A 57671-nucleotide genomic window follows, 5' to 3' on the forward strand; every position below is an offset into this window, starting at 1 on the left:
GATGTTCTAGTCGCCAAATGAGCGGCAGAACGAAATTGATCTTTGAAAACTGAACAAAACAACCAATTACGAACTAAACGACATGATCGAAAGATCAACGTCAGCTCTAACGAGCAATGCATCAAAACTTTCATGGAGAGTTTGATCTTGGCTCAGGACGAACGCTGGCGGCGTGCCTAATACATGCAAGTCGAGCGCAGGAAACCAGTTGACCCCTTCGGGGTGATTCTGGTGGAATGAGCGGCGGACGGGTGAGTAACACGTGGGCAACCTGCCTGTAAGACTGGGATAACTTCGGGAAACCGGAGCTAATACCGGATAGTATTTCCTTTCTCCTGATTGGAAATGGAAAGACGGTTTCGGCTGTCACTTACAGATGGGCCCGCGGTGCATTAGCTAGTTGGCGGGGTAATGGCCCACCAAGGCGACGATGCATAGCCGACCTGAGAGGGTGATCGGCCACACTGGGACTGAGACACGGCCCAGACTCCTACGGGAGGCAGCAGTAGGGAATCTTCCGCAATGGACGAAAGTCTGACGGAGCAACGCCGCGTGAGCGATGAAGGCCTTCGGGTCGTAAAGCTCTGTTGTTAGGGAAGAACAAGTACGAGAGTAACTGCTCGTACCTTGACGGTACCTAACCAGAAAGCCCCGGCTAACTACGTGCCAGCAGCCGCGGTAATACGTAGGGGGCAAGCGTTGTCCGGAATTATTGGGCGTAAAGGGCTCGTAGGCGGTTTCTTAAGTCTGATGTGAAAGCCCACAGCTCAACTGTGGAGGGTCATTGGAAACTGGGGAACTTGAGTGCAGAAGAGGAGAGTGGAATTCCACGTGTAGCGGTGAAATGCGTAGATATGTGGAGGAACACCAGTGGCGAAGGCGACTCTCTGGTCTGTAACTGACGCTGAGGAGCGAAAGCGTGGGGAGCAAACAGGATTAGATACCCTGGTAGTCCACGCCGTAAACGATGAGTGCTAGGTGTTAGGGGGTTTCCGCCCCTTAGTGCTGAAGTTAACGCATTAAGCACTCCGCCTGGGGAGTACGGCCGCAAGGCTGAAACTCAAAAGAATTGACGGGGGCCCGCACAAGCGGTGGAGCATGTGGTTTAATTCGAAGCAACGCGAAGAACCTTACCAGGTCTTGACATCCGCTGACAACTCTGGAGACAGAGCGTTTCCTTCGGGGACAGCGTGACAGGTGGTGCATGGTTGTCGTCAGCTCGTGTCGTGAGATGTTGGGTTAAGTCCCGCAACGAGCGCAACCCTTGATTCTAGTTGCCAGCATTCAGTTGGGCACTCTAGAGTGACTGCCGGTGACAAACCGGAGGAAGGTGGGGATGACGTCAAATCATCATGCCCCTTATGACCTGGGCTACACACGTGCTACAATGGATGGTACAAAGGGCAGCAAAGCCGCGAGGCTAAGCGAATCCCATAAAACCATTCTCAGTTCGGATTGCAGGCTGCAACTCGCCTGCATGAAGCCGGAATCGCTAGTAATCGCGGATCAGCATGCCGCGGTGAATACGTTCCCGGGCCTTGTACACACCGCCCGTCACACCACGAGAGTTGGTAACACCCGAAGTCGGTGAGGTAACCTTTTGGAGCCAGCCGCCGAAGGTGGGATCAATGATTGGGGTGAAGTCGTAACAAGGTAGCCGTATCGGAAGGTGCGGCTGGATCACCTCCTTTCTAAGGATAATTGGAACTACTACTTCGTAGTAGACATCGTAATTGGTTGTTTGTTCAGTTTTGAGAGATCAATCTCTCTTGTGAACCTTGAAAACTAGATAAGAAACAACATGCCAGAACATCAAACTTTAAAGCCGACAATTTATTGTCGCGATTTATAGATTTATCATGCGTTATTAGTTAAGTGAAGAAGGGCGCACGGTGGATGCCTTGGCACTAGGAGCCGATGAAGGACGGGACTAACACCGATATGCTTCGGGGAGCTGTAAGTAAGCTTTGATCCGAAGATTTCCGAATGGGGGAACCCGCTATCCGTTATTGGATAGTACGTATCACTGAATACATAGGTGATACGAGGCAGACCCGGGGAACTGAAACATCTCATTACCCGGAGGAAGAGAAAGCAAATGCGATTTCCTGAGTAGCGGCGAGCGAAACGGAATTAGCCCAAACCAGAAGGCTTGCCTTCTGGGGTTGTAGGACACTCCTTTGGAGTTACAAAGAAACCATATAGACGAAGCGGCTTGGAATGGCCCGCCATAGAAGGTAAGAGCCCTGTATTTGAAATGTGGTTTCCTCCGGAGTGTATCCTGAGTACGGCGGAACACGTGAAATTCCGTCGGAATCCGGGAGGACCATCTCCCAAGGCTAAATACTCCCTAGTGACCGATAGTGAACCAGTACCGTGAGGGAAAGGTGAAAAGCACCCCGGAAGGGGAGTGAAATAGATCCTGAAACCGTGTGCCTACAAGTAGTCGAAGCCCGTTAATGGGTGACGGCGTACCTTTTGTAGAATGGACCGGCGAGTTACGATCCCCTGCAAGGTTAAGTTGTATAGACGGAGCCGCAGCGAAAGCGAGTCTGAATAGGGCGATATAGTAGGTGGTCGTAGACCCGAAACCGTGTGATCTACCCATGTCCAGGGTGAAGGTCAGGTAACACTGACTGGAGGCCCGAACCCACGCACGTTGAAAAGTGCGGGGATGAGGTGTGGGTAGGGGTGAAATGCCAATCGAACACGGAGATAGCTGGTTCTCTCCGAAATAGCTTTAGGGCTAGCCTCAAAGGATGATGGTTGGAGGTAGAGCACTGATTGGACTAGGGGCCCTCATCGGGTTACCGAATTCAGTCAAACTCCGAATGCCAATCAATCTACTTTGGGAGTCAGACTATGGGTGATAAGGTTCATGGTCGAAAGGGAAACAGCCCAGACCGCCAGCTAAGGTCCCAAAGTGTGTGTTAAGTGGAAAAGGATGTGGCGTTGCTTAGACAACCAGGATGTTGGCTTAGAAGCAGCCATCATTGAAAGAGTGCGTAATAGCTCACTGGTCGAGTGACGCTGCGCCGAAAATATACCGGGGCTAAACACACCACCGAAGCTGCGGATTGACATCTACGATGTCAGTGGTAGGAGAGCGTTCTAAGGGCAGTGAAGGTCGATCGTGAGGACGGCTGGAGCGCTTAGAAGTGAGAATGCCGGTATGAGTAGCGAAAAAAGAGTGAGAATCTCTTTCATCGAAAGCCCAAGGTTTCCTGAGGAAGGCTCGTCCGCTCAGGGTTAGTCGGGGCCTAAGCCGAGGCCGAAAGGCGTAGGCGATGGACAACAGGTTGATATTCCTGTACCACCTAAATCCGCTTGAACGATGGGGGGACGCAGGAGGATAGGGAAAGCGCGCTGCTGGTTATGCGCGTCCAAGCCGTGAGGAAGTTGAGCAGGCAAATCCACTCAACACTATTCCAGGCGGTTATGGGGAGGGAAATTTAGTACCGAAGTTCCTGATTTCACACTGCCAAGAAAAGCCTCTAGTGAGGAAATAGGTGCCCGTACCGCAAACCGACACAGGTAGGCACGGTGAGTAACCGAAGATGATCGGGAGAACTCTCGTTAAGGAACTCGGCAAAATGACCCCGTAACTTCGGGAGAAGGGGTGCTTCTTTTAAGGAGAAGCCGCAGTGAAAAGGCCCAAGCGACTGTTTAGCAAAAACACAGGTCTCTGCAAAGCCGTAAGGCGAAGTATAGGGGCTGACACCTGCCCGGTGCTGGAAGGTTAAGGGGAATGGTTAGGGACTTCGTCCCGAAGCTGTGAACCGAAGCCCCAGTAAACGGCGGCCGTAACTATAACGGTCCTAAGGTAGCGAAATTCCTTGTCGGGTAAGTTCCGACCCGCACGAAAGGTGCAACGACTTGGGCACTGTCTCAACGAGAGACCCGGTGAAATTATACTATGCGTGAAGATGCGCATTACCCGCGACAGGACGGAAAGACCCCGTGGAGCTTTACTGTAGCCTGATATGGAATGTTGGTACAGCTTGTACAGGATAGGTGGGAGCCTTAGAAGCCGGAGCGCCAGCTTCGGTGGAGGCATCCGTGGGATACCACCCTGGCTGTATTGACATTCTAACCCAGAACCGTTATCCGGTTCGGAGACAGTGTCAGGTGGGCAGTTTGACTGGGGCGGTCGCCTCCCAAAGAGTAACGGAGGCGCCCAAAGGTTCCCTCAGAATGGTTGGAAATCATTCGTAGCGTGCAAAGGCAGAAGGGAGCTTGACTGCGAGACCTACAAGTCGAGCAGGGACGAAAGTCGGGCTTAGTGATCCGGCGGTGCCGTATGGAAGGGCCGTCGCTCAACGGATAAAAGCTACCCCGGGGATAACAGGCTTATCTCCCCCAAGAGTCCACATCGACGGGGAGGTTTGGCACCTCGATGTCGGCTCATCGCATCCTGGGGCTGTAGTCGGTCCCAAGGGTTGGGCTGTTCGCCCATTAAAGCGGTACGCGAGCTGGGTTCAGAACGTCGTGAGACAGTTCGGTCCCTATCCGTCGTGGGCGTTAGAAGTTTGAGAGGAGCTGTCCTTAGTACGAGAGGACCGGGATGGACGCACCGCTGGTGCACCAGTTGTTCCGCCAGGAGCATAGCTGGGTAGCTACGTGCGGAAGGGATAAGTGCTGAAAGCATCTAAGCATGAAGCCCCCCTCAAGATGAGACTTCTCATCATTTTAAATGAGTAAGATCCCTCAGAGACGATGAGGTAGATAGGTTCGAGGTGGAAGCGTGGTGACACGTGCAGCTGACGAATACTAATCGATCGAGGACTTAACTAAAACGAAAAGCGGAGGGAACCGCTTAGAAACGCAAGTATAAGTGAGAGGCCGGAAAGGGTGGTTTTACCCTTGCAGGGCTATCGCTTAGGCTGGAGTTTCTGGTTCCTGGAGCTGGATCTGACGAGTAAGTCAACGCCAAAGTCCAAGCACTCCGGTGCTTGGCTGCATGAAATGTCTGGCAGGACATGTTTCTTATCTAGTTTTGAAGGTTTACTTCAAAAAAAGTGTTGCTTTTCCTTTAAGGAAATGCTACAATATATCTTGTCCTTAATAAAAGGACAAACAGTAAATATCCGATCTGGTGGTAATAGCGAAGAGGTCACACCTGTTCCCATGCCGAACACAGCAGTTAAGCTCTTCAGCGCCGATGGTAGTTGGGTTCGCCCTGCGAGAGTAGGACGCTGCCAGGTGGATATATAATCCGGAGGATTAGCTCAGCTGGGAGAGCATCTGCCTTACAAGCAGAGGGTCGGCGGTTCGAGCCCGTCATCCTCCACCATTAGCCGGTCTAGCTCAATTGGTAGAGCAACTGACTTGTAATCAGTAGGTTGGGGGTTCAAGTCCTCTGGCCGGCACCATGTTAGAGCCATTAGCTCAGTTGGTAGAGCATCTGACTTTTAATCAGAGGGTCGAAGGTTCGAGTCCTTCATGGCTCACCATTCATTTTAATACTGTGCGTATTTAATCTATGCGGGTGTGGCGGAATTGGCAGACGCGCTAGACTTAGGATCTAGTGTCTTTATGACGTGGGGGTTCAAGTCCCTTCACCCGCACCATTTTAGATTAAACGCGGAAGTAGTTCAGTGGTAGAACATCACCTTGCCAAGGTGGGGGTCGCGGGTTCGAATCCCGTCTTCCGCTCCATAACTACTTAATCAACTAATTCAGCTTGCCGGGGTGGCGGAATTGGCAGACGCACAGGACTTAAAATCCTGCGGAGGGTTCCTCCGTGCCGGTTCGAGTCCGGCCCTCGGCACTTTAAATATGCGCCCGTAGCTCAATTGGATAGAGCGTTTGACTACGGATCAAAAGGTTAGGGGTTCGACTCCTCTCGGGCGCGCCATTACGGGAAGTAGCTCAGCTTGGTAGAGCACTTGGTTTGGGACCAAGGGGCCGCAGGTTCAAATCCTGTCTTCCCGACCACTATAACTTAAATATTGGGGCCTTAGCTCAGCTGGGAGAGCGCCTGCCTTGCACGCAGGAGGTCAGCGGTTCGATCCCGCTAGGCTCCACCATTTAATTTTTGTTAATTGATCTTTGAAAACTGAACAAAACAACCAATTACGAACTAAACGACATGATCGAAAGATCAACGTCAGCTCTAACGAGCAATGCATCAAAACTTTCATGGAGAGTTTGATCTTGGCTCAGGACGAACGCTGGCGGCGTGCCTAATACATGCAAGTCGAGCGCAGGAAACCAGTTGACCCCTTCGGGGTGATTCTGGTGGAATGAGCGGCGGACGGGTGAGTAACACGTGGGCAACCTGCCTGTAAGACTGGGATAACTTCGGGAAACCGGAGCTAATACCGGATAGTATTTCCTTTCTCCTGATTGGAAATGGAAAGACGGTTTCGGCTGTCACTTACAGATGGGCCCGCGGTGCATTAGCTAGTTGGCGGGGTAATGGCCCACCAAGGCGACGATGCATAGCCGACCTGAGAGGGTGATCGGCCACACTGGGACTGAGACACGGCCCAGACTCCTACGGGAGGCAGCAGTAGGGAATCTTCCGCAATGGACGAAAGTCTGACGGAGCAACGCCGCGTGAGCGATGAAGGCCTTCGGGTCGTAAAGCTCTGTTGTTAGGGAAGAACAAGTACGAGAGTAACTGCTCGTACCTTGACGGTACCTAACCAGAAAGCCCCGGCTAACTACGTGCCAGCAGCCGCGGTAATACGTAGGGGGCAAGCGTTGTCCGGAATTATTGGGCGTAAAGGGCTCGTAGGCGGTTTCTTAAGTCTGATGTGAAAGCCCACAGCTCAACTGTGGAGGGTCATTGGAAACTGGGGAACTTGAGTGCAGAAGAGGAGAGTGGAATTCCACGTGTAGCGGTGAAATGCGTAGATATGTGGAGGAACACCAGTGGCGAAGGCGACTCTCTGGTCTGTAACTGACGCTGAGGAGCGAAAGCGTGGGGAGCAAACAGGATTAGATACCCTGGTAGTCCACGCCGTAAACGATGAGTGCTAGGTGTTAGGGGGTTTCCGCCCCTTAGTGCTGAAGTTAACGCATTAAGCACTCCGCCTGGGGAGTACGGCCGCAAGGCTGAAACTCAAAAGAATTGACGGGGGCCCGCACAAGCGGTGGAGCATGTGGTTTAATTCGAAGCAACGCGAAGAACCTTACCAGGTCTTGACATCCGCTGACAACTCTGGAGACAGAGCGTTCCCTTCGGGGACAGCGTGACAGGTGGTGCATGGTTGTCGTCAGCTCGTGTCGTGAGATGTTGGGTTAAGTCCCGCAACGAGCGCAACCCTTGATTCTAGTTGCCAGCATTCAGTTGGGCACTCTAGAGTGACTGCCGGTGACAAACCGGAGGAAGGTGGGGATGACGTCAAATCATCATGCCCCTTATGACCTGGGCTACACACGTGCTACAATGGATGGTACAAAGGGCAGCGAAGCCGCGAGGCTAAGCGAATCCCATAAAACCATTCTCAGTTCGGATTGCAGGCTGCAACTCGCCTGCATGAAGCCGGAATCGCTAGTAATCGCGGATCAGCATGCCGCGGTGAATACGTTCCCGGGCCTTGTACACACCGCCCGTCACACCACGAGAGTTGGTAACACCCGAAGTCGGTGAGGTAACCTTTTGGAGCCAGCCGCCGAAGGTGGGATCAATGATTGGGGTGAAGTCGTAACAAGGTAGCCGTATCGGAAGGTGCGGCTGGATCACCTCCTTTCTAAGGATAATTGGAACTACTACTTCGTAGTAGACATCGTAATTGGTTGTTTGTTCAGTTTTGAGAGATCAATCTCTCTTGTGAACCTTGAAAACTAGATAAGAAACAACATGCCAGAACATCAAACTTTAAAGCCGACAATTTATTGTCGCGATTTATAGATTTATCATGCGTTATTAGTTAAGTGAAGAAGGGCGCACGGTGGATGCCTTGGCACTAGGAGCCGATGAAGGACGGGACTAACACCGATATGCTTCGGGGAGCTGTAAGTAAGCTTTGATCCGAAGATTTCCGAATGGGGGAACCCGCTATCCGTTATTGGATAGTACGTATCACTGAATACATAGGTGATACGAGGCAGACCCGGGGAACTGAAACATCTCATTACCCGGAGGAAGAGAAAGCAAATGCGATTTCCTGAGTAGCGGCGAGCGAAACGGAATTAGCCCAAACCAGAAGGCTTGCCTTCTGGGGTTGTAGGACACTCCTTTGGAGTTACAAAGAAACCATATAGACGAAGCGGCTTGGAATGGCCCGCCATAGAAGGTAAGAGCCCTGTATTTGAAATGTGGTTTCCTCCGGAGTGTATCCTGAGTACGGCGGAACACGTGAAATTCCGTCGGAATCCGGGAGGACCATCTCCCAAGGCTAAATACTCCCTAGTGACCGATAGTGAACCAGTACCGTGAGGGAAAGGTGAAAAGCACCCCGGAAGGGGAGTGAAATAGATCCTGAAACCGTGTGCCTACAAGTAGTCGAAGCCCGTTAATGGGTGACGGCGTACCTTTTGTAGAATGGACCGGCGAGTTACGATCCCCTGCAAGGTTAAGTTGTATAGACGGAGCCGCAGCGAAAGCGAGTCTGAATAGGGCGATATAGTAGGTGGTCGTAGACCCGAAACCGTGTGATCTACCCATGTCCAGGGTGAAGGTCAGGTAACACTGACTGGAGGCCCGAACCCACGCACGTTGAAAAGTGCGGGGATGAGGTGTGGGTAGGGGTGAAATGCCAATCGAACACGGAGATAGCTGGTTCTCTCCGAAATAGCTTTAGGGCTAGCCTCAAAGGATGATGGTTGGAGGTAGAGCACTGATTGGACTAGGGGCCCTCATCGGGTTACCGAATTCAGTCAAACTCCGAATGCCAATCAATCTACTTTGGGAGTCAGACTATGGGTGATAAGGTTCATGGTCGAAAGGGAAACAGCCCAGACCGCCAGCTAAGGTCCCAAAGTGTGTGTTAAGTGGAAAAGGATGTGGCGTTGCTTAGACAACCAGGATGTTGGCTTAGAAGCAGCCATCATTGAAAGAGTGCGTAATAGCTCACTGGTCGAGTGACGCTGCGCCGAAAATATACCGGGGCTAAACACACCACCGAAGCTGCGGATTGACATCTACGATGTCAGTGGTAGGAGAGCGTTCTAAGGGCAGTGAAGGTCGATCGTGAGGACGGCTGGAGCGCTTAGAAGTGAGAATGCCGGTATGAGTAGCGAAAAAAGAGTGAGAATCTCTTTCATCGAAAGCCCAAGGTTTCCTGAGGAAGGCTCGTCCGCTCAGGGTTAGTCGGGGCCTAAGCCGAGGCCGAAAGGCGTAGGCGATGGACAACAGGTTGATATTCCTGTACCACCTAAATCCGCTTGAACGATGGGGGGACGCAGGAGGATAGGGAAAGCGCGCTGCTGGTTATGCGCGTCCAAGCCGTGAGGAAGTTGAGCAGGCAAATCCACTCAACACTATTCCAGGCGGTTATGGGGAGGGAAATTTAGTACCGAAGTTCCTGATTTCACACTGCCAAGAAAAGCCTCTAGTGAGGAAATAGGTGCCCGTACCGCAAACCGACACAGGTAGGCACGGTGAGTAACCGAAGATGATCGGGAGAACTCTCGTTAAGGAACTCGGCAAAATGACCCCGTAACTTCGGGAGAAGGGGTGCTTCTTTTAAGGAGAAGCCGCAGTGAAAAGGCCCAAGCGACTGTTTAGCAAAAACACAGGTCTCTGCAAAGCCGTAAGGCGAAGTATAGGGGCTGACACCTGCCCGGTGCTGGAAGGTTAAGGGGAATGGTTAGGGACTTCGTCCCGAAGCTGTGAACCGAAGCCCCAGTAAACGGCGGCCGTAACTATAACGGTCCTAAGGTAGCGAAATTCCTTGTCGGGTAAGTTCCGACCCGCACGAAAGGTGCAACGACTTGGGCACTGTCTCAACGAGAGACCCGGTGAAATTATACTATGCGTGAAGATGCGCATTACCCGCGACAGGACGGAAAGACCCCGTGGAGCTTTACTGTAGCCTGATATGGAATGTTGGTACAGCTTGTACAGGATAGGTGGGAGCCTTAGAAGCCGGAGCGCCAGCTTCGGTGGAGGCATCCGTGGGATACCACCCTGGCTGTATTGACATTCTAACCCAGAACCGTTATCCGGTTCGGAGACAGTGTCAGGTGGGCAGTTTGACTGGGGCGGTCGCCTCCCAAAGAGTAACGGAGGCGCCCAAAGGTTCCCTCAGAATGGTTGGAAATCATTCGTAGCGTGCAAAGGCAGAAGGGAGCTTGACTGCGAGACCTACAAGTCGAGCAGGGACGAAAGTCGGGCTTAGTGATCCGGCGGTGCCGTATGGAAGGGCCGTCGCTCAACGGATAAAAGCTACCCCGGGGATAACAGGCTTATCTCCCCCAAGAGTCCACATCGACGGGGAGGTTTGGCACCTCGATGTCGGCTCATCGCATCCTGGGGCTGTAGTCGGTCCCAAGGGTTGGGCTGTTCGCCCATTAAAGCGGTACGCGAGCTGGGTTCAGAACGTCGTGAGACAGTTCGGTCCCTATCCGTCGTGGGCGTTAGAAGTTTGAGAGGAGCTGTCCTTAGTACGAGAGGACCGGGATGGACGCACCGCTGGTGCACCAGTTGTTCCGCCAGGAGCATAGCTGGGTAGCTACGTGCGGAAGGGATAAGTGCTGAAAGCATCTAAGCATGAAGCCCCCCTCAAGATGAGACTTCTCATCATTTTAAATGAGTAAGATCCCTCAGAGACGATGAGGTAGATAGGTTCGAGGTGGAAGCGTGGTGACACGTGCAGCTGACGAATACTAATCGATCGAGGACTTAACTAAAACGAAAAGCGGAGGGAACCGCTTAGAAACGCAAGTATAAGTGAGAGGCCGGAAAGGGTGATTTTACCCTTGCAGGGCTAACGCTTAGGCTGGAGTTTCTGGTTCCTGGAGCTGGATCTGACGAGTAAGTCAACGCCAAAGTCCAAGCACTCCGGTGCTTGGCCGCATGAAATGTCTGGCAGGACATGTTTCTTATCTAGTTTTGAGGGTTCATTCAATTGAATTCTTGCATTGTCTGGTGGTAATAGCGAAGAGGTCACACCTGTTCCCATGCCGAACACAGCAGTTAAGCTCTTCAGCGCCGATGGTAGTTGGGTTCGCCCTGCGAGAGTAGGACGCTGCCAGGCAAGATAAAAGCTCCTGATAGGTTATTCAATAACTTATCAGGAGCTTTTTTGTATGTCTTGCTTTATACCCTTGGCAATTGGGGAATATAAATACTTCATACTATTATGTCGATATTCATATACTGCAAGAGAGAGAAAGAAGGGAAGCATAGATGGAGCATTACTTTAATGATCAATTTCTAACCGTAATGATGAAAATTATAATAGCAGTATTCCTTTCGGGGGCTATCGGGATGGAACGGGGAATGGGCAATCACCACGCGGGTTTGCGCACACATATTCTTGTAGGTGTCGGGTCCTGCCTGATGATGATTCTGTCTTTATATGGCTTTACGGACTTCAGTAAGGAACATGATTATGTCCAATTCGACCCCGCCCGTATACCTTCGTATGTGATCAGCGGTATCGGATTCCTCGGAGCAGGAACAATACTGGTTAATGGTACGACTGTACGAGGACTTACGACAGCTGCCTCTGTCTGGACAGTAGCAGGACTTGGACTTGTTATAGGAGCAGGAATGTATATGGAAGCAGTATTCACTACTATCATCATCCTGCTGATTCTAATTTTCCTGAATAATTTTGAGAAGCTGTTTTTATCAAGTAAAAAGCAAAAAGCTTACTGTTTGGATATCGAACTAGATAGAGATGAAAGTGTAGGTCCTATCATGGAAATCCTCGAACGTCATCATATGGCATTAACTAACATGGAGATGAGAAAACATCATCATGACAGCAGAATGCTGCATATTGAGCTGGCAACGCGTCACGCTATTAATGAAATGGAACTCTTTGAGGAAATAACTAACCTGACAAATATCCGATCAGTGAGCACAGTAAAAAGTTAAAACCCTTTTAAGGGTTTTTTTCTGTTATTAGAGGCTATGCTAGGGATGAAGAGCTTTGCATTCCTCCTGCAAAATGTATATAATAAAGTCAAAGATAGTCAAAGTCAAAGGGAAGGGAGGCGACTTGTGTGAGCAATATATCGGACATCATTGAAGCTTACCTAAAGCAGATACTTCAATCGACGGATACGCAGGAAGTGGAAATAAAGAGAAGTGAAGTAGCTAATCGTTTTCAGTGCGTGCCATCACAAATAAACTATGTAATAAAGACGAGATTCACTGTTGAGAAAGGGTATCTAGTCGAGAGTAAGCGTGGCGGCGGCGGTTATATTCGTATCATTCGGGTAAAGCACCATACAGAAGCAAGTTTGATAGATGATGTAATCGAAATGGTGCAGCCGCGTGTATCACAGCAGACTGCCAATAGTATTATTGAACGGCTTGCTGAGGAGAAGATACTGACTGAAAGGGAAGCGAAGATCATGCTGAGAGCAACCAGCCGGGAAACACTAGCCTTTCCTCTTCCGCTTCGTGATGAAGTCAGGTCCCGTATTTTAGTTTCAATGCTGACTGCTATCAAGTACTAGTCAGATAAGGAGGGCATCAGGATGGAATGTCAAGAATGTCATATAAGACCAGCAACCTTGCATTTAACAAATGTCGTCAACGGACAGAAGACAGAAATGCATGTTTGCGAGCAATGTGCAAAAGAGAATGGATATGTCTCCTACGGCCAAGAAGGGTATTCCCTGCATAACTTATTATCTGGTCTATTCCATATGAACCCATCGACTGTTCAAGGACATAAACACTTCTCACAAGTTCCATCAGCGCTTGCTTGCCCCAAGTGCGGACTGACATATAATGAGTTCACCAGATTGGGGAAATTCGGCTGTGCTTCCTGCTATGAAACTTTTGAAGACAATCTGAATCCTATCTTCCGCCGTGTACACAGTGGTAATACAAAACACGAAGGGAAGATACCGAAGCGGATGGGAAGCGGTATAGAGAAAAAACGGAAGATCGCAGCATACCGGGAATCCATGCTGCAATACATCCAGGAGGAAGAATTTGAGAAAGCAGCAGAGCTCCGCGATAAAATACGCTCGCTGGAGCAGCAGACAGATGAACAGGAAGAGGGTGAAAGCTAATGTCACTTGAAAAGTTCATGAGTGATGCTATCAGCCCTTGGATGAAAGAAAATGGACCGGACTGTGATATCGTCATGAGCAGCCGAATCCGGCTGGCCAGAAACTTTGAAAATCGTACCTTTCCACTGATAGCTAAAGCGGAGGATTTGGATGATGTACTGAATTTCTTCCAGGATAGTTATCAAGATACTGATTTTAATGATCGAGGGAAGATGCAATTCTTACGTATAGCTGATTTATCTCCGATTGAGAAGAAGGTATTCGTCGAAAAACACTTGATAAGTCCGCATTTGGCAGAACATGCGGAGGAGGCAGGAGTTTTGCTATTCGAAAGCGAACAAGTCTCTATCATGGTAAATGAAGAAGATCACCTGCGCATCCAGCTGTACCTGCCTGGCTTCCAGCTGAAAAAGGCACTTTCAGAAGCTTTTGAGGTGGACGATTGGCTTGAGCAGAAGATAACTTATGCATTCGATGAGGAAAGAGGGTATCTTACTACTTGCCCGACGAATGTAGGAACTGGACTGCGGGCCTCGGTAATGATGCATCTGCCTGCATTGACCATGACACATCAAATGAATCGGCTGACACCAGCAATCAACCAGCTCGGACTTGTCGTGCGCGGCATCTACGGCGAAGGCACCGAGGCGCAGGGCAATATTTATCAGATCTCCAACCAAATCACTTTAGGGAAATCAGAACAGGATATTGTAGAGGATCTGGAGAGTGTAGTGAGCCAGTTGATCGAGCAGGAGAGGCAGGCTCGCCAGACTTTGACAGAGGAGCTGAGCATCCAGCTGGAGGATCGGATCTTCCGGTCTTACGGAACATTGCGGTACAGCCGTATTATTGAATCAAAGGAAGCAGCAACCTGTTTATCGGATGTTAGATTAGGCATTGATATTGGGTATATACAAGATATGCCTCAATCCATACTTAATGAATTAATGGTATTGATACAGCCAGGCTTCCTGCAGCATTACGCAAAAAGGAGCTTATCTGGCAGAGAACGAGATGTATTACGTGCTTCCCTTATCAGAGAGCGGATGCATTTAGAAAATAACTGACTGACCAAGGAGGAATTCCTATGATGTTTGGACGCTTTACAGAAAGAGCACAAAAGGTCCTTGCACTTGCACAAGAAGAAGCAGTGCGATTGGGACATAATAATATCGGTACAGAACATATCCTATTGGGTCTTGTGAGCGAAGGAGAAGGCATTGCCGCTAAAGCTCTGACAACACTAGGGTTGGAAACAGAACGCATTCAGGAAGAGGTCGAGCAGCTGATTGGGCGCGGCCAGAAAATCACTGGTACACCTTATTACACACCTCGTGCGAAGAAAGTAATTGAACTTTCCTTGGACGAAGCAAGAAAACTTGGTCATTCCTATGTGGGTACAGAGCATATCCTTCTTGGTTTGATTCGTGAGGGTGAAGGGGTTGCAGCACGTGTGCTGAACAATCTCGGTGTAAGCTTGAATAAAGCTCGTCAGCAAGTGCTGCAGCTTTTAGGAAGCAATGAGTCTTCTGCTGGGAAACAGCGCGGCAGCCAGTCTGCTAGAGCGAATACGCCAACACTGGATAGTTTGGCAAGAGATCTTACGGCTATCGCTAAAGAAGGCAATATCGACCCGGTCATCGGCCGTGAGAAAGAAATCGAGCGTGTCATTCAAGTGCTCAGCCGCCGAACTAAAAACAACCCTGTCTTGATCGGGGAGCCAGGTGTCGGTAAAACGGCAGTAGCTGAAGGACTTGCGCAGCAAATCATCAATAACGAAATACCAGAAATCCTTCGGGATAAGCGCGTCATGACGCTTGATATGGGTACTGTCGTAGCGGGTACGAAATATCGCGGGGAATTCGAGGATCGTTTGAAGAAAGTAATGGAAGAGATTCGCCAAGCAGGCAATATCATCCTCTTCATCGATGAGCTGCATACACTTATCGGTGCAGGTGGAGCAGAAGGAGCGATTGATGCTTCCAATATTCTGAAGCCATCCCTTGCACGTGGTGAATTGCAGTGTATCGGTGCTACCACTTTGGACGAATACCGTAAATACATCGAAAAAGATGCAGCATTGGAGCGTCGTTTCCAGCCAATCCAAGTGGATGAACCATCTGTTGAAGAATCCGTTCAGATCCTTACTGGTCTGCGTGATAGATATGAAGCCCATCACCGTGTAACGATTACAGATGAAGCTATCCGTGCAGCAGCAGAGTTCTCTGATCGCTATATCACAGACCGCTTCCTTCCGGATAAAGCAATCGACTTGATCGACGAAGCTGCTTCCAAAGTGCGCTTGCGCTCTTACACAGCTCCGCCAAACTTGAAAGAGCTTGAGCAAAAGCTTGAGGAAGTACGCAAAGAGAAAGACGCAGCTGTGCAAAGCCAGGAATTCGAAAAAGCGGCTTCCTTGCGCGATACAGAACAGCGATTGCGTGATCAGCTGGATCAGACAAAGGATCAGTGGAAAGAAAAGCAAGGTCAGGAAAGCAGTGAAGTCACTGTAGAAGATATTGCTTCTGTTGTTTCCATCTGGACGGGTGTACCTGTTGCCAAGCTGACGAAGGATGAGTCGGAGCGCTTGCTTAATATGGAGCAGACACTGCATGGACGTGTCATCGGACAAGAGGAAGCTGTTGTGGCTATCTCCAAAGCAATTCGCCGTGCACGGGCTGGCCTTAAAGATCCGAAACGCCCTATTGGTTCATTCATCTTCCTTGGGCCTACTGGTGTAGGTAAAACAGAATTAGCACGAGCATTGGCTGATTCTATGTTTGGTGACGAAGATGCAATGATCCGTATCGACATGTCGGAATACATGGAACGCCATTCCACAGCACGTCTTGTCGGTTCTCCTCCAGGATATGTAGGGTATGAAGAGGGCGGACAGCTTACAGAGAAAGTCCGTCGGAAACCATATTCCGTTGTGTTGCTTGACGAGGTGGAAAAAGCGCACCCAGAAGTATTCAACATCTTGCTTCAAGTATTGGAAGATGGCCGTTTGACGGATTCCAAAGGTCGCTTGGTCGATTTCCGCAACACGATTCTGATCATGACTTCCAATGTTGGTGCCAGTGAGCTGAAACGCAGCAAGTCACTTGGGTTCACAATGGATAGCGAGGATCAGAACTTCAAGGATATGAAAGCGAAAGTAACAGAAGAGCTGAAAAAAGCCTTCCGTCCGGAGTTCTTGAACCGTATTGATGAAACGATCGTATTCCATCCGCTTGAGAAGAAACATATGAAGGATATTGTGACGTTGATGGCAGATCAGCTTAAGAAACGTCTTGCACAGCAGGATATTGAATTCACGCTGACAGATGCTGTTATCGAGAAGATTGCTAATGATGGCTTCGATGCGGAATATGGCGCTCGTCCATTGCGCCGTGCAATTCAGAAGAATATCGAAGATCTATTATCAGAGGAACTCCTGCGCGAGAATATCAGCAAAGGACAACAAGTGAATATTGATGTAGATAAAGAAGGTAAGTATGTCGTTACAGGCAAATAATGAATAGGGAGGTGTTTTCGCCTCCCTTTTTGCTTTGATTTGTGTAATTTTTTCTATAATAATAATTTTGTTTGATATATTTCTGTAACTTTTATGCCGTAATTATCGTATAAAATGATGAAGAAGGATTTGATAGGTTTGGCGAAAAGAAAGACAAAGTATGTATGTCAGGAATGTGGATATGAATCTGCAAAATGGATGGGCAAATGCCCAAGCTGCAATAACTGGAATACCTTTACGGAAGAAGTTGTTACACCAGCTAGCAGCGGAGCCTTCCGCCATTCAAATACAACAACCACAGCTGCAAGGCCTCAGTCGATTACAGCCATTCACTCCGAAAAGGAACCGAGAGTAACAACAGATCTCCCAGAGTTCAACAGGGTGCTCGGCGGCGGAATCGTAGCAGGATCACTTGTGCTTATCGGGGGAGACCCTGGTATCGGTAAATCTACCTTGCTTTTGCAAGTCAGTGCACAGCTGGCAGAGAAGGAATTACCGGTCCTATATATATCAGGTGAGGAATCTGCCCGTCAGACGAAACTCCGAGCAGATCGTCTCGGTGTAAAGGCAGATCAGCTCTATGTATTATCAGAGACAAATCTGCAGGACATCACACGGCATATTGAAGAAGTGAAGCCGGCGTTTGTTGTAGTCGATTCCATCCAGACCGTGTATCGGGAAGAAGTCACCAGTGCACCGGGAAGTGTTACGCAGGTACGGGAGTGTACAAGTGAGTTAATGCGGGTAGCCAAGACCAATGGCATTCCGATTTTCCTCGTTGGTCACGTAACGAAAGAAGGCGCCATCGCTGGTCCTAGAATGCTTGAACATATGGTGGATGCGGTTCTTTATTTCGAAGGAGAACGTCATCATACATTCCGAATCCTGCGCAGTGTAAAGAACCGGTTTGGAAGTACGAATGAAATGGGTATTTTCGAGATGAAGGAAGAAGGATTAAGGGAAGTGACGAACCCGTCTGAAATCTTCTTAGAGGAAAGATCGCAGGGTGCAGCAGGATCAACAGTTGTTGCATCGATGGAAGGGACACGCCCTGTTCTTGTCGAGATCCAGGCCCTTATCTCCCCGACCAGCTTCGGAAACCCTCGCCGTATGGCTACCGGTACAGATCATAACCGGGTGCCGCTTTTAATGGCGGTTTTGGAAAAACGAGTCGGGCTTATGCTGCAGAATCAGGATGCATACGTGAAGATTGCCGGCGGTATGCGGTTGGATGAACCCGCTATCGATCTTGCGGTAGCTGCGAGCATCGCATCCAGTTTTAAGGACAAGCCGACAAAGCCAGACGACGTCTTAATCGGGGAAGTGGGTCTGACTGGTGAAGTGAGACGTGTATCCCGGATTGAACAGCGTGTCCAAGAAGCGGCCAAGCTTGGCTTCAAGAGGGCTATCGTACCGAAGAAGAATCTGGATGGCTGGACGGTTCCGGCAAGTATTAAAGTAGTCGGAGTGAACTCGGTAAGTGAAGCACTTCATATTGTCTTGGGAGAGGATTAACCTCTCCTAAATTGGTAATATTTTTTGACAACTTCTCTGAAACTATGCTACTATGTAATGTTTCCTAAATTGACTAGGAATCTAAAACGTGCTACGGTTAAACTGCAATTATTTATTTTTACGTCTAATATATTTTATTTCAGGTAATACTTTCTGTTAGGAGGTGACAGTAATGTTAAAGCGAATCGTGCAATTATTTATTATCGTTGCAGGCGGTATGGTCGGGTTTCTCTACATTCCCAGATTGATGGATCTAGTTAACCTGACCAACATTGGTTGGCTTGATTCCCCAATCGTCGGATTGATTGGCGGAGCTATTCTATTATTCTTATTACTGTTTTGGGTGGTCGATTATATTGTCGGCTTCATCCATTGGGTGGAGGACTCACTAGTCAAGACACCTGCTGCTGATTTATTCTTTGGCAGCATCGGGCTCATTATCGGATTGGTCGTAGCTTACTTGATTACGATTCCGATCCGAGGTATCGGTTTTGTGCTTGTTTCGGAGGTATTGCCGCTGTTTGTAACAATTTTCCTTGGCTACATCGGATTCCAGGTTGGTTTCAAGCGCCGTGATGAATTCCTAAATATGATGACGTTGGCGAAAAAGGATAAGAAGAAGACAGCAGATGAGCAAGAAGCTGGAGAAGAGAATGTCCAGGCTGTTCAGCCTAAATCAAAATTGCTTGATACGAGTGTTATCATCGATGGACGTATCGCAGATATTTGCGAAACGAATTTCTTGGAGGGTACGATTGTCATCCCGCAATTCGTATTGAATGAACTTCAGCATATTGCTGATTCTTCCGATGCGTTGAAGCGGAACCGCGGCCGTCGCGGTCTTGATGTCCTGAATCGCATCCAAAAAGAGATGCCAAGTGTCAAAGTGGAATTCTACGAAGGTGATTTCGAGGATATTCCGGAAGTGGATTCCAAGCTTGTCAAATTGGCAAAGGTAATTGATGGTATAGTCGTTACAAATGATTTCAATTTGAATAAGGTATGTGAGTTCCAAAACGTACCGGTGCTGAATATCAATGACTTGGCGAATGCCGTGAAACCCGTTGTCATACCAGGCGAGGAATTGACTGTCCAGGTGATCAAGGACGGGAAAGAACATAATCAAGGTGTGGCTTACTTGGATGACGGTACGATGATCGTCGTCGAGGAAGGCAAGAATTATATCGGTAAGACAATCGAGGTGCTTATCACGAGTGTATTGCAGACTTCTGCAGGCCGAATGATCTTCGCTAAGCCGAAATTACTTGAAAAAGCATTGTAAAAAAGTATAACATGATAGAAGTAAACAAAAGTGATAACAGGGGATGTTATCGCTTTTGTTTGGATTCGACTTAAAATAAGGCGGTAAATATAGATGTATTATCAAGCTATCGTGTTAGCTGCCGGGCAAGGTAAACGAATGCAGGCTGGCCAAAACAAACAATTCCTTACAATTGGGCAAAAGCCGCTCATTGTACATACGCTGAATGTTTTCGATCAGGATCCCTGGTGTGCATCTATTACACTTGTTGTGAGCAATTCAGATCGTGAATTGATGCAGCAGCTATTGTCAGCACAGAAATGGACCACCCCAATAAACCTGACAGAAGGCGGAAGCGAGCGGCAGGAGAGTGTCCTGATGGGTCTGGAAGCATTGCCTGATAAGTCCGGTATCGTTTTTATACACGATGGAGCGCGGCCATTTGTCACAATCGAAAGACTTCATGCCTTGGCTGAGGCTTGTCAGGAGCATCGGGGAGCGATACTTGCGGTGCCTGTCACAGATACAATCAAGCTTCGCCGTGGTAATCGTCTGGAAACGATGGACCGAGGGCTCCTGTGGGCTGCTCAGACACCGCAGGCTTTTGATTACCAGCTTATCTACGATGCCCATGTAACAGCCAAAGTTGACGGGGTGCTGGGAACAGATGATGCCTCATTAGTGGAACGCCTCGATCAGGATGTGTTCATCGTAGAAGGCAGCTATGATAATATGAAGCTCACGACACCAGAGGACTTATACAAAGCGGAAGCATTTTTAAATGGTAAATAAAGCGAGGGTCACATTATGTTTCGAATTGGACAAGGATTTGATGTACATGCATTTGCAGAGAATAGACCGTGTATCATCGGCGGGATTACAATCCCTTACGAACTTGGATTGCTAGGCCACTCGGATGCGGATGTACTATTACATACGATTGCGGATGCGTGTCTTGGCGCCTTGGCGCTGGGCGACATCGGCAAGCATTTCCCCGATACTGATCCTGCTTTCAAGGATGCGGATTCGGAAGTATTGCTGCGTCATGTATGGCAGCTTGTAAAAGAAAAAGGCTATAAATTAGGGAACTTGGATTGCACAGTTATTGCACAGGCACCTAAAATGGCACCATATATCGATCAGATTCGTGAAAATGTAGCAGGTATGCTCGATGCAGAACCGGGTCAGATCAATGTGAAAGCAACAACGACAGAACAGCTTGGCTTTACTGGCCGTAAAGAAGGAATCGCTGCGCAAGCAGTCGTCCTTTTGCAGCAAGCCTAACATAATCGAAAGGGAGTTATTCATATGTCAAAACCTGTACGTGTGCGCTATGCGCCGAGTCCGACTGGACATTTGCATATTGGAAACGCACGAACTGCACTATTCAACTACTTATATGCCCGTCACCATGACGGCAAATTCATCGTCCGCACAGAGGATACGGATCAGAAGCGGAATGTAGAGGGCGGCGAGGAAAGCCAGTTCAGCTATTTGAAATGGCTTGGTATCAAGTGGGACGAAGGCGCCGATATCGGGGGCGAATACGGACCATACCGTCAATTGGAGCGTCTGGATATCTACAAGAAATATGTAGATGAATTGCTGGATCGCGGTCTTGCTTACAAATGCTACGTGACAGAAGAAGAGTTGGAAAAAGAGCGTGAAGAACAAAAAGCGAATGGACAAGTTCCTAAGTATTCTGGTGTGCACCGTGATCTGACACCGGAACAGCAAGAGAAGTTCGAAGCGGAAGGCAGACAGCCTAGTATCCGTTTCCGAGTTCCGGAAAATAAAACATATAAATTCAACGATATTGTTCGTGATGAAATCAGTTTCGAGTCCAGTGACTTCGGCGACTGGGTTATCGTGAAAAAGAACGGTATCCCAACATATAACTTTGCTGTGGCAATCGATGACCATTTGATGGAGATCTCTCATATCCTTCGCGGAGAAGAGCATATCTCCAATACACCGAAGCAGCTTATGATTTACGAAGCATTCGGTTGGGAAGCACCGGAATTCGGACATATGACGTTGATTCTTAATGAAAACCGCAAGAAGCTGTCCAAACGCGATGAGCATATCCTGCAGTTCATCGAGCAATATAAGAACTTGGGTTATCTGCCTGAAGCGATGTTCAACTTCATCAGTTTGCTTGGCTGGTCACCAGTCGGAGAAGAAGAGATCTTCTCCAAAGATGAAATCATCAAGATTTTCGATCCGAATCGTCTATCCACTTCTGCTGCAATCTTTGATCCGCAGAAGCTGAAATGGATGAACAACCAATATATCAAGTCGGAAGATGCGGGGCGTATCGAGAAGTTGACATTGCCTCATTTGATCCAGGCTGGAAAACTTCCTGAAAACATGGAAGATTCCCGTCGTGACTGGGCAGCAGAGCTTATCGCTCTCTACAAAGACCAGTTGAACTATGGTGCGGAGATTGTCGAGTTGACGGAGTTATTCTTCCAGGAAGAAATCACTTATGATGAAGAAGCAATGGCAGTACTTCAGGATGAGCAAGTACCGGAAGTATTAAAGGCATTCTCCGAACAGCTTTCAGCATTGGAAGCATTCGAACCGGATACAATCAAAGGTGCAATCAAATCGACACAAAAACAGACTGGTCAAAAAGGCAAGAAGCTCTTCATGCCGATCCGTGTTGCTACAACAGGCGCAACACACGGTCCGGAGCTGCCAAACTCCATCCATTTGCTTGGCGAGACGGTTGTCCAAAACCGTCTTCGTGCAGCATTCGAACAGCTGACAAAGTAAAATATTCACTTTTTTGCTGATATATAATATAGTAGTACTACACATTCGAACGTTGAAGAGGAGAAGTATGCATCTGCCTTTCCATCCAGAGAGAGCCGCATTCGCTGAGAGCGGCTTTGGAGAGCTTTTGCTGAAATGCGCCTCGGAGTCTTTTGCCGAAATGATAGTAGGTAAAAGCGGTTCTCGCCGTTATCTGAGTGAAGCTGGGGAACGCCATAGGCTTTCCCAAATAGAGTGGAACCGCGCAAAAAGCGTCTCTGTCATTGTACAGGGGCGCTTTTTTTCGTGAAACGGTAGAAGCGGAAAGGAAGGGAAAAATGGGATTTTTCAAGATGCTGAAAGAGGATGTTATGGTAGTCTTCGACCAGGATCCAGCTGCTCGTTCTTATCTGGAAGTTATCCTAACGTATTCCGGCTTGCATGCCATTTGGGCACATCGAATTGCACACCAATTCTACAAGCATAAATTCTATTTCCTTGCCCGTGTTGTTTCACAAGTGAGCCGTTTCTTCACCGGCATTGAAATACATCCCGGAGCCACGATAGGCAGACGATTTTTCATCGATCATGGCATGGGTGTCGTCATAGGTGAAACATGCGAAATCGGAGATAATGTAACGATCTTCCAAGGCGTGACTCTAGGAGGTACGGGGAAAGAAAAAGGCAAACGACATCCGACCGTCAAAGACAATGCGCTTATCGCGACAGGAGCTAAAGTGTTAGGTTCTATTACGATTGGTGCCAACTCGAAGATAGGTGCGGGTTCCGTTGTACTGCATGATGTTCCGGATTGCTCGACAGTAGTCGGCATCCCTGGACGTGTCGTCATCAAAGATGGTGAGCGTATCAGAAGAGATCTGGATCATCAGGATTTGCCAGACCCAGTTGCGGAGAAGCTAAGGAAAATGGATCAGGAAATTAAAGAACTACAGCGGGAATTAGCCGCAGCAAAAGGAGAGAAGCAGCATGTCGGTAAAAATTTATAATACACTGAGCCGTAAAAAGGAGCCTTTCGTTCCGCTTGAAGAAGGAAAGGTAAGTATGTACGTCTGCGGCCCAACTGTTTACAACTATATTCATATCGGTAACGCAAGACCGCCGATCGTTTTCGATACAGTACGGCGCTATCTTGAATATCGCGGTTATGATGTCAAATATGTCATGAACTTCACTGATGTGGATGACAAAATCATCAATGCGGCAAAAGAGATGGGCGAGGATGTTTACGCGGTTGCAGAGAAATTCATCCAAGCTTATCAGGAAGATACGTCTGCACTTGGTGTCAAAGAAGGCGCGCTCCACCCGCGTGTTACGGATAGTATGGAAGAAATCATAGACTTTGTGCAAGGCTTGATCAATAAAGGGTATGCGTATGTATCAGAGGGGGATGTCTACTTCCGTACACGTTCCTTTGACGGCTACGGTAAATTGTCACATCAGTCCATTGATGAGTTGCGCTCAGGAGCCCGTATTCGTGTGGGTGAGCAGAAGGACGATCCACTTGATTTTGCTTTATGGAAAAATGCAAAGCCAGGAGAGATTTCATGGGAAACGCCATGGGGCGAAGGGCGCCCGGGCTGGCACATCGAATGCTCCGCTATGGTGAAAAAGCATCTTGGTGACACAATCGATATCCATGCAGGCGGAACCGATCTTACATTCCCGCACCATGAAAATGAGATCGCACAATCAGAGGCCCTTAATGGAAAGTCATTTGCGAACTACTGGATGCATAACGGTCACATCAATATCGATAACGAGAAAATGTCCAAATCACTTGGCAACTTCATTCTTGCCCATGATCTGATCAAAAAACATGATCCGCAAGTATTACGATTCTTTATGTTGAGCGTACATTACCGTAACCCGATCAATTTTACGGATGAATTATTGGAAAGTGCAAAGACTGGTTTGGCGCGAATCAAAAATGCTTATGATAATCTGCAGCATAGAAAAGCTGCCAGCACAAACCAGGATAATAACGCGGATGGTGTTATGGGAACGATCCAAGAGCTAAGGACTCGTTTCGAGGAAGAAATGGATGATGATTTCAACACAGCTAACGCTATATCCGTCCTATTTGATTTAGCAAAAGAAGCAAATGTTTACTTGCAGCAGGAGCAAACATCCGAGCCAGTGATCGAAGCCTTTATCAAGGCATTCGAAGAGCTTGGCAGTGTGCTTGGCATCAAATTTGCTGCTGAGACAGAATTGCTCGACGATGAAATTGAAGGCTTGCTTGCACAGCGTGTGGAGGCCCGTAAGAATCGTGATTTCCAGGAAGCAGACCGGATTCGTGATTTGCTTAAGGAGAAAAATATCATCCTTGAGGATACTTCACAAGGTACACGCTGGAAAAGAGGATAACTCATGGACGTGAAACAAATGAAAAGTCTGGCGCTCGCTTATATGGGGGACGCTGTATATGAGATTTATGTCCGCCGGCACCTCCTGCAAAAAGGAGAAGTAAAACCGAATCATCTGCACCAAGCAGCAGTCACCTTCGTTTCTGCAAAATCACAAGCGAAGGTGATTCGGGATTGGCTTGAGCAGGACATGCTATCGGAAGAAGAACAAGCGGTCTTCCGGAGAGGGCGTAATGCCAAGTCGGGTACGGTGCCTAAAAATACGGACGTGCAGACTTACAGATATAGCACAGGCTTTGAAGCGCTAATTGGGTACCACTATCTTCTGGAAGATACAGAGCGTCTTGAAACTCTTATACAAGCAGCTATCAAACATGTAGAAGAAAGGAGTCAGCAGCATGGCAGATGAATGGATAATCGGAAAGAACCCAGTAACGGAAGCATTGCGGTCTGGCCGCTCAATTAATAAAATCATGGTTTCGGAGCATTTACAGCCAAAAACATGGCAGTCGATACAGGAACTTGCAAAAGCAAGCGGTACAATCGTGCAGAAAGTACCGAAAAGAAAATTGGATCAATTGATTGAGGGGGCTCACCAAGGGATTGTTGCTTCGGTCGCAGCCTACGAGTACAGCTCAGTGGATGATCTATTCCGTGTAGCGGAGGAGCGGGGAGAGGAACCATTCTTCATCATCCTTGATGAAATGGAGGATCCGCACAATCTTGGTTCTATTCTGCGTACAGCAGATGCAGTCGGTGCTCATGGCGTCATTATTCCGAAGCGGCGTTCAGTCAGCCTGACAGCTACGGTAGCTAAGACATCTGCAGGAGCCATCGAGTATATTCCTGTCGCACGCGTAACGAATCTGGCCCAGACGATCGATCATTTGAAGGAACGGAATGTATGGGTTGCTGGTACAGCAGCAGAAGGCGCGATTGATTATCGCCGTCTGGATGCAGTCGGAGCTATTGCCCTTGTAATCGGAAATGAAGGAAAAGGTATCAGCAGGCTTGTCCGGGAGAAATGTGATTGGACAGTCTCGCTGCCTATGCATGGTAAAGTCACTTCCCTTAATGCAAGTGTCGCGGCAAGTCTTCTCATGTATGAAGTAAACCGTCAGCGTCATCCCCTAGGGGAATAAACATGGTCATTTTGGTGGTCGATGGCTATAACGTCATCGGGGCATGGGAAGAACTGCATGCACTCCGCGATACGGATTTTGAACAATCCCGCCAGCTGCTTATTGAGAAGCTGGCCGAGTATCAGGCTTACACAGGACATCGGGTAATTGTCGTATTCGATGCCTATCATGTGAGGGGATTAGAGAAAAAATACGAAAATTATAAAGTAGAAGTTCTCTATACAAAAGAAAAAGAGACGGCGGATGACCGTATCGAAAAACTGATTAAAACGTTGAAAAATGTCAAGACACAAGTTTACGTCGCAACTTCTGATTACGCAGAACAGAGTACTATATTTGGGCAAGGAGCACTTCGTAAATCATCCAGGGAACTATATCTGGAGATAAAGCAGATAGAGCGTGAAATTGACCAGGAAATCAGAGAGTACAATACTCGACAATTTCCGCCAAAAATCCCCTTAAAACCCGAAGTAAGGGATATACTCGAAGCATGGCGCAGAAGGAAGAAATAACCAAAGTAGTATATTGACGGTTATTTGGACCGCCTGTATAATGACCCTATAAATTCACGGTATATGGTCAGGGGGAATCCTTAAGTGACAATTGTCAAGCAGCGGACGGTAGGCCAGGATTACGCAGTGATGGAAGATAGTGTTCTTGTAGATTTAGTTAAAGCAGGTCATGTTGATGCCCTAGATTTTCTGATTAACAAGTATCGAAATTTTGTCAGAGCGAAAGCTCGCACGTATTTTCTGATTGGAGCCGACCGGGAAGACATTGTCCAGGAAGGGATGATCGGTCTTTATAAGGCCATTCGTGATTTTAATGGAGAGAAGCTTGCTTCATTCAAGGCGTTCGCCGAACTCTGTGTAACCAGGCAGATTATCACAGCAATCAAGACGGCGACCAGACAAAAGCATATTCCGCTCAATTCTTATGTATCGCTGGACAAGCCAATCTATGATGAGGAATCCGACAGGACTTTGCTTGATATCATAGTCAGCTCAAAAGCGGGTGATCCGCAAGACGTTTTGATCAATCAGGAACGGTTCCTCGATATGGAGGAGAAGATGGCACAGCTGCTCAGTGAACTGGAGAGACAGGTATTGGCTCTCTATCTGGACGGCAGATCCTATCAGGAGATTTCTGAGGAGCTGAAGCGGCATGTCAAATCAATTGATAATGCCCTGCAGCGGGTGAAGCGAAAGCTCGAGCGATATCTTGAAATAAGCGAAGTGACATTATAAGCTTCGTTGACAAGCTATTTCATGCGTGCTACAGTAAAATTGTGTCAAAATACCCGAGAGGGTGGAGATTTTTGCGTAAAACAATTACATTAGCGTGCTCGGAATGTTTGAGCCGCAACTATTCCACAGCAAAGAGTGGGAATCAATCACAGCGCTTAGAGACTAGGAAATTCTGCAAACGATGCGACAAGCATACAGTCCATCGGGAGACAAAATAGACAACAATGCCTGTCGGCGAGAGTTTGGGGGTAGTACCATGAATCCTGTTACGTTTTTGAAAAATGTATCCAAAGAGATGAAGAAGGTAAGTTGGCCAACTGGTAAAGAGCTATATCGCTATACGATCGTGACGGTTTTAACAGTCGTGTTCGCTGCTATATTCTTCGGTTTAGTTGATTTAGGGATCTCTGAGATTTTAAATTTATTCTTTTGAATAATGCCCGCTGATATATGCTATAATGATATTAAATATTGCTCGTAGAAAAAAACCCGTTCCGTACGGGTTTTTTAAATTGGTCTTTTTGCCAGCATCGGCAATAACTAAACCAAAGGGAGGGAAGGACAAGCGTTTGTCCTGACAGCATGGAAAAAAGATGGTATGTCGTACACACCTATTCTGGATATGAAAACAAAGTAAAGGCCAACCTGGAGAAAAGACTCGATTCCATGGGAATGGAAGATAAAATCTTCCGCGTCGTCGTTCCTGAGGATGAAGAGACAGAAATTAAGAACGGTAAACGTAAGACAGCGATGAAGAAAGTCTTCCCTGGTTACGTATTGACTGAAATGGTCATGACGGATGATTCCTGGTATGTGGTCCGTAATACACCGGGCGTAACTGGTTTCGTCGGATCCACTGGTTCTGGTTCCAAGCCGACACCACTTTTGGATGAAGAAGTCGAAGTAATCCTCAAACGGATGGGTATGGAAGAGACACTGACAGAGTTCGATTTTGAAGAGAAAGAAAGTGTACGCGTAACGGATGGACCATTCAACGACTTTACTGGAACGATCGAAAATATCGACATGGATAAACAGAAAGTAAAAGTTCATGTAAATATGTTCGGACGGGAAACACCAGTGGAGCTTGATTTTTCCCAAATCGAAAAATTATAATCCTGCATCCGGAATTTATTTGGAAGCCCCTTGCATTGTTTATAGATAAATGCTAGAATCTTAATGTTAATGACTATAGTCTATAATATATAGCTATACAGACATGTTGAGTGGGAGGGTGACAAACCCTATTACCACATCACGGACTTAAGGAGGTGTGTCTCGTGGCTAAAAAAGTAATCAAAGTTGTAAAATTGCAGATCCCTGCAGCTAAAGCGAATCCAGCTCCACCAGTTGGACCGGCACTAGGTCAAGCAGGTGTGAACATCATGGGATTCTGTAAGGAATTTAACGCCCGCACGCAAGAACAAGCAGGCTTGATCATTCCAGTTGAAATCACGGTATTCGAAGACCGTTCATTTACATTCATCACTAAAACTCCGCCTGCTGCAGTCTTGCTTAAGAAAGCAGCTGGTATCGAATCAGGTTCAGGCGAACCGAACCGTAACAAAGTCGCTACTGTTAAACGCGATAAAGTAAGAGAGATTGCGGAATCTAAAATGCCTGACTTGAATGCTGCAAACGTTGAATCAGCAATGCGTATGGTTGAAGGTACTGCTCGCAGTATGGGAATTGTCATCGAAGACTAATTCTGATTCAATCATAGAAACTGACGAGGTTGCGTGAATGGAGTATACCATTTCGCAGCCTTTTTAAAAGCCGGCATTTCCGGCAATAGCGGACACTCGTCCGCTCCGCTTTAACAAGTGGGAGGTCCTACCGTTAAAACCACAATCCGAGGAGGAAAAGGAAATGGCTGTAAAAAGCAAAAAGAAACAAGAAGCACTTAAGCTTGTTGACCGTACTGCATTGTACGAAGTAAAAGAAGCTGTTGAGCTTGTCAAAAAGACTGCTACTGCTAAATTTGACGAAACAATCGAAGCTGCTTTCCGTTTGGGAGTAGACCCTAAGAAAGCTGACCAGCAAATCCGTGGCGCAATGGTATTGCCACACGGTACTGGTAAATCTCAACGCGTATTGGTATTCGCTAAAGGCGATAAAGCAAAAGAAGCGGAAGCTGCTGGTGCTGATTTCGTAGGCGAACAAGATCTAATCGCGAAAATCAACGGAGGCTGGTTCGATTTCGACGTTATCGTTGCAACTCCGGACATGATGGCTGAAGTTGGTAAATTGGGCCGTGTACTAGGACCAAAAGGTCTTATGCCTAACCCGAAAACGGGAACTGTTACATTCGACGTAGAAAAAGCTATCCAGGAAATCAAAGCTGGTAAAGTTGAATACCGCGTTGACAAACAGTCCAACGTCCATGTACCAATCGGTAAAGCTTCCTTCTCTGAAGAGAAATTGGAAGAAAACCTTGTTGCATTGATCGAACAACTTATTAAAGTGAAACCACAAGCTTCCAAAGGCCTTTACATGAAGAACGTAGCAATCGCTTCTACTATGGGTCCTGGAATCAAGGTTGACGTAGCACCATTCCGTTAATTGTCTGTTGACATCTAATTGGAAACACTATATAATCAACTGTGGTTAAAACCTAATAAACGTTATACCTAAGACAGCAGGTGCCCTAGGGCTTAATCTCCTGCCGAGGTGTGTGAGATATAAAGGCAGTCTGTTCCGACTGTTCCTTGTGATCATGCCTCCATGTCGAATGGAGGCATTTTTCATGTTAACTCCAGGTATAATTGTGAACAAGCTAACAGGAGGTGGAACATATGTCCAAGATCATCGAACAAAAGCAACAGGTTGTAACAGAAATCGCTGAGAAATTCCAAGCGAGCCAATCTACAATCGTAGTAGACTACCGAGGTCTTACTGTTTCTGAGGTGACTGAACTTCGCAAACAGCTTCGTGAAGCTGGAGTGGATTTCAAAGTCTACAAAAACACGTTGACTCGCCGTGCTACGGAAGTTGCTGGTTTGACAGAACTAGACGAGAACTTGACAGGCCCAACTGCTATTGCCTTCAGTAATGAAGATGTAATTGCTCCTGCTAAGATCTTGAACGACTTCGCGAAAAAGAACGAAGCACTAGAAATCAAAGCTGGTGTCATCCAAGGCAATGTAGCTTCTGTAGAACAAGTTAAAGAACTTGCAGATCTACCGAACTACGAAGGTTTGCTTTCTATGTTGCTTAGCGTGCTACAAGCACCAGTTCGCAACTTCGCTTACGCTGCGAAAGCAATCGCAGAACAAAAAGAAGAGCAAGGCGCTTAAGGCTGCCTGAGGCTTCAAAACAAAATAAAACATTCCCCAAGGAGGAAATATCATGTCTAAAGAGACAATCATTGAAGAGATTAAAGGTATGTCCGTTCTAGAATTGAACGATCTTGTTAAAGCTATCGAAGAAGAATTCGGCGTAACTGCTGCAGCTCCTGTAGCTGTAGCTGGTGGCGGAGCTGCTGAAGCTGCTGAAGAGCAAACTGAATTTGACGTTGTTCTTACAAGCGCTGGCGCTTCTAAAATCAAAGTTGTTAAAGCTGTACGCGAAGCAACTGGCCTAGGTCTTAAAGACGCTAAAGATCTTGTAGATAACGCTCCTGGAAACATCAAAGAAGGCGTTTCTAAAGCTGATGCTGAAGAACTTAAAGCTAAACTTGAAGAAGCTGGAGCTTCTGTAGAAGTTAAGTAATAACAAGAAAGCTCGCCCTCGGGCGAGCTTTCCTTTTATCTATTTCTCCATGGCAATCGTGAATGGATCCTGAATAAAGAAGGTGACCAATATGTCGGATCATTATTATACCAATCAGCCGCAATCTAAAAGTGCTCCTGCTACATGGCGATTCACTTTAAAAGGCAATGAACTTATGTTCACTTCGGATAGCGGAGTATTTTCCAAGAAAGAAGTGGATTTTGGTTCCAGGGTTTTGATTGATGTCTTCAGGGAGCCTGAAATAGAAGGGGATATACTGGATCTTGGCTGTGGATATGGACCGATCGGCATTTCATTTGCGAAAGCATTCGCAAATCGCGAGATTGTGATGAGTGACGTCAATGAACGCGCAGTATCACTTGCGAAACAGAATGCGGAGGCGAATGGAGCGGAAAATACACATTTTTATGTGAGTGATCGCTTAACCGCTTTTTCGGACCGGAAATTCGCGGCAATTGCCACCAACCCTCCAATCCGGGCAGGCAAAAAGGTTGTACATCAGATATTTGAAGAGAGCTACCAGGCACTGCTTCCACAGGGAGAGCTCTGGGTTGTCATTCAAAAGAAACAAGGTGCCCCATCTGCTCAGGAAAAATTGAATCAGTTGTTCGGCTCGTGTGAAATCGTCAAGAAGGAAAAGGGCTATTACATTCTATTAGCCAAAAAAGTTTGACTCGCATAAAAGCTTGTGGTAGTATTGTAAAATGCCAATAGATAACGATACTCGGAGAGGATTATAATTTTCTTAGAGAATCGTGTTTAAACTGTCGGCCGATTGGCAAGACTGCTATCATTATTATGTTTTTGCCTTCGTCGATTTTATCTAAATATGTATGATCAGGGTTATGTCGCCATTCGGAGGAGCTAGCAAGCTGAATTTTTAACGGTTTTTATGTAAAAACCTTTTTCGCTTTTAGCTTGAAGGCGGTGCAGGAAGGACAGTAGGAGTGTTTCGCTGTTGGAACTATACCACTTTCTGATTTTTGTTAAACAGGAAGGGAAGCCCGTTTCATTACAACATTCACATCACATTCGTATTTATGCGAATGCTTTTCTATGTAAACAGAAGATGTGAACAATGCAAATATTGTGGCGATTCATTTATGTTAGCTACAATATATAATTTATTGCTTGGAAAGTCAATCGGCATTCCGGCAATTCAGGCAGACCTTTATCCGAAAAAGGTCGGTCAAGTGAGAGGCTCACAGCAGGAGATTCCTGCTGCAGGATGTTGATTTACTGCAGTCTACGGATTGCAGCTTGAATACATTACTAATGTTTGATTTGAGGGGTGAAGCTGTTGACAGGTCAAGTAGTTCAGTATGGACGACACCGCCAGCGCAGAAGCTATGCACGTATTAGTGAAGTGCTAGAGTTACCGAATCTTATCGAGATTCAAACCGCTTCTTATGAATGGTTCTTAGAAGAAGGATTACGAGAGATGTTCCAGGATATTTCCCCGATCGAGGATTTCGCGGGTAATTTATCGCTGGAATTTGTCGACTATAGCCTTGGCGAACCGAAATATCCAGTAGATGAAGCGAAAGAAAGAGACGTTACCTATAACGCTCCGCTTCGTGTGAAAGTTCGTTTGCTGAATAACGAGACAGGCGAAGTAAAAGAACAGGAAGTATTTATGGGTGACTTCCCATTGATGACAGATACAGGAACGTTCATCATCAACGGTGCTGAACGCGTTATCGTATCACAGCTTGTTCGCTCCCCTAGTGTTTATTTCAGTGAGAAAGTCGACAAGAACGGAAAACGCGGCCATACGGCAACTGTTATTCCAAACCGTGGTGCGTGGCTTGAGTTCGAGACAGATGCGAAGGATGTAGTCCATGTTCGTATCGACCGTACGCGTAAGCTTCCTATCACTGTCTTGCTTCGTGCGCTTGGATTCGGAAGTGATCAAGAAATCATCGATTTGATTGGTGAGAACGAGTACTTGCGAAACACATTGGAGAAAGATAACACGGAAACTACTGAAAAAGCATTGCTTGAAATCTACGAGCGTCTTCGTCCAGGAGAGCCGCCTACTGTAGAGAACGCGAAAAGCTTGCTAGTTTCCCGTTTCTTCGATCCAAAACGCTACGACCTAGCACATGTAGGCCGCTACAAAATGAACAAAAAGCTTCATATTAAGAACCGTTTGTTCAATCAGACATTGGCACAGCCAATCGTCGATGAAGAGACTGGTGAAGTACTTGCACAAAAAGGCGATAAGCTAGACCGTCGTCTGCTTGACAAGATTCTTCCTTACCTTGATGGTTCCAACGGCAAATTCGGCGAGAACATCTTGGAGCCGCATGATGGTGTAGTACAAGATCAAATCGTCGTGCAAACAATCAAAATCGTCGATCCAACAGACCCAGAAGGTGAACGTACACTAAGCGTTACTGGTAATGCTACAGTTGATGACAGTGTGAAGAATCTGGATCCTGCCGATATTGTGGCAGCAGTCAGCTACTTCTTTAACCTATTATATGAAGTTGGCGACACAGATGACATCGATCATCTTGGTAACAGAAGATTGCGTTCAGTAGGTGAATTGCTGCAAAACCAATTCCGTATCGGTCTATCCCGTATGGAACGTGTGGTACGTGAGCGTATGTCCATACAGGATACGTCAGCTATCACGCCGCAGCAGCTGATCAATATCCGTCCGGTGATTGCATCTATTAAAGAATTCTTCGGAAGCTCCCAGCTTTCCCAGTTCATGGACCAGACGAATCCTTTAGGTGAATTGACGCATAAACGTCGTCTTTCTGCTTTGGGACCTGGTGGTTTGACTCGGGAACGTGCTGGCTTTGAAGTTCGTGACGTACACTACTCCCACTATGGAAGAATGTGTCCGATCGAAACGCCAGAGGGTCCGAACATTGGTTTGATCAACTCCCTTTCCACTTATGCGAAAGTGAACAAATTCGGTTTCATCGAGACACCTTACCGTCGAGTTGATCCGGAGACAAACCGTGTAACTGAACATATTGATTACCTAACTGCCGATGAGCAGGATAACTATGTTATCGCACAGGCAAACTCTCCGTTAACAGAAGATGGCAGCTTCGTAAATGAAGAAGTCGTTGCTCGTTTCCGTGAGGAGAATACAATCGTTGCTCGTGAACGTATCGATTACATGGACGTATCACCGAAACAGGTTGTATCTGCTGCGACAGCATGTATCCCGTTCTTGGAAAATGATGACTCCAACCGTGCACTGATGGGTGCGAACATGCAGCGACAAGCAGTACCGTTGATGCAGCCGGAAGCACCGATCGTAGGTACTGGTATGGAATATGTATCCGGTAAAGACTCCGGTGCAGCTGTTATCTGCCGCGCAGAAGGTATTGTAGAGCGCGTTGAAGCGAAAGAAATCATTGTACGCCGTGTAACAGAAGTCGGCGGCAGTGAAGTGAAAGGCGATACAGATCGTTATCGTCTGCAGAAATTCAATCGTTCCAACCAAGGAACTTGCTATAACCAACGTCCGATCGTCGCAGTAGGCGACCGTGTGACAAAAGGTGAAATCCTAGCTGATGGACCTTCCATGCAGGATGGAGAGCTTGCACTAGGCCGTAACGTACTAGTTGCCTTCATGACATGGGAAGGTTACAACTACGAGGATGCTATCATCATGAGCGAACGCCTTGTGAAAGATGATGTATACACATCTATCCACATTGAGGAGTATGAGTCTGAAGCACGTGATACGAAGCTAGGACCAGAAGAAATCACACGCGATATCCCGAACGTAGGGGAAGACGCACTGAAGAACCTTGACGAACGCGGAATCATCCGTGTTGGTGCTGAAGTTTCCGATGGTGATTTGCTTGTTGGTAAAGTAACGCCTAAAGGTGTAACTGAGCTATCTGCAGAAGAACGTCTATTGCATGCGATCTTCGGTGAGAAGGCTCGCGAAGTCCGTGATACTTCCCTTCGTGTACCTCACGGTGCCGGCGGTATCGTATTGGATGTTAAGATCTTCAACCGTGAAGATGGCGATGAATTACCTCCGGGTGTAAACCAGCTTGTACGTGCTTATATCGTTCAGAAACGTAAGATTTCTGAGGGAGATAAGATGGCTGGACGTCACGGTAACAAAGGGGTTATCTCTAAGATTCTTCCAGAAGAGGATATGCCATTCATGCCGGATGGCACACCAGTCGATATCATGCTTAACCCGCTAGGGGTACCATCTCGTATGAATATCGGGCAGGTGTTTGAGCTTCACTTAGGTATGGCAGCTCGTGCACTAGGCATCCACGTTGCAACACCAGTATTTGATGGTGCGCGTGAGGAAGATGTTTGGGAAACGCTCGAAGAAGCTGGTATGCCACGTGACGCGAAGACAGTCCTTTATGATGGAAGAACCGGTGAACCATTTGATAACCGTGTTTCTGTTGGTGTATCGTACATGATCAAGCTTGCGCACATGGTTGATGACAAGCTGCATGCACGTTCTACAGGTCCATATTCACTAGTTACGCAGCAGCCGCTTGGTGGTAAAGCACAGTTCGGTGGACAGCGTTTCGGTGAGATGGAGGTTTGGGCACTTGAAGCATATGGTGCGGCATATACCTTGCAAGAGATTCTTACTGTCAAATCCGATGACGTAGTCGGTCGTGTGAAGACATATGAAGCTATTGTTAAAGGTGATAATGTCCCAGAACCAGGTGTACCAGAATCGTTCAAAGTATTGATTAAAGAGCTTCAGAGTCTTGGTATGGATGTTAAAATCCTCAATGGCGAAGAAGAAGAAGTAGAATTAAGAGAACTCGAAGATGAAGACGAGACGCAAGTACCTGACCGCATCAATCTTGATGTACAGGAAGGGTAAGGCGGCGACACATCGACTGCATAGCAGTAACGGGATACTAAAAGGGAGGTAGGCCCCTTGATAGATGTAAATAATTTTGAGTTTATGAAAATCGGTTTGGCTTCACCTGATAAGATTCGTTCATGGTCTTACGGAGAAGTGAAAAAGCCGGAAACGATCAACTACCGTACGTTGAAGCCTGAAAAAGATGGTTTGTTCTGTGAGCGCATCTTCGGTCCTCAAAAGGACTGGGAATGTCATTGCGGTAAATACAAACGCGTCCGTTATAAAGGTGTTGTATGTGATCGTTGTGGCGTAGAAGTTACCAAAGCCAAAGTGCGCCGTGAGCGTATGGGACACATCGAGCTAGCAGCTCCTGTGTCTCACATTTGGTACTTCAAAGGTATTCCGAGCCGTATGGGTCTTGTACTGGATATGTCTCCACGTGCGTTGGAAGAAGTTATTTACTTCGCAGCGTATATCGTGACAGATGCCGGTGATACAGCACTTGAGAAGAAGCAGCTTCTTTCTGAGAAAGAATATCGCCTCTATCGCGAAAAATACGGTAACACGTTCCAAGCTCAAATGGGTGCGGAAGCAATCCGTAAGCTTCTTCAAGACATCGACTTGGAGAAAGAAGTGGAAGCACTTCGCGAAGAATTGAAAACAGCTCAAGGTCAGCGCAGAACGCGTGCGATCAAGCGTTTGGAAGTAATGGAAGCATTCCGTCACTCTGGAAACGAACCTTCTTGGATGGTATTGGATGTACTTCCGATCATTCCTCCTGAGCTTCGTCCAATGGTACAGCTTGATGGTGGACGTTTCGCTACATCTGACTTGAACGATCTTTATCGTCGAGTGATCAACCGTAACAACCGTCTGAAACGCTTGCTTGACCTTGGTGCACCTAGCATCATCGTACAAAACGAAAAACGTATGCTTCAGGAAGCTGTTGATGCGTTGATCGATAACGGTCGTCGCGGCCGTCCTGTTACAGGTCCTGGTAACCGTCCATTGAAATCTCTTTCTCATATGCTGAAAGGTAAACAAGGACGTTTCCGTCAGAACTTGCTTGGTAAACGTGTAGACTATTCTGGACGTTCCGTAATCGTCGTAGGTCCGCATCTGAAGATGTATCAGTGTGGTCTTCCGAAAGAAATGGCGCTTGAGCTATTCAAACCATTCATCATGAAAGAATTGGTGGAAAAAGGCCTTGCGCATAACATCAAATCTGCAAAACGGAAAATCGAACGTTTGCATCCGGAAATCTGGGATGTACTCGAAGAAGTAATCCGTGAGCATCCAGTATTGCTTAACCGTGCACCTACACTTCACCGTCTAGGTATCCAGGCATTCGAACCGACATTGGTAGAAGGTCGCGCAATCCGTCTTCACCCGTTAGTATGTACAGCTTATAACGCTGACTTCGATGGTGACCAGATGGCTGTCCACGTTCCTCTATCAGCTGAAGCACAGGCTGAGGCTCGTATCCTTATGCTTGCCGCTCAAAACATCTTGAACCCGAAAGACGGTAAACCAGTCGTAACACCATCTCAGGATATGGTACTAGGTAACTACTACCTTACACTTGAGCGTGAAGATGCTATCGGCGAAGGTAAAGTCTTCAAAGATGTAAACGAAGCAATGCTTGCTTATCAGAACGGTTATGTACATTTGCATACTCGTGTGGCAGTAGATGCCGGTTCTTTGAACAACGAAACGTTCACAGAAGAGCAAAACAACCAAATCCTGCTTACAACAGTAGGTAAACTTATCTTCAATACAATCTTGCCGAGCTCGTTCCCTTACATGAACGAACCGACTCGCGAGAATTTGGAAGAAAAAACACCTGCTCACTACTTCGTTGAGAAGGGTGCGAATATCAAGGAGGAGATCGCGAAACGCGACATCATCTCTCCATTCAAGAAAGGTTTCCTGGGCGATATCATCGCGGAAGTGTTCAAACGCTTCAAGATCAGTGAAACGTCCAAAATGCTTGACCGCATGAAGGACCTTGGATTCAGTTATTCCACTAAAGCAGGTATTACGGTTGGTATCTCTGATATCGTCGTATTGAAAGAGAAAACGGAAATCCTTGATGAAGCACAATCCCGCGTGGATAAAGTGTTGAAACAGTTCCGTCGTGGTTTGATCACGGAAGAAGAGCGGTATGACCGTGTTATCTCAATCTGGTCTAAAGCGAAAGATGACATCCAGGAACGTCTGATGAAATCCTTGAGCAACCGTAACCCTATCTTCATGATGAGTGATTCCGGTGCCCGTGGTAACGCATCTAACTTCACGCAGCTTGCTGGTATGCGTGGTCTAATGGCCAACCCGGCAGGACGAATCATCGAGTTGCCGATCAAGTCCAGTTTCCGTGAGGGTCTGACAGTACTCGAGTACTTCATCTCTACACACGGTGCGCGTAAAGGTCTTGCCGATACAGCACTGAAAACTGCCGATTCCGGTTACTTGACTCGTCGTCTAGTTGACGTAGCACAGGATGTTATCATCCGTGAAGAAGATTGTGGTACTGACCGCAGCTTGAGAGTCCGTGCACTGACTGAAGGAACTGAAATGATCGAGCCTTTGTATGACCGTCTTGTAGGCCGTACAGCGTTCGAGAATGTCAAACATCCGGAAACAGGCAATGTGATTGTCGCTAAGAACGAATTGATCGACGAAGATACAGCAAGACAAATCGTAGATGCTGGTATCGAAGAAGTGGCTATCCGTACTGTCTTCACATGTAACACGAAACATGGTGCATGTAAGAAATGTTACGGCCGCAACCTTGCAACTGGCAGCGACGTTGAAGTCGGCGAAGCAGTCGGTATCATCGCAGCACAATCCATCGGTGAACCAGGAACACAGCTTACAATGCGTACGTTCCACACAGGTGGGGTAGCCGGTGACGATATCACACAAGGTTTGCCGCGTATCCAGGAGTTGTTCGAGGCTCGTAACCCTAAAGGTCAAGCAGTCATCTCCGAGATCAAAGGTACAGTTATCGAGATTAATGATGTAAAAGAGAAGCAAGAAGTTACAATTCAAGGTACAGTTGAAACGAAGACTTATACAGCTCCTTACGGTGCACGCTTGCGTGTATCCGAAGGTGACGCAATCGAAGCTGGTCAAGAGCTGACAGAGGGTTCTGTAGATCCGAAAGAACTTCTTCGAGTTCGCGGTGTAGCTGGCGTTCAGCAGTATCTATTGAAAGAAGTACAAAAAGTATACCGTATGCAAGGGGTAGAAATCGGCGATAAACACGTTGAAGTAATGGTTCGCCAAATGCTTCGTAAAGTACGTGTCATCGATTCTGGTCAAACAGATGTATTGCCGGGCTCACTTCTTGAGATCCATCAATTCCGGGAAGCAAACCGTGAAGTCCTAAGAGAAGGCTTCCAGCCAGCAAGTGGTAAACCAGTATTGCTTGGTATTACAAAAGCTTCTCTAGAAACGGATTCCTTCTTGTCTGCCGCTTCCTTCCAGGAAACAACGCGTGTCCTTACGGATGCAGCTATCAAAGGTAAGCGCGATGAACTTCTCGGCCTTAAAGAGAATGTTATCATCGGTAAGCTTGTTCCGGCTGGTACTGGCATGCCGCAGTACCGCAAGATCAAAGCGAAACTTGATACACCTGAAGAAGTGACAGAAGGTCAGGAAATCGAATCTGTAACACCGTAACGGTGGCCCTAATACACAAGGAAACAAAATAATTGTCGGAAGCACTGTAAATCTCTCGTTAAGGTGATTGACATCAGCTTACTAGAGTGATACTATAATCAAGGTGCTTCCGATTCTCCTTGTTTACTTTGGAGGATATGCATATGTCTTATGAAAAAGTAGCGCAAGCTAATACGGGAATCGTTATCGGAACCAAACAAACACTCAAGGCCATGAAGCAAGGCCAAGTGAACTCAGTTGTCATTGCAAATGACGCTGCCGAGCAAATTACCAGCCAGGTAAGAAAGCTGGCAGAAGAATTAGGCATACCAGCGATCCAAGTCGATTCTATGAAGCGATTAGGTGAAGCTTGTGGCATAGATGTAGGGACAGCTACTGTGGCAATCAAAAGATAGTTTTGGCGAAGCTGATGCTAGCTCAGCTCGTGAAAGCTTTGTTTTTTGCCTAAAAATGAACCACCTGGATGTGTGGTATTACAAAAAGCTTTGAAAGGAGGAAAAAACATGCCTACTATTAATCAATTAGTACGCAAAGGTCGCGTAAGCAAAACAAGAAAATCTGACTCTCCAGCATTGAACAGAGGGTACAACAGTTTCAAGAAATCATTGACTAACCAGTCTTCTCCACAAAAACGTGGTGTTTGTACTCGTGTTGGTACAATGACTCCGAAGAAACCGAACTCCGCATTGCGTAAATATGCACGTGTACGTTTGACAAACGGAATCGAGGTTACTGCCTACATTCCTGGTATCGGACACAACTTGCAAGAGCACAGTGTTGTTTTGATCCGCGGCGGACGTGTAAAAGACTTACCGGGTGTACGTTACCATATCGTACGTGGTGCGCTTGATACTTCAGGTGTTGACGGCCGCGCACAAGGTCGTTCCAAATATGGTACAAAACGCCCTAAAAAATAAGACTAATATAATATAACCATCATCGGAAAGGAGGAGAACATATGCCAAGAAAAGGTCCTGTAGCTAAACGTGACGTGTTACCAGATCCGTTGTACAACTCTAAATTGGTAACTCGTTTGATCAACCAAATCATGGTTGACGGACAACGCGGTAAAGCACAAAAGATTCTTTATGCAGCATTTGAACTAGTTAAAGAACGTAGTGGAAACGATCCAATGGAGGTTTTCGAACAGTCCATGAAGAACGTCATGCCTGTACTTGAAGTACGCGCACGTCGTGTAGGTGGTTCCAACTACCAAGTACCAGTTGAAGTACGCCCAGAGCGTCGTCAAGCACTAGGTCTTCGTTACATTGTTAACTATTCCCGTCTACGCGGCGAAAAAACAATGGAAGAGCGTCTTGCTAACGAAATTCTTGATGCGTCTAACAACACAGGTGCTTCAGTTAAGAAACGTGAAGATATGCATAAAATGGCGGAAGCAAACAAAGCGTTTGCTCACTACCGCTGGTAAGATATATCTGAAATTCACTCTAGGAAGGAGAAAGACCACATGGCTAGAGAGTTCTCCTTAGAAAATACGCGTAATATCGGTATCATGGCTCACATCGATGCCGGTAAAACAACTGCAACTGAGCGTATTCTATTCTATACAGGACGTATCCATAAAATCGGAGAAACTCATGAAGGTGCTTCTCAGATGGACTGGATGGAGCAGGAGCAGGAGCGTGGTATCACAATCACATCTGCTGCAACAACTGCTCAATGGAAAGGCCACCGTATCAACATCATCGATACACCAGGACACGTAGACTTCACAGTTGAAGTTGAACGTTCCCTGCGCGTTCTTGATGGAGCGGTAGCTGTGCTTGATGCACAGTCCGGAGTTGAGCCTCAAACAGAAACTGTTTGGCGTCAGGCTACAACTTACGGTGTACCACGTATCGTGTTCGTTAACAAAATGGATAAAACAGGTGCAGACTTCCTTTATTCCGTTAAAACGATGCACGAGCGTCTGGGCGCTAATGCGCACCCAGTACAACTTCCAATTGGTGCGGAAGATGATTTCGAAGGAATCATTGACCTAATCACAATGGAAGCTCATTTCTACCTTGATGATCTTGGACAAAACTCTGAGATTCGTGAAATCCCTGAAGACATGAAGGATCTTGTGGAAGAATACCGCACGAACTTGATTGAAGCAGTAGCTGAACAAGATGAAGATCTTATGGAACGCTACCTTGAAGGGGAAGAGATCTCTAACGAAGAGCTTAAACAAGCTGTTCGTAAAGCGACTCTAACTGTTGAATTCTACCCAGTATTCTGTGGTTCAGCATTCAAAAACAAAGGTGTTCAGCTTCTAATCGACGGTGTTGTTGATTACTTGCCTGCACCAACTGACGTACCAGCTATCGAAGGTATCGTTCCTGGTACTGAAGAGAAAATCGTACGTAAATCAAGCGACAGCGAGCCATTCAGTGCACTTGCTTTCAAAGTTGCAACTGACCCGTTCGTTGGTAAACTTACTTTCTTCCGTGTGTACTCTGGTACATTGGAAGCAGGTTCTTACGTGAAAAACTCCACGAAGGACAAGCGTGAGCGCGTAGGCCGTATCCTACAAATGCACGCAAACACTCGTGAAGAGATTTCCAAAGTTTACGCTGGTGATATTGCCGGAGCTGTAGGTTTGAAAGATACTTCGACTGGAGATACTCTATGTGATGAAAAATCACTAGTTATCCTTGAGTCTATGGTATTCCCAGAGCCAGTTATCTCTGTTGCGATTGAACCAAAAACAAAAGCGGACCAAGATAAAATGTCCGTTGCCCTTGGTAAACTAGCTGAGGAAGATCCTACATTCAGAACTGAAACAAACCCAGAAACTGGTCAGACTATCATCTCCGGTATGGGTGAGCTTCACTTGGATATCATCGTTGACCGTATGCGTCGCGAATTCAAAGTAGAAGCTAACGTAGGTGCTCCACAGGTAGCGTACCGCGAAACATTCCGTGCAGCTGCTGAAGTCGAAGGTAAATTCGTACGTCAGTCCGGTGGTCGCGGTCAGTTCGGACACGTTTGGATCAAATTCGAGCCAAACGAAGAAGGCGCTGGTTTCGAGTTTGAAAATAAAATCGTTGGTGGTGTAGTTCCTCGTGAATACATCCCATCTGTTGAAGCTGGTATCAAAGAAGCAATGCAAAACGGTGTATTGGCTGGTTATCCGCTAATAGACGTTAAAGCATCTCTATTTGATGGAAGCTACCATGATGTCGATTCCAACGAGATGGCCTTTAAGGTTGCTGCTTCTTTGGCGCTTAAAAACGCGAAGAACAAATGTAACCCTGTCATCTTGGAACCACTTGTAAAAGTGGAAGTTGTTATCCCAGAAGAATACATGGGTGACATCATGGGCGATATCACTTCCCGTCGCGGACGTGTTGAAGGTATGGATACACGCGGACCTGCTCAGGTAGTTAATGCATTCGTGCCACTTGCTGAAATGTTCGGTTACGCAACAGCGTTGCGTTCCAACACACAAGGCCGTGGAACTTACACAATGACATTCGACCACTATGAAGAAGTGCCGAAAAGCGTTGGAGAAGAAATTATCAAGAAAAACTCTGGACAATAATTGATTTTTTGCCAGTAATCAAGTATAACTTGTATTGGAAGCGTGCGTGCACGCATGCTTCTGAGTACAAGAAACATACTATCTAATACATGAGATATTTCCATATTTAAGGAGGAATTACTAATGGGTAAAGAAAAATTCGACCGCTCCAAATCCCACGTTAACGTTGGTACAATCGGACACGTTGACCATGGTAAAACAACACTAACTGCAGCTATCACTACTGTACTTCATAAGAAAACTGGTTCAGGTACAGCAATGGCTTACGACCAAATCGATGGTGCTCCAGAAGAAAGAGAACGTGGAATCACTATCTCTACTGCACACGTTGAGTATGAAACTGATTCTCGTCACTATGCACACGTTGACTGCCCAGGACACGCTGACTATGTTAAAAACATGATCACTGGTGCTGCGCAAATGGACGGAGCTATCCTAGTAGTATCTGCTGCTGATGGTCCAATGCCACAGACTCGTGAGCACATCCTTCTTTCTCGTAACGTAGGTGTTCCTGCGATCGTTGTATTCCTAAACAAATGTGACATGGTTGATGACGAAGAGCTTCTTGAACTTGTTGAAATGGAAGTTCGCGATCTTCTAAGCGAATACGACTTCCCTGGTGATGATGTACCAGTTATCAAAGGTTCCGCTCTTAAAGCTCTTGAAGGCGACGCTGACTACGAAGCGAAAATCTTCGAACTTATGGACGCTGTTGATGAGTACATCCCAACTCCAGAACGCGACAAAGAAAAACCATTCATGATGCCAGTTGAGGACGTATTCTCTATCACTGGTCGTGGTACTGTAGCTACAGGCCGTGTTGAGCGTGGTGAAGTAAGAGTCGGTGACGAAGTTGATATCATCGGTCTTAACGAAGCTCCTAAGAAAACAACTGTTACAGGTGTAGAAATGTTCCGTAAGCTTCTTGATTACGCTGAAGCTGGTGACAACATCGGTGCTCTACTTCGTGGTGTATCCCGTGATGACATCAACCGTGGACAAGTACTTGCTAAACCAGGTACAATCACTCCACACACAAAGTTCAAAGCTGAAGTTTATGTTCTTTCTAAAGAAGAAGGTGGACGTCACACTCCATTCTTCACTAACTACCGCCCACAGTTCTACTTCCGTACAACTGACGTAACTGGCGTAGTTCACCTTCCAGAAGGTACTGAAATGGTAATGCCTGGCGATAACACAGAGATGTCTGTTGAGCTTATCTCTCCAATCGCTATCGAAGATGGTACTCGCTTCTCTATCCGTGAGGGTGGACGTACTGTTGGATCAGGCGTTGTATCTGTTATCGAAGCGTAAGCTGATATAACAATATAGAAGAAACAGACAGCAGACGTGCTGTCTGTTTTTTTATTTAACTATAGTAAAAGATTGGCAGCGCCAGTTAATTGTAAAAAATACTGAAATGACTTGAAAACACTAGTAAGCCTATGTATAATACATAAAGTGTCATCTTATGAAGGATTGCAGACTTTTAAGCTGTAAAACTAGATAAGACTTGCATTGACCGCGTTTTTTCTATATAATTATAATGTTGGTCATTTAAAGGCGATGATGCGGGAGGTTGTTGGCACACCAGGCCCCTTTGCCATGGCAGGGTGGTCAAGTTAATTTCCGCTGAGAATGTCCTAAATAATAAGGGCGATAAAGGAGGGAAAATAATGGCAAAAGAGAAAATCAGAATCCGTTTGAAAGCATACGATCACAGAATCCTTGATCAGTCTGCAGAGAAAATCGTAGATACAGCGAAACGTTCTGGTGCGAACGTATCAGGTCCGATTCCGCTTCCTACAGAGAAATCTGTATACACAATTCTACGTGCGGTGCACAAATATAAAGACTCTCGTGAGCAGTTCGAAATGCGCACTCACAAACGTCTTATCGATATCGTTAGTCCTACACCGCAAACAGTTGATTCTTTGATGAGACTTGACTTACCGTCCGGTGTGGACATCGAAATTAAACTATAATTTTACACAAAATAGGAGGTGTAACGGATGACGAAAGGAATCTTGGGACGCAAGATCGGCATGACACAGCTATTCACTGAAACAGGTGAACTTCAAGCTGTAACAGTTATCCAAGCTGAACCAAACGTAATTCTTCAAAAGAAAACTGTCGAATCTGACGGTTACAACGCATTGCAACTAGGATTTGCTGATCAGAAAGCAAACAACGCTAACAAACCTGCAAAAGGCCATGCTGAGAAAGCAAACACAACACCTAAGCGCTACATTCGTGAAATCCGTGACGCTGCTCTTGACGAACACGAAGTTGGACAAGAGGTTAGCGTAGAGATTTTCGCAGCTGGAGAAACAGTAGATGTAACAGGTACTTCTAAAGGTAAAGGATTCCAGGGCGCAATCAAGCGTCACAACCAATCCCGCGGACCTATGTCACACGGTTCCCGTTACCACAGAAGACCAGGTTCCATGGGTGTAATTGATCCTATGCGCGTTTTCAAAGGTAAAGCACTACCAGGACAAATGGGCGGAGAGCAAATCACTGTTCAAAACCTTGAAATCGTTAAAGTTGACGCTGAGCGCAACCTTATCCTTGTTAAAGGTAACGTACCTGGTGCGAAAAAATCTTACGTGAAAGTATCAAGTGCCGTAAAAGGTAACTAATTCACAATACGAAGGGAGGATATATCATGCCTAAAGTAGCACTATTCAACCAGAGCGGGTCTCAAGTCGGTGAAATCGAATTGAATGATTCCGTTTTCGGTATCGAGCCACACACACATGTATTACACGAAGCAGTACTAATGCAGCGTGCTTCTATGCGTCAAGGTACGCACAAAGTAAAAGGACGTTCTGAAGTACGAGGCGGCGGAAGAAAACCATGGCGCCAAAAAGGTACTGGCCGCGCGCGTCAAGGATCCATCCGTTCACCACAATGGGTTGGCGGTGGAACAGTTTTCGGACCGACTCCACGCAGCTACAGCTACAAACTACCTAAAAAAGTTCGTCGTCTAGCGCTTAAATCAGCACTATCTTCTAAAGTACAAGAAGAAAACATCGTAGTTCTAGAGAGCCTTGCATTCGATGCTCCTAAAACGAAAGATGTCGTTGCTATGCTTAGCGCACTAAACGTTGATAAAAAGGTATTGATCGTTACTGCAGACAAAGACGAAACTGTTGTACGTTCTGCAAACAACCTTAAAAACGTTAAAGTGTTGACTCAAAGCGAAGTTAACGTTCTTGACTTGCTTACGCATGATAAGCTGATCTTAACGAAAGAGGCAGCTGAAAAAGCAGGGGAGGTGCTTGCATAATGAGAGAACCACGTGATATTATTAAGCGCCCTGTAATTACGGAACATTCTTCTGACCTTATGGTTGATAAGAAGTACACGTTTGAAGTTGACAAACGTGCTAACAAGATTGAAATCAAACAAGCGGTTGAAGTAATCTTTGGTGTAAAAGTGGAACAAGTGAACACTCAAAACCTTAAAGGTAAATTCAAACGTCAAGGTCGTTACGGCGGATACCGCCCAGATCGTAAAAAAGCAGTAGTAACACTATCTGAAGACAGTAAAGAAATCGACTTCTTCGAAGGTGTTTAAGAAATAATAGAGAAGGAGGGAAACAACGATGGCGATTAAAAAGTATAAACCGACCACTAACGGACGTCGTAATATGTCCGTATCGGATTTTGCTGAAATTACAACTGACAAGCCTGAGAAATCATTGCTTGCACCGCTTCACAAACGTGGCGGACGTAACAACCAAGGTAAATTGACTGTACGTCACCAAGGTGGTGGACACAAACGTCAATACCGTATTATCGACTTCAAACGCGACAAAGATGGAATACCAGGACGCGTTGCTACAATCGAGTACGATCCAAACCGTACTGCAAACATCGCTCTAATTCACTATGTAGATGGTGAAAAACGCTACATCCTTGCTCCAAAAGGCTTGGAAGTAGGAATGGAGATCTTATCTGGTGAAGGTGCTGACTTCAAAGTGGGTAACGCTATGGAGCTTGCTACAATCCCAGTTGGTACGATCATCCACAACATCGAATTGAAGCCAGGCCGCGGTGCTCAGCTAGCTCGTTCTGCTGGTGCACAAGCTCAAATCCTTGGCCGTGAAGGTAAATATGTTCTTGTAAGACTAACTTCTGGTGAAGTACGTCTAGTACTAGGTACTTGCCGTGCTACAATCGGTCAGGTTGGTAACTTGGAACACGAACTAATCGTAGTTGGTAAAGCAGGACGCTCTCGCTGGTTAGGCAAACGCCCTACAGTCCGCGGATCTGTAATGAACCCTAATGATCACCCACACGGTGGTGGTGAAGGACGCGCTCCAATCGGACGTAAATCACCAATGTCTCCATGGGGTAAACCGACACTTGGTTACAAAACACGTAAACGTAATAAGCAGTCCGATAAATTTATCGTACGTAAGCGTAAAAAATAATGTGGTAGCAAGGCGGGCGTTCTCACCCGTCTCCATATCGCAAAGGGAGGTTTATGTATGGGTCGCAGCTTGAAAAAAGGACCTTTCGCAGATGACCATTTGCTAAAGAAAGTCGACAAATTGAACGAAGACGACAAGAAACAAGTAATCAGAACTTGGTCCCGTCGTTCCACTATTTTCCCAACATTCGTTGGACACACAATCGCTGTGTACGATGGCCGTAAACACGTACCTGTTTATGTTACTGAAGATATGGTAGGTCATAAACTTGGTGAATTCGCGCCAACTCGCACGTACAGAGGACACGCAGCGGACGATAAGAAAACAAAACGCTAAGAGGGGAGGCAATCCTAAATGCAAGCAAAAGCTATGGCAAAATCAGTTCGCATTGCTCCTCGTAAGGTCCGCTTAGTCGTTGATTTAATTCGAGGAAAAAATGTTGGAGAAGCTATTGCGATTTTGCGTCACACTCAGCGTGGTGCATCATTGGCAGTAGAGAAAGTACTTCGTTCTGCAGTTGCTAACGCAGAACACAACTATGAAATGGATACGGATAACCTTGTTATCTCTGAAGCATTCGTTAACGAAGGTGCTACATTGAAACGTTTCCGTCCACGCGCTCAAGGCCGCGCAAGCCAAATCAACAAACGTACTAGCCACATTACAGTGGTTGTTACAGAAAAGAAGGAGGGTTAAGCAGTGGGTCAAAAAGTACATCCGATAGGTCTTCGCGTCGGCGTCATCCGTGACTGGGAATCCAAGTGGTACGGTGGCAAAGATTACGCTGATTTACTACATGAAGATATCAGAATTCGTGATTATCTAGAACAACGTTTGAAAGATGCTGCACTTTCTAAAGTGGAGATCGAACGTGCTGCTAACCGTGTAAATATCTCTATTCATACTGGTAAACCTGGTATGGTAATCGGTAAAGGCGGTTCTGAAGTAGAAGCACTTCGTAAAGCATTGAACAGCCTGACTGGCAAACGTGTTCACATCAACATCGTAGAAGTGAAACGTGTAGATCTTGATGCTAAATTGGTAGCAGACAACATCGCTCGTCAACTTGAAAACCGTATCTCATTCCGTCGTGCTCAGAAACAAACATTGCAACGTGCAATGCGTGCTGGTGCTAAAGGTATCCGTACACAAGTTTCCGGTCGTCTAGGCGGAGCAGATATCGCTCGTGCAGAATCTTACAGCGAAGGAACAGTTCCACTTCATACTCTACGTGCTGACATTGACTATGGCACAGCTGAAGCTGATACAACTTATGGTAAGCTTGGCGTTAAAGTATGGATCTATCGTGGCGAAGTCCTTCCAACTAAAAACAACCGATAAGGAAGGGGGAAAAGCATTATGTTAATGCCTAAACGCGTAAAATATCGTAGACAACACCGTGGTAAATTGAATGGCCGTGCTAAAGGCGGTACAGAAGTGGCATTTGGTGAATGGGGTTTACAAGCTCTTGATCCTGCTTGGATCACTAGCCGTCAAATCGAATCTGCTCGTATCGCTATGACTCGTTACATGAAACGTGGCGGTAAAGTATGGATCAAAATCTTCCCAGATAAGCCATACACTAAAAAACCTCTTGAAGTCCGAATGGGTTCCGGTAAAGGTTCTCCTGAAGGCTGGGTAGCTGTAACGAAACCTGGTAAGATCATGTTCGAAATCGCTGGAGTATCTGAAGAGGTGGCTCGCGAAGCATTGCGTCTTGCTTCTCACAAACTGCCAGTAAGAACTAAGATCGTAAAACGTGAAGAAATTGGTGGTGAAATCAATGAAGGCTAATGAAATCAAAGAACTGACCACTGCCGAAATTGAACAAAAAGTTAAGTCTCTTAAAGAAGAACTTTTCAACCTGCGCTTCCAATTAGCTACTGGACAGCTTGAGAATACAGCACGTATTCGCACAGTCCGTAAGACAATTGCTCGCATGAAGACTGTTGTTCGTGAAAGAGAATTAAGCGTAAATAACTAAATTCCGAGAGGAGGTTCGCGACATGAGTGAACGTAACAATCGTAAAGTATACGTTGGACGTGTTGTATCCGATAAAATGGATAAAACAATCACTGTTCTTGTTGAAACCTACAAAACTCACAAGCTGTACGGCAAGCGTGTTAAGTATTCTAAAAAGCTAAAAGCGCATGATGAAAACGGTACAGCAAAAACTGGTGACTTGGTTCGTATCATGGAAACTCGTCCATTATCCGCAACGAAACGTTTCCGTTTGGTTGAAGTGGTAGAAGAAGCAGTAATTATCTAATTAAAGATCGCTCGGAAGGATTCCGAAGGGAGGTAACACTCGTATGATTCAACAAGAGACTCGTTTGAAAGTCGCTGATAACTCTGGTGCTCGTGAAGTCCTAACAATTAAAGTGCTAGGCGGATCTGGTCGTAAAACAGCTAACATTGGTGATGTAATCGTTTGTACGGTGAAACAAGCAACACCTGGTGGCGTTGTCAAAAAAGGTGAAGTTGTTAAAGCAGTAATCGTACGTACGAAAAGCGGTGTTCGTCGTAAAGATGGTTCTTACATCAAATTTGACGAGAACGCAGCTGTTATCGTAAGAGATGACAAGAGCCCAAGAGGAACTCGTATCTTCGGACCAGTTGCACGTGAATTGCGTGACGCTAAGTTCATGAAGATCGTTTCCCTTGCTCCTGAAGTATTGTAAAACACTTAATGCCTTGTTAAGGAGGTGCAGTACACATGCATGTTAAAAAAGGTGACAAAGTTAAAGTAATCACTGGTAAAGATCGTGGTAAAGAAGGTACCATCCTTGAAGCTTATCCGAAGAAAGACCGTGTTCTTGTCGAAGGCGTAAACATCGTCAAAAAACACGCGAAACCTTCCCAGGATAACCCGCAGGGCGGAATCCTCGAAATCGAAGCAGCGATTCACGTTTCTAACGTAATGCTGATCGATCCTAAAACTGGAGAGCCAACTCGCGTAGGCTACGAAGTGAAAGACGGCAAAAAAGTCCGTATCGCTAAGAAATCCGGTCAAGCTATCGATAAATAATTTCTTCTGAAAGGAGGGCTACTCGATGAATGAATTGAAACAAAGATATCAAGGCGAAATTTCTCCATCTCTAATGGAAAAATTCAGCTATAAATCTGTAATGCAAGTACCAAAGATCGAAAAGATCGTTATTAACATGGGTGTCGGTGACGCCGTTCAAAACTCTAAAGCACTTGATTCTGCAGTAGAGGAATTGGCATTGCTTGCTGGTCAGCAGCCAATCATCACGAAAGCTAAGAAATCTATCGCAGGTTTCCGTCTTCGTGAAGGTATGCCAATTGGAGCGAAAGTTACATTGCGCGGTGAGCGTATGTACGAATTCCTTCAAAAACTAGTCGCAGTTTCCCTTCCACGTGTACGTGACTTCCGTGGTATCTCAAACAAAGCGTTTGATGGTCGTGGTAACTATACTCTAGGTGTTAAAGAACAGCTAATCTTCCCAGAAATTAATTACGATAAAGTAAGCAAAGTACGTGGAATGGACATCGTTATCGTAACTACAGCCAACACTGACGAAGAAGCTCGTGAGCTACTTACTCAGCTAGGCATGCCTTTCCAAAAATAAAGGTAAAAAGGAGGGAATATTGTGGCTAAAAAATCTATGATCGTGAAACAACAGCGCCCACAGAAATTCAAAGTACAAGAGTACACACGCTGCGAACGTTGCGGACGTCCACACTCTGTACTACGTAAATTCAAGCTATGCCGTATTTGTTTCCGCGAACTAGCCTATAAAGGTCAAATTCCTGGCGTTAAAAAAGCAAGCTGGTAATCCCCTAAATCAGGGAAGGAGGTAATGATTAATGGTTATGACAGATCCTATCGCAGATATGCTAACTCGTATTCGTAATGCAAACACTGTTCGTCATGAAAAACTGGAGCTTCCTGCTTCTAAGTTAAAAAAGGATGTTGCTGATATCCTTAAACGTGAAGGCTTTATTCGCGATTACGAATTCGTAGAAGATGACAAACAAGGTGTTCTACGCATCTTTTTGAAATATGGTAAAAACGACGAGCGTGTTATCACTGGTATCAAACGTATCAGTAAACCTGGTCTTCGTGTTTACGCGAAATCTACTGAAATCCCACGTGTCCTTAACGGACTTGGTATCGCAGTTGTTTCAACATCTAAAGGCGTATTGTCTGATAAAGAAGCACGTGAGCAAGCTGTCGGCGGCGAAGTGCTAGCATACGTTTGGTAATACCCAACAATTAGTAAGGAGGTGCACATATGTCCCGCGTAGGTAAAAAGATTCTTGAAATCCCTGCAGGTGTTGAATTCAAAAATGAAAACAACACTGTGACTGTAAAAGGTCCTAAAGGTGAATTGACTCGTACATTCCACCAAGATATGGTGATCAAAGTTGAAGAGAACGTTCTTACTGTTGAACGCCCAACTGACAGCAAGGAACACCGTGCTCTTCACGGAACTACTCGTTCTATCCTTGGAAACATGGTACAAGGCGTACACGCTGGTTATGAGAAAGCTCTTGAAATCATCGGTGTAGGTTATCGTGCTACTAAACAAGGCAACAAAGTCGTGATCAACGCTGGTTACTCTCATCCAGTAGAAGTTGAACACCGTGATGGTATTGAAATCGAAGTTCCTTCCAACACTCGTGTAGTTGTTAAAGGTATCGATAAGGAAGCTGTTGGTGCAGTAGCTGCTAACATCCGTGCAATCCGTCCTCCAGAGCCTTACAAAGGTAAAGGAATCCGTTACGAAGGCGAATTCGTACGTCGTAAAGAAGGTAAAACAGCGAAATAAGGTTTTTCGTTAAACCAGAAAGGAGTGACCTGAATGATTACAAAAGTTGCAAAAAACGAATCGCGTAAGAGAAGACATAACCGTGTTCGTAAAAGCATTTCAGGAACATCTGAGCGTCCACGTTTGAACGTATACCGTTCTAACAAACACATTTACGCACAGTTGATCGATGATACAACTGGTAAAACACTTGCAAGTGCTTCTACTAAGGATGCTAGCCTTAGCCTAGAATCTACAAGCAATGTTGAAGCAGCTCAAAAGGTCGGAGAAGCAGTTGCTAACCGTGCGAAAGAAGCTGGCGTAACAACTATCGTATTTGACCGTGGAGGCTACCTTTACCACGGACGTGTTAAAGCATTGGCTGAAGCAGCTCGTGAAGCTGGTCTTAAATTCTAATCTAAAAAGGAGGGACACAACTTGCGTACAACAATTGACCCGAACAAACTTGATCTTGAAGAACGCGTAGTAACGGTTAACCGTGTTGCTAAAGTAGTAAAAGGTGGTCGTCGTTTCCGTTTCGCTGCTCTTGTAGTAGTAGGCGACAAAAACGGCCATGTAGGTTTCGGTACTGGTAAAGCACAAGAAGTACCAGAAGCGATCCGTAAAGCTATCGAAGACGCGAAGAAAAATCTAATTACTATACCTATCGTTGGTACAACTATTCCACATGAAATCATCGGTGAATTCGGCGCCGGCAACATCTTGATGAAGCCAGCTGCAGAAGGTACTGGAGTTATCGCCGGTGGACCTGTACGTGCGGTACTTGAGCTTGGTGGTATCGGAGACATCCTTTCTAAATCACTTGGTTCTAACACTCCAATCAACATGGTTCGTGCTACACTTAACGGACTTGGCAGATTGAAACGTGCAGAAGAAGTTGCGAAACTTCGTGGAAAGTCTGTAGAAGAACTGTTAGGATAAGGAGGGAAAGCACATGGCTAACAAATTAGAAATCACCCTCACGCGCAGTACGATCGGAAGACTGGAAAAACAGCGCAAAACTGTTGCTGCTCTAGGTCTTAGAAAGATTCGTCAGTCAGTTGTTTTGGAAGACAATCCAACTGTTCGCGGTATGATCAACAGAGTTTCTCATCTAGTATCAGTTAAAGAAGTATAATGATTTAAATGTTAAAGAGGAGGTGCCATTATGAAACTTCATGAATTGAAGTCAGCAGAAGGAACACGTAAAACTCGCAATCGTGTAGGTCGTGGTATGTCTTCAGGTAACGGTAAAACATCCGGCCGTGGGCATAAAGGACAAAACGCACGTTCTGGCGGCGGTGTACGTCTAGGTTTCGAAGGTGGCCAAATGCCACTATTCCAACGTCTTCCTAAACGTGGATTCACAAACATCCACCGTACTGAGTACTCAATTGTAAACCTTGAAACCCTTAACCGTTTTGAAGAGGGCACAGAGGTAACTCCAGAGCTTCTACTTGAAAGCGGAGTTGTCAGCAAATTGAGAGCCGGTATTAAAGTTCTAGGAAACGGGAACATCGAAAAGAAACTTACTGTTAAAGCTCACAAGTTCTCTGCTTCTGCTAAAGAAGCTATTGAGGCAGCGGGCGGTCAAACAGAGGTGATCTAATGTTTCGTACAATCTCCAATTTTATGCGTGTAAAAGATATACGAAATAAAATCATCTTTACATTGCTTATGTTGATCATCTTCAGAATCGGTACGTTCATTCCTGTTCCATTTACCGATCGTTCCGCGATCGATTTTATGAACCAGCAGAACGTATTCGGATTCTTGAATACATTTGGCGGCGGTGCATTGCAGAACTTCTCCATCCTTGCGATGGGTATCATGCCGTACATCACTGCCTCGATCATCATGCAGCTTCTGCAAATGGATGTCGTACCGACATTCAGTGAGTGGAAAAAGCAAGGAGAGATGGGACGTCGTAAGTTGGCACAAGTGACGCGTTACGCCACTATCGTGCTAGCGTTAATACAGGCGGTAGGTATGTCCATCGGATTCAACCAGTTATCCGGCGGTATGCTCATTTCCGATCCAAGTTTTTATAAGTTCGCTGTCATTACAATCGTATTGACTGCAGGAACAGCATTCTTGATGTGGTTAGGAGAACAGATCACAGCTCATGGTGTAGGTAATGGTATTTCCATTATTATCTTCGCCGGTATCGCTGCTGCAATTCCGAATGGTTTAAACCAGCTTTGGGAACAGTACTTCAGCAATCCTGGTGATGATCTATTCCTTAATGTCGTGATCGTTGCAATTATCGCTATCGTGATCATTGCCGTAATTGTTGGTGTGATTTATATCACGCAGGCACTTCGTAAAATTCCAATCCAGTATTCGAAGCGTACTACAAGTCGTTCCCAAGTAGGCGGCCAGTCCACCCACTTACCGATTAAAGTAAACGCTGCTGGAGTAATCCCTGTTATTTTCGCAGTTTCCTTTATCTATGCTCCGCGTACAATCGCGAGTTTCTTTGAAGGAAATGTAGCAACTACGATCGAGAACGTATTCGATTATACGCAACCAATTGGGATGGTAATCTATGTAGTCCTGATTCTTGCATTTAGTTATTTCTATACATTCGTTCAGGTTAACCCGGAACAAATGGCAGAGAACTTAAACAAGCAAGGTGGCTACATCCCGGGTATTCGCCCAGGGAAAAGCACGGAAACGTACCTCACCAGTGTGATGTATCGTTTAACCTTCGTTGGGTCTCTCTTCTTGGCTGCTGTAGCTGTATTGCCTATAATCCTAGGCTCTATTGCCAACTTGCCGACTTCTGTCCAAATCGGAGGAACGAGCCTGCTGATCGTGGTAGGGGTAGCGTTGCAGACGATGAAACAGCTAGAAAGCCAGTTAGTGAAGCGTCATTACCGAGGCTTCATGAAATAGAGAACAGTCTACAAACAGACGAGAGCGAGGGGAATTTCGTTGAATTTAATTCTTATGGGTCTGCCGGGTGCCGGTAAAGGTACACAGGCAGAGAAGATTGTAGATAAATATAGCATCCCTCATATCTCAACAGGAGATATGTTCCGAGCTGCAATAAAAGAAGGAACGGAGCTTGGCCGTGAAGCGAAAGCTTTCATGGACCAGGGGAAACTAGTTCCGGATGAAGTAACAATTGGTATAGTCCGTGACCGTTTAGGCAAGGATGACACCAACAACGGATTTTTACTTGACGGTTTTCCTCGTACGCTTGCTCAGGCAGAAGCGCTTGACGCATTGCTGGACGATTTGAATGCTAATGTAGATTACGTCTTACATGTAGAGGTTCCGCAGGAGAATTTGGTGGAGCGTTTATCTGGCAGATGGGTTTGTCCGACATGCGGCACTACGTATCATACAGTCTATAACCCTCCGAAAGAAGAAGGGGTATGTGACAAGGATGGCACTGGGCTGATCCAGCGAGACGACGATAAGCCGGAAACGGTGAAAAAACGTTTGGAAGTCAATATCGAGCAGCAAAAACCGATATTGGACTTCTACAACGATAAGGGCTATCTTGTAACAGTGAACGGTGACCAAGCAATCGATCAGGTCTTCCACGACATCGATCAGCGCTTGAAAAATCTTCGCTGATACAGGTGTGCAAACTATACTCTCTTAGTACGGGTGGAATTGCACTTTGGGCTCCTAATAGCGTAAGGATGCATTCTATCCCTTGATAGAGTATAATAGACCTCGTGGTAGAGTTGAAACGATTTGCGGCTTTGCAATTCGTTCAAGCTTCCATCATCGGAACCGTGCCTTACTGATATCCTGACGCTAATTGACAAGGCTGAATATGAACAATCATGAAACAAATTGTGACTCAATTTGTGGACTTAATATAGATTCCCTAACATGCAGCTTTTCTAACCTGGACATTCAGGCAGAAAAGTGGTAGAATATGCTCCTTGTTTGCAGCATATAATGCTAACTTACGCACAGCTTCGATATAAGCTATGATGAAGGTGATCATGTTTGAGCGAAACGGATGCAAGTCCACTAATCGGTCAGGTTGTTCGTATCGTATATGGGCGAGAAGCAGGCCAGCTTGCGATTGTCATTCGAAAAATTGACAGTCGTTTTGTGTTGCTTGCCGACGGAGACAAACGAAAGTTCGATTCACCGAAGCGCAAAGCTTTGCGTCATGTGGATCCACTGCCGTATGTATCACCGGAAGTCCGACGTAGCCTTCTAGAAGCTGGTCGCGTAACCAATGGTAAACTGCGATTTGCGATATCTACTTATGTCAATCATACCGTGAAGAGATTTGAAGAAGGGAGATAGACCGATGGCGAAAGATGATGCAATTGAAGTAGAAGGAACTGTCACCGATACATTGCCTAATGCGCAATTTAAGGTAGAGTTAGAGAATGGCCACACCGTTTTAGCACATGTTTCCGGTAAAATTCGTATGCACTTCATTCGAATTCTTCCTGGAGATAAAGTAACGGTAGAGCTTTCCCCTTATGACTTAACTAAAGGACGTATTACGTACCGTTATAAATAATTTGACTAGCTCCGATACTAAAGGAGGAATAGATGATGAAGGTAAGACCATCTGTAAAGCCTATTTGCGAAAAATGTAAAGTCATTCGTCGTAAAGGCAAAGTAATGGTAATCTGTGAAAATCCTAAGCATAAGCAAAAACAAGGATAATACAAGGAGGTGCACGTAGCTAATGGCACGTATAGCAGGTATTGATATTCCGCGTGACAAACGCGTTGTTATTTCCCTAACATACATCTATGGAATTGGAAAAACTACAGCGCAAAAGGTACTAAAAGAAGCTGGTGTTTCTGAAGATACACGTGTTCGTGATCTTACAGAAGACGAACTATCCAGAATCCGTCAGGCAATTGACAGCTACACTACTGAAGGGGATCTTCGTCGTGAAGTATCTCTTAACATTAAGCGTCTGATTGAGATCGGTTCTTATCGTGGTCTTCGCCACCGTCGTGGATTGCCGGTTCGTGGTCAGAAAACGAAGAACAACTCTCGTACTCGTAAAGGCCCACGCCGTACAATCGCTAACAAGAAAAAATAAGTAAGGAGGTAAACAAACATGGCTCGTAAACAACAAACTCGTAAACGTCGTGTGAAAAAGAATATCGAAACTGGTATTGCTCACATCCGTTCTACTTTCAACAACACAATCGTTACGATTACTGATGTTCAAGGTAACGTAATCAGCTGGAGCAGCTCAGGTTCCCTTGGTTTCAAAGGTTCCCGTAAATCTACTCCATTCGCTTCTCAAATGGCTGCAGAAGCTGCTGCTAAAGGTGCTGTCGAAAACGGCATGAAGACTTTGGAAGTAACTGTTAAAGGCCCTGGTGCTGGCCGTGAAGCTGCGATCCGTTCCCTTCAGACTGCTGGTCTTGAAGTAACTGCGATCCGTGACGTCACTCCAGTTCCACATAACGGCTGCCGTCCGCCAAAACGTCGTCGCGTATAAGTTTTTCCTGCTTGCTGTATAGAATTTGTATCCCTGTCTATAATGGGTTATGATAGCTTAAAAGCGATCAGGTCATACAGTAAGAAACGTATCGTCAAGATGCAGAAACGGGAACCGCAATATGGGGAATTTCGGTTAGGAGTAATTCTAACCGGGGTTTCGACGTTTTAAAGGAGGGCTTTATAATGATCGAAATTGAAAAACCAAAGATTGAAACGGTTGAGATCAGCGATGATGCTACA

At 46.2% G+C, this 57671-nt stretch carries 61 protein-coding genes, 9 tRNA genes, 6 rRNA genes and 2 other annotated features (1 of these 78 running past the window's edge); all 76 genes read left to right on the top strand.

Going from position 1 to position 57671, the window contains the following annotated elements:
* Positions 1-129 precede the first annotated feature (129 nt).
* Positions 130-1691 (top strand): 16S ribosomal RNA (locus ABXS78_RS00005).
* Between the two features lie 178 nt (positions 1692-1869).
* Positions 1870-4794: ribosomal RNA gene (locus ABXS78_RS00010) — 23S ribosomal RNA — on the top strand.
* Positions 4795-5091: 297 nt separating this feature from the next.
* Positions 5092-5204: ribosomal RNA gene (gene rrf, locus ABXS78_RS00015) — 5S ribosomal RNA — on the top strand.
* Between the two features lie 13 nt (positions 5205-5217).
* A tRNA-Val gene (locus ABXS78_RS00020) sits at positions 5218-5293 on the top strand.
* Between the two features lie 3 nt (positions 5294-5296).
* Positions 5297-5372, top strand: a tRNA-Thr gene (locus ABXS78_RS00025).
* 5 nt (positions 5373-5377) lie between these two features.
* Positions 5378-5453: transfer RNA gene (locus ABXS78_RS00030), tRNA-Lys, on the top strand.
* Positions 5454-5484: 31 nt separating this feature from the next.
* Positions 5485-5570, top strand: a tRNA-Leu gene (locus tag ABXS78_RS00035).
* A gap of 13 nt (positions 5571-5583) precedes the next feature.
* Positions 5584-5658, top strand: a tRNA-Gly gene (locus ABXS78_RS00040).
* Between the two features lie 27 nt (positions 5659-5685).
* Positions 5686-5770: transfer RNA gene (locus ABXS78_RS00045), tRNA-Leu, on the top strand.
* A 10-nt stretch (positions 5771-5780) separates the two neighbouring features.
* Positions 5781-5857: transfer RNA gene (locus ABXS78_RS00050), tRNA-Arg, on the top strand.
* Positions 5858-5860: 3 nt separating this feature from the next.
* A tRNA-Pro gene (locus ABXS78_RS00055) sits at positions 5861-5937 on the top strand.
* 16 nt (positions 5938-5953) lie between these two features.
* Positions 5954-6029, top strand: a tRNA-Ala gene (locus ABXS78_RS00060).
* Positions 6030-6138: 109 nt separating this feature from the next.
* Positions 6139-7700: ribosomal RNA gene (locus ABXS78_RS00065) — 16S ribosomal RNA — on the top strand.
* A 178-nt stretch (positions 7701-7878) separates the two neighbouring features.
* Positions 7879-10803, top strand: a 23S ribosomal RNA gene (locus tag ABXS78_RS00070).
* Between the two features lie 234 nt (positions 10804-11037).
* A 5S ribosomal RNA gene (gene rrf / locus ABXS78_RS00075) occupies positions 11038-11150 on the top strand.
* The 16S, 23S and 5S rRNA genes sit together here with 9 tRNA genes alongside, the layout of an rRNA operon.
* 152 nt (positions 11151-11302) lie before the next feature.
* Positions 11303-11998: an MgtC/SapB family protein gene (locus tag ABXS78_RS00080; protein WP_366248431.1), complete on the top strand. Its 696-nt coding sequence runs from the start codon at positions 11303-11305 to the stop codon at positions 11996-11998.
* Between the two features lie 128 nt (positions 11999-12126).
* Complete coding sequence (locus tag ABXS78_RS00085; protein WP_095224616.1) at positions 12127-12585, top strand: CtsR family transcriptional regulator; 459 nt, start codon at positions 12127-12129, stop codon at positions 12583-12585.
* Between the two features lie 21 nt (positions 12586-12606).
* Positions 12607-13149 carry a UvrB/UvrC motif-containing protein gene (locus ABXS78_RS00090; RefSeq protein ID WP_366248432.1) on the top strand — a complete coding sequence of 181 codons (543 nt, stop codon included), beginning with the start codon at positions 12607-12609 and terminating at the stop codon, positions 13147-13149.
* Positions 13149-14216, top strand: a complete 1068-nt coding sequence (locus ABXS78_RS00095) for a protein arginine kinase (protein ID WP_366248433.1) — start codon at positions 13149-13151, stop codon at positions 14214-14216. Before ABXS78_RS00090 ends, ABXS78_RS00095 begins: the two co-directional genes overlap by 1 nt.
* Positions 14217-14236: 20 nt before the next feature.
* Positions 14237-16666 carry an ATP-dependent protease ATP-binding subunit ClpC gene (clpC, locus tag ABXS78_RS00100; protein WP_095224619.1) on the top strand — a complete coding sequence of 810 codons (2430 nt, stop codon included), beginning with the start codon at positions 14237-14239 and terminating at the stop codon, positions 16664-16666.
* A 138-nt stretch (positions 16667-16804) separates the two neighbouring features.
* Positions 16805-18181 carry a DNA repair protein RadA gene (gene radA, locus ABXS78_RS00105; protein ID WP_366248434.1) on the top strand — a complete coding sequence of 459 codons (1377 nt, stop codon included), beginning with the start codon at positions 16805-16807 and terminating at the stop codon, positions 18179-18181.
* Positions 18182-18353: 172 nt separating this feature from the next.
* On the top strand, positions 18354-19463 hold the full coding sequence (locus ABXS78_RS00110) for a PIN/TRAM domain-containing protein (RefSeq protein WP_095224620.1): 1110 nt from the start codon (positions 18354-18356) through the stop codon (positions 19461-19463).
* Between the two features lie 93 nt (positions 19464-19556).
* Positions 19557-20234, top strand: a complete 678-nt coding sequence (gene ispD / locus ABXS78_RS00115; protein WP_366248435.1) for a 2-C-methyl-D-erythritol 4-phosphate cytidylyltransferase — start codon at positions 19557-19559, stop codon at positions 20232-20234.
* Positions 20235-20249: 15 nt separating this feature from the next.
* Positions 20250-20726 (top strand): 2-C-methyl-D-erythritol 2,4-cyclodiphosphate synthase, encoded by a 477-nt coding sequence (gene ispF, locus ABXS78_RS00120; RefSeq protein WP_095224622.1) that lies wholly within the window; start codon positions 20250-20252, stop codon positions 20724-20726.
* Positions 20727-20750: 24 nt separating this feature from the next.
* Positions 20751-22220 carry a glutamate--tRNA ligase gene (gene gltX / locus ABXS78_RS00125; RefSeq protein WP_366248436.1) on the top strand — a complete coding sequence of 490 codons (1470 nt, stop codon included), beginning with the start codon at positions 20751-20753 and terminating at the stop codon, positions 22218-22220.
* 43 nt (positions 22221-22263) lie between these two features.
* Positions 22264-22482, top strand: a binding site (T-box leader).
* Between the two features lies 1 nt (position 22483).
* A complete protein-coding gene (cysE, locus tag ABXS78_RS00130) occupies positions 22484-23206 on the top strand; it encodes a serine O-acetyltransferase (protein ID WP_366248437.1) in 723 nt (240 codons plus the stop codon).
* Complete coding sequence (cysS, locus tag ABXS78_RS00135; RefSeq protein ID WP_366248438.1) at positions 23187-24587, top strand: cysteine--tRNA ligase; 1401 nt, start codon at positions 23187-23189, stop codon at positions 24585-24587. Before cysE ends, cysS begins: the two co-directional genes overlap by 20 nt.
* Positions 24588-24590: 3 nt before the next feature.
* Complete coding sequence (locus tag ABXS78_RS00140) at positions 24591-24995, top strand: Mini-ribonuclease 3 (protein ID WP_366248439.1); 405 nt, start codon at positions 24591-24593, stop codon at positions 24993-24995.
* Positions 24985-25728 carry a 23S rRNA (guanosine(2251)-2'-O)-methyltransferase RlmB gene (gene rlmB, locus ABXS78_RS00145; RefSeq protein ID WP_095224627.1) on the top strand — a complete coding sequence of 248 codons (744 nt, stop codon included), beginning with the start codon at positions 24985-24987 and terminating at the stop codon, positions 25726-25728. Before ABXS78_RS00140 ends, rlmB begins: the two co-directional genes overlap by 11 nt.
* Positions 25729-25730: 2 nt before the next feature.
* Positions 25731-26240 (top strand): NYN domain-containing protein, encoded by a 510-nt coding sequence (locus ABXS78_RS00150; protein ID WP_095224628.1) that lies wholly within the window; start codon positions 25731-25733, stop codon positions 26238-26240.
* 84 nt (positions 26241-26324) lie between these two features.
* Positions 26325-26975 carry an RNA polymerase sporulation sigma factor SigH gene (gene sigH, locus ABXS78_RS00155; RefSeq protein WP_038565132.1) on the top strand — a complete coding sequence of 217 codons (651 nt, stop codon included), beginning with the start codon at positions 26325-26327 and terminating at the stop codon, positions 26973-26975.
* Positions 26976-27046: 71 nt separating this feature from the next.
* Complete coding sequence (gene rpmG, locus ABXS78_RS00160; protein ID WP_095224630.1) at positions 27047-27193, top strand: 50S ribosomal protein L33; 147 nt, start codon at positions 27047-27049, stop codon at positions 27191-27193.
* Positions 27194-27231: 38 nt separating this feature from the next.
* Entirely contained in the window at positions 27232-27408 is a 177-nt protein-coding gene (gene secE, locus ABXS78_RS00165) for a preprotein translocase subunit SecE (protein ID WP_038565135.1), read from the top strand.
* Positions 27409-27557: 149 nt separating this feature from the next.
* Positions 27558-28091: a transcription termination/antitermination protein NusG gene (nusG, locus tag ABXS78_RS00170; protein WP_366248440.1), complete on the top strand. Its 534-nt coding sequence runs from the start codon at positions 27558-27560 to the stop codon at positions 28089-28091.
* Between the two features lie 164 nt (positions 28092-28255).
* Positions 28256-28681 carry a 50S ribosomal protein L11 gene (gene rplK / locus ABXS78_RS00175; RefSeq protein ID WP_141234182.1) on the top strand — a complete coding sequence of 142 codons (426 nt, stop codon included), beginning with the start codon at positions 28256-28258 and terminating at the stop codon, positions 28679-28681.
* Positions 28682-28844: 163 nt separating this feature from the next.
* Positions 28845-29537, top strand: a complete 693-nt coding sequence (gene rplA, locus ABXS78_RS00180; RefSeq protein ID WP_095224633.1) for a 50S ribosomal protein L1 — start codon at positions 28845-28847, stop codon at positions 29535-29537.
* Positions 29538-29586: 49 nt separating this feature from the next.
* Positions 29587-29730 (top strand) — a sequence feature (ribosomal protein L10 leader region).
* A gap of 40 nt (positions 29731-29770) precedes the next feature.
* On the top strand, positions 29771-30271 hold the full coding sequence (gene rplJ, locus ABXS78_RS00185) for a 50S ribosomal protein L10 (protein ID WP_038565146.1): 501 nt from the start codon (positions 29771-29773) through the stop codon (positions 30269-30271).
* A 52-nt stretch (positions 30272-30323) separates the two neighbouring features.
* Complete coding sequence (gene rplL, locus ABXS78_RS00190; protein WP_095224634.1) at positions 30324-30686, top strand: 50S ribosomal protein L7/L12; 363 nt, start codon at positions 30324-30326, stop codon at positions 30684-30686.
* A gap of 91 nt (positions 30687-30777) precedes the next feature.
* Positions 30778-31380 carry a class I SAM-dependent methyltransferase gene (locus ABXS78_RS00195; RefSeq protein ID WP_366248441.1) on the top strand — a complete coding sequence of 201 codons (603 nt, stop codon included), beginning with the start codon at positions 30778-30780 and terminating at the stop codon, positions 31378-31380.
* A gap of 430 nt (positions 31381-31810) precedes the next feature.
* On the top strand, positions 31811-31942 hold the full coding sequence (locus tag ABXS78_RS00200) for a hypothetical protein (RefSeq protein WP_366248442.1): 132 nt from the start codon (positions 31811-31813) through the stop codon (positions 31940-31942).
* 65 nt (positions 31943-32007) lie between these two features.
* Positions 32008-35547 carry a DNA-directed RNA polymerase subunit beta gene (gene rpoB / locus ABXS78_RS00205; RefSeq protein WP_095224636.1) on the top strand — a complete coding sequence of 1180 codons (3540 nt, stop codon included), beginning with the start codon at positions 32008-32010 and terminating at the stop codon, positions 35545-35547.
* A gap of 57 nt (positions 35548-35604) precedes the next feature.
* Positions 35605-39216, top strand: coding sequence for a DNA-directed RNA polymerase subunit beta' (gene rpoC / locus ABXS78_RS00210; protein ID WP_366248443.1), 3612 nt, complete (start codon positions 35605-35607; stop codon positions 39214-39216).
* A gap of 143 nt (positions 39217-39359) precedes the next feature.
* Positions 39360-39611 carry a 50S ribosomal protein L7ae-like protein gene (locus ABXS78_RS00215; protein WP_095224638.1) on the top strand — a complete coding sequence of 84 codons (252 nt, stop codon included), beginning with the start codon at positions 39360-39362 and terminating at the stop codon, positions 39609-39611.
* A gap of 108 nt (positions 39612-39719) precedes the next feature.
* Entirely contained in the window at positions 39720-40133 is a 414-nt protein-coding gene (rpsL, locus tag ABXS78_RS00220; protein WP_095224639.1) for a 30S ribosomal protein S12, read from the top strand.
* A gap of 41 nt (positions 40134-40174) precedes the next feature.
* Positions 40175-40645: a 30S ribosomal protein S7 gene (gene rpsG / locus ABXS78_RS00225; RefSeq protein WP_093728583.1), complete on the top strand. Its 471-nt coding sequence runs from the start codon at positions 40175-40177 to the stop codon at positions 40643-40645.
* 39 nt (positions 40646-40684) lie between these two features.
* On the top strand, positions 40685-42763 hold the full coding sequence (gene fusA / locus ABXS78_RS00230; protein ID WP_366248444.1) for an elongation factor G: 2079 nt from the start codon (positions 40685-40687) through the stop codon (positions 42761-42763).
* Between the two features lie 123 nt (positions 42764-42886).
* Complete coding sequence (gene tuf / locus ABXS78_RS00235) at positions 42887-44077, top strand: elongation factor Tu (protein WP_095224641.1); 1191 nt, start codon at positions 42887-42889, stop codon at positions 44075-44077.
* 362 nt (positions 44078-44439) lie between these two features.
* On the top strand, positions 44440-44748 hold the full coding sequence (gene rpsJ, locus ABXS78_RS00240; protein WP_038565171.1) for a 30S ribosomal protein S10: 309 nt from the start codon (positions 44440-44442) through the stop codon (positions 44746-44748).
* 27 nt (positions 44749-44775) lie between these two features.
* Complete coding sequence (gene rplC, locus ABXS78_RS00245) at positions 44776-45405, top strand: 50S ribosomal protein L3 (protein WP_095224642.1); 630 nt, start codon at positions 44776-44778, stop codon at positions 45403-45405.
* A gap of 26 nt (positions 45406-45431) precedes the next feature.
* Positions 45432-46055: a 50S ribosomal protein L4 gene (rplD, locus tag ABXS78_RS00250; RefSeq protein ID WP_095224643.1), complete on the top strand. Its 624-nt coding sequence runs from the start codon at positions 45432-45434 to the stop codon at positions 46053-46055.
* Positions 46055-46345, top strand: coding sequence for a 50S ribosomal protein L23 (gene rplW / locus ABXS78_RS00255; protein ID WP_038565180.1), 291 nt, complete (start codon positions 46055-46057; stop codon positions 46343-46345). Before rplD ends, rplW begins: the two co-directional genes overlap by 1 nt.
* A 28-nt stretch (positions 46346-46373) precedes the next feature.
* Positions 46374-47204 carry a 50S ribosomal protein L2 gene (rplB, locus tag ABXS78_RS00260; protein ID WP_095224644.1) on the top strand — a complete coding sequence of 277 codons (831 nt, stop codon included), beginning with the start codon at positions 46374-46376 and terminating at the stop codon, positions 47202-47204.
* A 57-nt stretch (positions 47205-47261) separates the two neighbouring features.
* A complete protein-coding gene (gene rpsS, locus ABXS78_RS00265) occupies positions 47262-47540 on the top strand; it encodes a 30S ribosomal protein S19 (RefSeq protein WP_038565186.1) in 279 nt (92 codons plus the stop codon).
* 18 nt (positions 47541-47558) lie between these two features.
* Positions 47559-47900 carry a 50S ribosomal protein L22 gene (gene rplV, locus ABXS78_RS00270; RefSeq protein WP_093728576.1) on the top strand — a complete coding sequence of 114 codons (342 nt, stop codon included), beginning with the start codon at positions 47559-47561 and terminating at the stop codon, positions 47898-47900.
* Positions 47901-47903: 3 nt separating this feature from the next.
* Positions 47904-48545 (top strand): 30S ribosomal protein S3, encoded by a 642-nt coding sequence (gene rpsC, locus ABXS78_RS00275; RefSeq protein ID WP_038565192.1) that lies wholly within the window; start codon positions 47904-47906, stop codon positions 48543-48545.
* A gap of 18 nt (positions 48546-48563) precedes the next feature.
* The gene (rplP, locus tag ABXS78_RS00280; RefSeq protein WP_093728574.1) at positions 48564-48998 is read left to right on the top strand and encodes a 50S ribosomal protein L16; all 435 of its coding nucleotides are present in this window, start codon (positions 48564-48566) and stop codon (positions 48996-48998) included.
* A complete protein-coding gene (rpmC, locus tag ABXS78_RS00285; RefSeq protein ID WP_038565198.1) occupies positions 48988-49188 on the top strand; it encodes a 50S ribosomal protein L29 in 201 nt (66 codons plus the stop codon). The genes rplP and rpmC overlap by 11 nt, the downstream gene beginning before the upstream one ends.
* Positions 49189-49210: 22 nt before the next feature.
* Positions 49211-49474, top strand: coding sequence for a 30S ribosomal protein S17 (rpsQ, locus tag ABXS78_RS00290; protein ID WP_038565201.1), 264 nt, complete (start codon positions 49211-49213; stop codon positions 49472-49474).
* 43 nt (positions 49475-49517) lie between these two features.
* Positions 49518-49886 carry a 50S ribosomal protein L14 gene (gene rplN / locus ABXS78_RS00295; RefSeq protein WP_038565204.1) on the top strand — a complete coding sequence of 123 codons (369 nt, stop codon included), beginning with the start codon at positions 49518-49520 and terminating at the stop codon, positions 49884-49886.
* A gap of 35 nt (positions 49887-49921) precedes the next feature.
* Positions 49922-50233, top strand: coding sequence for a 50S ribosomal protein L24 (rplX, locus tag ABXS78_RS00300; protein ID WP_093728571.1), 312 nt, complete (start codon positions 49922-49924; stop codon positions 50231-50233).
* 25 nt (positions 50234-50258) lie between these two features.
* Positions 50259-50798, top strand: coding sequence for a 50S ribosomal protein L5 (rplE, locus tag ABXS78_RS00305; RefSeq protein WP_095224645.1), 540 nt, complete (start codon positions 50259-50261; stop codon positions 50796-50798).
* Positions 50799-50819: 21 nt separating this feature from the next.
* Positions 50820-51005, top strand: coding sequence for a type Z 30S ribosomal protein S14 (locus ABXS78_RS00310; RefSeq protein ID WP_038565213.1), 186 nt, complete (start codon positions 50820-50822; stop codon positions 51003-51005).
* A 31-nt stretch (positions 51006-51036) separates the two neighbouring features.
* Positions 51037-51435, top strand: a complete 399-nt coding sequence (gene rpsH, locus ABXS78_RS00315) for a 30S ribosomal protein S8 (protein WP_038565217.1) — start codon at positions 51037-51039, stop codon at positions 51433-51435.
* Positions 51436-51464: 29 nt separating this feature from the next.
* Positions 51465-52001 carry a 50S ribosomal protein L6 gene (gene rplF, locus ABXS78_RS00320; RefSeq protein ID WP_038565220.1) on the top strand — a complete coding sequence of 179 codons (537 nt, stop codon included), beginning with the start codon at positions 51465-51467 and terminating at the stop codon, positions 51999-52001.
* Positions 52002-52034: 33 nt separating this feature from the next.
* Positions 52035-52397: a 50S ribosomal protein L18 gene (rplR, locus tag ABXS78_RS00325; protein ID WP_095224646.1), complete on the top strand. Its 363-nt coding sequence runs from the start codon at positions 52035-52037 to the stop codon at positions 52395-52397.
* Between the two features lie 21 nt (positions 52398-52418).
* On the top strand, positions 52419-52922 hold the full coding sequence (gene rpsE / locus ABXS78_RS00330; protein ID WP_095224647.1) for a 30S ribosomal protein S5: 504 nt from the start codon (positions 52419-52421) through the stop codon (positions 52920-52922).
* A 13-nt stretch (positions 52923-52935) separates the two neighbouring features.
* Positions 52936-53118, top strand: coding sequence for a 50S ribosomal protein L30 (gene rpmD, locus ABXS78_RS00335; protein WP_095220654.1), 183 nt, complete (start codon positions 52936-52938; stop codon positions 53116-53118).
* A 30-nt stretch (positions 53119-53148) separates the two neighbouring features.
* Complete coding sequence (rplO, locus tag ABXS78_RS00340) at positions 53149-53589, top strand: 50S ribosomal protein L15 (RefSeq protein ID WP_038565232.1); 441 nt, start codon at positions 53149-53151, stop codon at positions 53587-53589.
* A complete protein-coding gene (gene secY / locus ABXS78_RS00345; RefSeq protein WP_095224648.1) occupies positions 53589-54878 on the top strand; it encodes a preprotein translocase subunit SecY in 1290 nt (429 codons plus the stop codon). Before rplO ends, secY begins: the two co-directional genes overlap by 1 nt.
* 39 nt (positions 54879-54917) lie before the next feature.
* Positions 54918-55568 carry an adenylate kinase gene (locus ABXS78_RS00350; RefSeq protein ID WP_095224649.1) on the top strand — a complete coding sequence of 217 codons (651 nt, stop codon included), beginning with the start codon at positions 54918-54920 and terminating at the stop codon, positions 55566-55568.
* Between the two features lie 384 nt (positions 55569-55952).
* Complete coding sequence (locus ABXS78_RS00355; protein WP_095224650.1) at positions 55953-56261, top strand: KOW domain-containing RNA-binding protein; 309 nt, start codon at positions 55953-55955, stop codon at positions 56259-56261.
* A gap of 4 nt (positions 56262-56265) precedes the next feature.
* Positions 56266-56484, top strand: coding sequence for a translation initiation factor IF-1 (infA, locus tag ABXS78_RS00360; RefSeq protein ID WP_038565240.1), 219 nt, complete (start codon positions 56266-56268; stop codon positions 56482-56484).
* A gap of 35 nt (positions 56485-56519) precedes the next feature.
* Positions 56520-56633, top strand: coding sequence for a 50S ribosomal protein L36 (gene rpmJ, locus ABXS78_RS00365; RefSeq protein WP_003156543.1), 114 nt, complete (start codon positions 56520-56522; stop codon positions 56631-56633).
* A 22-nt stretch (positions 56634-56655) separates the two neighbouring features.
* Positions 56656-57021 carry a 30S ribosomal protein S13 gene (gene rpsM, locus ABXS78_RS00370; protein WP_095224651.1) on the top strand — a complete coding sequence of 122 codons (366 nt, stop codon included), beginning with the start codon at positions 56656-56658 and terminating at the stop codon, positions 57019-57021.
* An 18-nt stretch (positions 57022-57039) separates the two neighbouring features.
* A complete protein-coding gene (rpsK, locus tag ABXS78_RS00375; protein ID WP_095224652.1) occupies positions 57040-57429 on the top strand; it encodes a 30S ribosomal protein S11 in 390 nt (129 codons plus the stop codon).
* Positions 57430-57614: 185 nt separating this feature from the next.
* Positions 57615-57671 carry the 5' end (the start) of a DNA-directed RNA polymerase subunit alpha gene (locus ABXS78_RS00380; RefSeq protein ID WP_038565251.1) on the top strand. It continues 888 nt past the right edge of the window, so only the first 57 of its 945 coding nucleotides appear in the window; it begins with the start codon at positions 57615-57617; its stop codon lies beyond the right edge, outside the window.

Origin of the sequence: Terribacillus aidingensis (genome assembly GCF_040703035.1) — a bacterium.
Classification (GTDB): Bacteria; Bacillota; Bacilli; order Bacillales; family Amphibacillaceae; genus Terribacillus.

Bases quoted from the DNA above. Each gene is read 5' to 3' on its own strand.
- ABXS78_RS00080 (WP_366248431.1), top strand. From the start codon at position 11,303: ATGGAGCATTACTTTAATGATCAATTTCTAACCGTAATGATGAAAATT.
- ABXS78_RS00090 (WP_366248432.1), top strand. From the start codon at position 12,607: ATGGAATGTCAAGAATGTCATATAAGACCAGCAACCTTGCATTTAACA.
- ABXS78_RS00095 (WP_366248433.1), top strand. From the start codon at position 13,149: ATGTCACTTGAAAAGTTCATGAGTGATGCTATCAGCCCTTGGATGAAA.
- clpC (WP_095224619.1), top strand. From the start codon at position 14,237: ATGATGTTTGGACGCTTTACAGAAAGAGCACAAAAGGTCCTTGCACTT.
- ABXS78_RS00110 (WP_095224620.1), top strand. From the start codon at position 18,354: ATGTTAAAGCGAATCGTGCAATTATTTATTATCGTTGCAGGCGGTATG.
- ispD (WP_366248435.1), top strand. From the start codon at position 19,557: ATGTATTATCAAGCTATCGTGTTAGCTGCCGGGCAAGGTAAACGAATG.
- ispF (WP_095224622.1), top strand. From the start codon at position 20,250: ATGTTTCGAATTGGACAAGGATTTGATGTACATGCATTTGCAGAGAAT.
- gltX (WP_366248436.1), top strand. From the start codon at position 20,751: ATGTCAAAACCTGTACGTGTGCGCTATGCGCCGAGTCCGACTGGACAT.
- cysS (WP_366248438.1), top strand. From the start codon at position 23,187: ATGTCGGTAAAAATTTATAATACACTGAGCCGTAAAAAGGAGCCTTTC.
- ABXS78_RS00140 (WP_366248439.1), top strand. From the start codon at position 24,591: ATGGACGTGAAACAAATGAAAAGTCTGGCGCTCGCTTATATGGGGGAC.
- rlmB (WP_095224627.1), top strand. From the start codon at position 24,985: ATGGCAGATGAATGGATAATCGGAAAGAACCCAGTAACGGAAGCATTG.
- ABXS78_RS00150 (WP_095224628.1), top strand. From the start codon at position 25,731: ATGGTCATTTTGGTGGTCGATGGCTATAACGTCATCGGGGCATGGGAA.
- secE (WP_038565135.1), top strand. From the start codon at position 27,232: ATGAATCCTGTTACGTTTTTGAAAAATGTATCCAAAGAGATGAAGAAG.
- nusG (WP_366248440.1), top strand. From the start codon at position 27,558: ATGGAAAAAAGATGGTATGTCGTACACACCTATTCTGGATATGAAAAC.
- rplA (WP_095224633.1), top strand. From the start codon at position 28,845: ATGGCTGTAAAAAGCAAAAAGAAACAAGAAGCACTTAAGCTTGTTGAC.
- rplJ (WP_038565146.1), top strand. From the start codon at position 29,771: ATGTCCAAGATCATCGAACAAAAGCAACAGGTTGTAACAGAAATCGCT.
- rplL (WP_095224634.1), top strand. From the start codon at position 30,324: ATGTCTAAAGAGACAATCATTGAAGAGATTAAAGGTATGTCCGTTCTA.
- ABXS78_RS00195 (WP_366248441.1), top strand. From the start codon at position 30,778: ATGTCGGATCATTATTATACCAATCAGCCGCAATCTAAAAGTGCTCCT.
- ABXS78_RS00200 (WP_366248442.1), top strand. From the start codon at position 31,811: ATGTTAGCTACAATATATAATTTATTGCTTGGAAAGTCAATCGGCATT.
- ABXS78_RS00215 (WP_095224638.1), top strand. From the start codon at position 39,360: ATGTCTTATGAAAAAGTAGCGCAAGCTAATACGGGAATCGTTATCGGA.
- rpsL (WP_095224639.1), top strand. From the start codon at position 39,720: ATGCCTACTATTAATCAATTAGTACGCAAAGGTCGCGTAAGCAAAACA.
- rpsG (WP_093728583.1), top strand. From the start codon at position 40,175: ATGCCAAGAAAAGGTCCTGTAGCTAAACGTGACGTGTTACCAGATCCG.
- fusA (WP_366248444.1), top strand. From the start codon at position 40,685: ATGGCTAGAGAGTTCTCCTTAGAAAATACGCGTAATATCGGTATCATG.
- tuf (WP_095224641.1), top strand. From the start codon at position 42,887: ATGGGTAAAGAAAAATTCGACCGCTCCAAATCCCACGTTAACGTTGGT.
- rpsJ (WP_038565171.1), top strand. From the start codon at position 44,440: ATGGCAAAAGAGAAAATCAGAATCCGTTTGAAAGCATACGATCACAGA.
- rplC (WP_095224642.1), top strand. From the start codon at position 44,776: ATGACGAAAGGAATCTTGGGACGCAAGATCGGCATGACACAGCTATTC.
- rplD (WP_095224643.1), top strand. From the start codon at position 45,432: ATGCCTAAAGTAGCACTATTCAACCAGAGCGGGTCTCAAGTCGGTGAA.
- rplW (WP_038565180.1), top strand. From the start codon at position 46,055: ATGAGAGAACCACGTGATATTATTAAGCGCCCTGTAATTACGGAACAT.
- rplB (WP_095224644.1), top strand. From the start codon at position 46,374: ATGGCGATTAAAAAGTATAAACCGACCACTAACGGACGTCGTAATATG.
- rpsS (WP_038565186.1), top strand. From the start codon at position 47,262: ATGGGTCGCAGCTTGAAAAAAGGACCTTTCGCAGATGACCATTTGCTA.
- rplV (WP_093728576.1), top strand. From the start codon at position 47,559: ATGCAAGCAAAAGCTATGGCAAAATCAGTTCGCATTGCTCCTCGTAAG.
- rplP (WP_093728574.1), top strand. From the start codon at position 48,564: ATGTTAATGCCTAAACGCGTAAAATATCGTAGACAACACCGTGGTAAA.
- rpmC (WP_038565198.1), top strand. From the start codon at position 48,988: ATGAAGGCTAATGAAATCAAAGAACTGACCACTGCCGAAATTGAACAA.
- rpsQ (WP_038565201.1), top strand. From the start codon at position 49,211: ATGAGTGAACGTAACAATCGTAAAGTATACGTTGGACGTGTTGTATCC.
- rplN (WP_038565204.1), top strand. From the start codon at position 49,518: ATGATTCAACAAGAGACTCGTTTGAAAGTCGCTGATAACTCTGGTGCT.
- rplX (WP_093728571.1), top strand. From the start codon at position 49,922: ATGCATGTTAAAAAAGGTGACAAAGTTAAAGTAATCACTGGTAAAGAT.
- rplE (WP_095224645.1), top strand. From the start codon at position 50,259: ATGAATGAATTGAAACAAAGATATCAAGGCGAAATTTCTCCATCTCTA.
- rpsH (WP_038565217.1), top strand. From the start codon at position 51,037: ATGGTTATGACAGATCCTATCGCAGATATGCTAACTCGTATTCGTAAT.
- rplF (WP_038565220.1), top strand. From the start codon at position 51,465: ATGTCCCGCGTAGGTAAAAAGATTCTTGAAATCCCTGCAGGTGTTGAA.
- rplR (WP_095224646.1), top strand. From the start codon at position 52,035: ATGATTACAAAAGTTGCAAAAAACGAATCGCGTAAGAGAAGACATAAC.
- rpmD (WP_095220654.1), top strand. From the start codon at position 52,936: ATGGCTAACAAATTAGAAATCACCCTCACGCGCAGTACGATCGGAAGA.
- rplO (WP_038565232.1), top strand. From the start codon at position 53,149: ATGAAACTTCATGAATTGAAGTCAGCAGAAGGAACACGTAAAACTCGC.
- secY (WP_095224648.1), top strand. From the start codon at position 53,589: ATGTTTCGTACAATCTCCAATTTTATGCGTGTAAAAGATATACGAAAT.
- infA (WP_038565240.1), top strand. From the start codon at position 56,266: ATGGCGAAAGATGATGCAATTGAAGTAGAAGGAACTGTCACCGATACA.
- rpmJ (WP_003156543.1), top strand. From the start codon at position 56,520: ATGAAGGTAAGACCATCTGTAAAGCCTATTTGCGAAAAATGTAAAGTC.
- rpsM (WP_095224651.1), top strand. From the start codon at position 56,656: ATGGCACGTATAGCAGGTATTGATATTCCGCGTGACAAACGCGTTGTT.
- rpsK (WP_095224652.1), top strand. From the start codon at position 57,040: ATGGCTCGTAAACAACAAACTCGTAAACGTCGTGTGAAAAAGAATATC.